We start from the raw sequence: 57,671 nt of genomic DNA, 5'->3' as shown, positions 1-57,671 counted from the left end.
TGATATAACCAAATGGAATAAAATACTAATAAAAAGGAGGAGGTGTAAGTAATCATTAGAATAATTTTTGATTAATAAGGATATGTATGCCAAATCTAAACCTGTTTTTTATAGTAAAAAACATATTAATTTAAAGGGGGAAGTAAATAGAAACACCCTTTATTTGAGCGTTTCTATTGTTATGACTGTTTATTATTAAAATTTCTATAGTACTTCAACAATTGATTCGCAAAGTCTGGACATGTTATCTAATGTCATACCAGCCACGTTGATACGTCCTGAGTTTACGATGTAAATGCCATAATCATTACGTAATTTTAGTACTTGTTCTTCGTTCAAACCACTGAACGAAAACATGCCATTTTGTTTGGCAATAAAACTAAAATCTTGATTTGCACCTTTGTCTTGTAAGGTTTTTACAAATAGTTGTCGCATGCGGTGAATGCGTTGACGCATACTTGTTAATTCATCGATCCACTCTTCTTTTAATTCTTCATTGTTTAATATATAAGAGACGATTTTAGCGCCATGGGCAGGAGGGTTTGAGTAATTAGCTCGAATAATTGTTTTGACTTGACTAAAGGCTCGATCGGCAATTTCAGCATTTGCCGCAATTAATGTAAATGCTCCCACTCGTTCGTTATATAAACCAAAATTTTTAGAATATGAACTTGCAATAAGTAGTTCTGGATGATTATTGGCAAATAACCGTAACCCATAAACGTCTTCTTCTATACCTTGTCCAAAGCCTTGATAAGCTAAATCAAACAGTGGTAACCAACCATTTTTTAAGGCAAGATTCGATATAGCTTGCCATTGTTCTGGGGTTGGATCGATACCCGTTGGGTTATGACAGCATCCATGGAATAATACCGCTTCGCCAGCAGTAACTTGGTTTAAGCTACTCATCATGGCATCAAAATCAAGAGTGTACGTTTGTGCACTGTAATAATGGTATTCGCGTACTTCAAGGCCTGCCATTTGGAATACACTACGATGATTTGGCCAAGTTGGATTACTAACCCAAACTCGTTTTATTTTGGTTCGACGAGCTAAAAAGTCTGCCATAATGCGTAAAGCCCCTGTTCCTCCAGGTGCTTGTGCAGTTCTTGCTCGTTCATTTTCACTACCAAAAAGCAAAGTTTGCGTTGCAATATTGAAGGATTTGAGACCGTCAATAGGAAAGTAACTTTTTGTGGTTTCGTCATTTAGTAACAAATGCCCTGCTTTTCTGACACTTTCTAAAATAGGGGTTTTGGTCGTTTCATCTTTATAAATACCGACACTTAAATTAATTTTATTGGTGCGTTCATCTTTATTATAAAGGTCTGCTAGCCCTAAAATGGGATCGGCTGGTGCCGCTGTCAAATTTTCAAACATAATCCACCTATTTAATTGATTATTATTACTGCATTATATACACATTATTTTGTAAGTTACAATTTCAAATAGGTATACGATAAAATAGATTTTTGTAAACATTTTTAACGTTCTTATAGTTACTGAAAAACTGTAAGTTGATTAAAAAATGAAATCAAATCATTAGTTAATGTCGTTAGTTCTCCTGTTATTAAGTCCTCTTTTACTATTTCGCCCGTTAAATTGTTTAATGAAATTATTTTTGTGCTGTCATCCGTCGTAGCTATAAAAATGGTTGGTGTTCGTTTTAATCTTTTTTGTTGGGATAAATGAGCTATTAAATTTTGTTCTAAAGTTGAAAAGTCATCATCGTTCCATGCTTGAATTAAGGTTAAATCTGTGTCGGTAAATTTAGCCGTCATATTACCAGCATATTGTGTACCATAAAAAATGTGAGCAGAGGGATGTAAAATGATACCAATAACTTGTTCAACAATCGATAGATCTCTTGGCGGCTCTAATAAGAATGGATGCCAAAATACCGTGAGATGGTCAGTTTTTAAAATACAAGGCGAGGGGATGGCATGTAGTTCTTCGCTTTGTGGTGCGTATTTGAATTGCTCAATCCAACGAGTAGTAAAATTAAGTAAGGCAATTTTATTGGCAGAGTTCATAAACAGATATATCTCATATTTAAATTATAATGTTATTTTATCTTAATTATACTGATTAAGTTTTGTTATGCATAATTGCATCAGTGTTTTATTTTTAGTTAATGGGATAATTAGTAAGAAAAAATTTTGTAAAAAAGTTTCAGGTAACTATGTGTTTCAGTAAAAAATTTAAGCAAATTAAATAAGTTATTTATTGTGTGGTTAAAGCAAGTTGAATATAACTAAAAATGAATTCTTAACTGTTTGTAAAATAGCCAGTTTAATTTGCTTGCTATCCTTGACTGAAACGTTAATAATAGTGGCGGATAATTTTATCCTTGTAATGCAGCAATGGCGTTAGACATTACAGTTTTTCAAAATAAAATAGCGTAAGTAGAATCATTATAATTAGATAATATGTTTATTTTAAACAATTGCATAAAGATTTAGTTTATTTGCTAAAGCCATTAAGAAACATAGGCTTGCAAATTAGCCGTATTAATAGTGTCAATAAATTATACAATTAGGTTTTTTTAATATTTAGTGCTTTTTAATTTAGCATGTTACTTAATGTATGATATTGATGTTGTGTAAGCGGTATCAGGTTCACATAAAATAATAACAAAAATAACATAAATAAAATAATGAATGCTGTATACCAATATTTAGTTAAGTACCATTATTCATCATTGTTAAAATAATCACTTATCAATAATAAGATTCTACCTACTGTTAATTAAGATTAATCAAGAGTGTAGAATAATGAAAAGAATGCTAATCAATGCAACCCAGCAAGAAGAGCTGCGAGTTGCGCTTGTTGATGGTCAACGATTGTATGATTTAGATATCGAAAGCCTTGGACATGAACAAAAAAAAGCGAATATTTATAAAGGTAAAATCACTAAAATCAATCCAAGTTTAGAAGCCGCTTTTGTTTCGTATGGTGGTGAGCGTGATGGTTTTTTACCTTTAAAAGAGATTGCTGAAAGCTATTTCCCATCTAATATTTCTGGTCGTCGTAGTATTAAACATCTGCAGGAAGGTCAAGAAGTCCTTATCCAAATTGAAAAAGAGATTCGTGGCAAAAAAGGTGCGGCTTTAACCACCTATATTAGTTTAGCTGGTAGCTATTTGGTGTTGATGCCTAATGATCCTCGTGCTGGCGGTGTTTCGCGCCGTATAGAAGGTGAAGAAAGAGCAGATCTTAAGCGTATTATTGATGCAATTGAAAAGCCAAGAGGCATGGGTGTTATAGCTCGAACGGCGGGTGTTGGTAAAAGCCAGGAGGAGTTGCAACAAGATTTAGATGCATTAGTTAACTATTGGACAGCAATTCAAAACGAAGCCAAAAAACATCCTGCACCAAGCTTGATTCATAAAGAAAGTGATATCATTACTCGTGCGTTTCGTGATTATTTGCGTGATGATGTTGGTGATATTTTAATTGATAATCCTAAAGTACTTGAGATTGCTAAAAAACGTTTAGCTGATTTGGGACGTGTTGAGTATATTAGTCGCTTAAAGCTTTATGAGGGTGATGTGCCATTATTTAATCATTTCCAAATTGAGGGGCAGATTGAATCGGCATTCCAGCGAGAAGTTCGCTTACCTTCTGGTGGTTCAATCGTTATTGATGCTACAGAAGCGCTTACAGCAATTGATATTAACTCGGCTAAATCCATTCGTGGTAGTGATATTGAAGAAACAGCATTTAATACTAACCTTGAAGCAGCCGAAGAAATAGCTCGTCAACTACGCTTACGTGATTTAGGTGGTTTGATTGTTATCGATTTTATTGATATGACACCAGTCCGTAATCAGCGTGAGGTAGAAAATCGCTTAAAAGAAGCGATGAAAACCGATCGTGCACGAATTCAAACTACGCGAATTTCACGCTTTGGTTTACTTGAAATGTCGCGCCAACGTTTAAGTCCTTCATTACGTGAAGCAACGCATCATATTTGTCCTCGTTGTCAAGGTACAGGTACAGTTCGGGACAATAACTCATTGTCTTTATCTATTCTTCGATTGATTCAAGAAGAAGCAATGAAAGATAATACAGTACAAATCGATGTTATTGTTCCTGTGCCAATAGCAAGCTACTTACTCAACGAAAAACGTCGTGCTATCACCAATATTGAAAGTATGCATCCTGATGTCAAAATTGTGATTGCTGGCGATGAAGAGATGGAAACCCCATTGTATAAGGTGATTCGTAAGCGTAGAGGCGAAGAAACAGATGTACTGAGTTATAATCTTCCAAAATTGATTCGTGAACTTGAGGAAGAGGAAGAAGAGCAACAAGCTGTTGAAGTTATTGTTGAACAAGCTGTATTATCAGGCCCTAAAGTTGAAGCATGTGTAGCACCAAAAGAAAAGGTAGAGTCAAAAACTAAAAAATCAGGCGGTCTGTTTAGTGGGTTATTTGGTAAATTACGTAAACTGTTTGTTACTGAAAAAGTAGAACCTCAGCCAGAAGTTAAAACAAGACCAACTAAAAGACGGGATAATCAACGTTCAAACAATCGACGTCAACGTAATCACCGAAACAACAATGCTGCTAATAATGGTAATTTTGTTGCAGCAGGTAATATTGACGAGGTTAAAGAATCAAGTCGAAATAATAATCGCAGAGCTAAACAAAATAGTAATTCAAATACTAATTTAGCAAACTCTGAGAATAATTTTAAGGCAGATAAAGTTGTCGAGGAAGTAGTACAACCCAAACTGCGTGAGGCTAAGCCAAGACGTCAACAACGAGCATTAACTAAAAGTGTTCGTGTGAAAAATAGTAATGCTACTGCCACGGTGCAGACTGAACAAGAACGGGTAATTATTCCTTCTTTACTATTGCCTGTTATTGTCTCAGAATCGGCTGAGGGCAATATTGTATCGGAAATTCAACCGAAACGTCAGCGCCGTACTTCAAGACATTTACGAATGAATGGCCAACGTAATAAACGCCGTGTTCGTAATGTAGAATTAAAACAGTCTCCAGTACCATTACCGTTTGCAGCAGCATCATTGGAATTAGCTTTAGGTCGTGTTGTTGTTGATTACAGTCAAATAGCTAATTATGAACCACATAATGTGGTACCTGTCATTCCATCGCTTTTACTCCCTGTTATTGTTAAAAATGAGGAAGATGTAAATAGTACTGCTAGTGTTAATGAGGTATCAAAAGCTCCCTTATTTGTAAGTGCTCATGAGAATTTTACCGTTAATGAGAAAAATGATAGTGATCTTGTAATTAATGATTCACACTCAATAGGTTATTCTTCATCAGCAATGACTAAAGCACCTGCACCAGAATATGTGACTTATGATGTTGAAATAAAATCGCGTGAAGAATCAGATTATCATTTTGAAGGTAAAGGTAATGCTGGCGGTTTAAGTGCTCAGGATCATGCTTATGCTGCAGCAAGTAAACCAGTAATACTGGATAATCAATAAATAGATTAATACACGGTGGCGTGGTTATGTCGCCGTGTTTTAATTAATTATAATAGCGATAAAGATAAATAATGATTATCTATATTTTTAAGAAAATAGTAACGTTTTTGTTTATTATCTGCGTATTAGCTCAGATTAGTTTTTGTTTAGTTTATTTTAGCCCTCACTCAACATTTAACATTAATAATTTAAGTTTTTTGGATGCATACAGTGATTTTTTTAAACAGTTGCTGCAAGGTCAATTCAGATTGTTAACTGGAGAAACGGTGCCGTTTCTTCATACATTATTGGCTACATTTGAACTGTGTATTCTCGCTTTATTCGTTGCTTTACTGATTGGATTACCATTGGGAATTTTTCTTGGGCTTAGTAATATTAATTGGTTAAATGATATTATCCGTTTAGGATCTTTATTATTGTATTCTTGTCCTATAGTTATGGTTGTTATTATTGTTATGTATTGGTTATCGCCAACTTGGTCGATAACGATGAATTTTAATGTATCGCCATCAGTAGCTGGAACTTCTTTATTGGATCTTTTAATTTCATCAAAAACAGATAAATGGCATATGATATTTGATCAACTTCACTATTTGTTTTTGCCGATCATTATTTTAGCTATTCAACCAAGCATTATGACTATTCAACTTGTTAGCCAGAATGTAAGAAATACATCACGACAGAATTTTATTAAAATGGCGATTATTCGTGAGCGGTCACCATTTAAAATTTTACGCCGTCATTTATTACCTAATTCCATTCCTGCGACTATTCCACAGCTAACTTATAATACGACAACACTATTGTTTTCAACTATGGTAATTGAAATTTTATTTAATCGAGTAGGATTAGGACAATGGGTGATGCTTGCTTATCATCATCATAATTATTTTGTTATTTCTATTGCCATTTTAGCCTGTGGCACTGTCATCAGTTTGTTAACGTTATTGGGCGAAATTTCGGCGGTAGTTATTTATCCTTTACGTCATAAGGAACATTATGTCTAGGCAAGCAAGATTGCTTAAAAATGTTAATTTAAGCTTTAATCGGTTGCATAGCAATCTTTACTTAATTGTTGGCTTTTATGGCATATTAGCGATCTCATTTGTGGCATTATCAACCAAATGGTTTTTTCATGCTCATTTAACCCCTATTTACCCAACTTCATTACCACCTGCTTGGTGGTCTAATGGTGATATTAATCATATATTAGGTACAAATGCTAAAGGACAAGATATTTTTGATTATTTGTTAATTGGTTATCGTTCAACTATGTCAATGACATTAAAGGCGGTTTTTTATGTGGCTGTCATTGGTGGGTTAATTAATTACTTAATGTTTTTTATATCATTTATACGCCCTTTTATATTATTTGTTTTTAAATTTTGTATGGTAGTACCACCGTTACTTGGTGTGATTGTGATTAGCTTATTATTAGAAGATGACATTACTAATGTTTTATTGGTAATAGGGTTATCTTATACGCCACGCTTTATTTATAATATTCATCAGCGTGCCATCAATGAATGGAATAAAACGTATATTACGGCCTATAGACTTGATGGATTATCTTCCTTTACAATTTTTAATCATTATATTTTACCTAATATTTTACCTATTTATTTGACTGAAATTGTTTCGCTATTTGGTTCAATTATTTTAACTATTACTACCATAACTTTTTTAGGTTTTGCCAATGATGTTTCTCGACCAGATTTAGGTATGATGATGTTTCAGATGAAAGATATCATTGCAACTAATTATTTAGCCTTTTTATCTCCGGGAATTGCGGTTTCTGCTACAATTATTTTGGTTTATTTATTCAATTTTGGATTATATGGCCGTCGAGCAGGAACTTAATTATGGCATTATTAGATATTCGGAATTTAACCATTGAGTTTATTACGCCAGATGGTTTTTTGCGCGCAATTGATCGTGTAAATTTAAAGTTGTCAGAAGGTGAAATTCGAGGTTTAGTTGGTGAGTCAGGATCTGGAAAAAGCCTTATCGCTAAAGCTATTTTAGGCGTAACTAATCATAATTGGAAGATTTCAGCTGATCGATTTTATTTTAATGGCATTGATTTACTTAAACTTACTCCTAGACAGCGCCGAAAAGTCATTAGTGCCAATATATCGATGATATTCCAAGAACCACAATCTTGCTTAGATCCTTCCATGAAAGTAGGACAACAATTAATTAGTGCAATTCCAAGAAGGACATTTAAGGGGCATTGGTGGCAAAGGTTATTTTGGCGTAAACATCGAGCGATTGAGTTATTGCATCGGGTAGGAATTAAGAATCATAAGGAGATATTAAAATCTTATCCGTTTGAATTGACTGAAGGTGAATGTCAAAAAGTCATGATTGCAATTGCGTTAGCTAATCAGCCTAAGCTACTTATTGCTGATGAGCCGACAAATGCGATGGAAGCAACTACTGAAGCACAAATTTTTAGGTTGCTAGCTAGTATGAATCAAAATGTGGGTACCACTATCTTATTTATTAGTCATGATCTGCAAATGGTTACCAGATGGACTGATCGTATCAATGTTTTATATTGTGGACAGACAGTTGAAGTTGCTGATAGTAAAGATTTAATTAAATTGCCTTATCATCCTTATACTCAGGCGCTAATTTATGCAATTCCTGATTTTGGTAAAGCGATGCCGCATAAAAGTCCTTTAAATACTTTGCCTGGAGTGATCCCATCATTAGAACACCTACCAATAGGTTGTCGATTAGGGCCTCGTTGTCCATATGCTCAGAAAAAATGTATTTTGGTGCCAGAATTGATACCGATAAAAGATCATTTCGTAGCCTGTCATTTTCCGTTAAATACTGATGAGTAGCCATAAATAATAGGAATATACGATGAATCCAATATTAAGAGTGCGTAACTTATCTAAGCAATTTAAAATTCCTAAAGGATTTCTGGGACATTTATACATTAATGCGGTGAAGCCATTATCGTTTTCTCTTAATGAAGGTAAAACACTTGCAATTATCGGGCAAAATGGTTCTGGCAAATCGACACTTGCAAAAATGTTAGTTGGTATGATAAAGCCCGATAGTGGAGATATCTGGATTGATGGTAATAAAGTTCAATACGGCGATTATAGCTATCGTTGTCAACTAATTCGTATGATATTTCAGCATGTAGAAAGTTCATTTGATCCAAGATTACGTATTGGGCAATTGCTTGAAATACCATTAAAGTGTAATGCTAATTATGATGCTCATGAACGTGAAAAGTTAATTAGAGATGTATTGAAGCAAGTTGGATTGTTACCTGAACATGCCTCTTATTATCCTTCAGTGATGGCTGCGGGGCAAAAACAGCGTGTGGCATTAGCTCGAGCATTGATTTTAAAACCCAAAGTAATAATTTTAGATGAAGCATTAGCTGCACTTGATATTTCGATGCGTTCGCAAATTGTTAATTTAATGCTGACGTTACAAGCTGAACAAAATATCTCTTATGTATATGTTACCCAAGATATTGGAATGATGAAACATATCAGCGATGAAATTTTAGTTATGCATAATGGCGAATTGGTTGAATATGGTAATACCGCTGAAGTATTAGCTTCACCGCTGAGTGATATTACCCAAAAATTAATCAATAGCTATTTTGGTGAAGCGCTTACCGCAGATACTTGGCGTACCGATACTCGTACTTTTTAATCAACAATTCTATTCGAGTTATTTTGATTTTTGCATGAAGCAATACACATTTCTTTAGAATGTTCGTCAATTTGTAATTTGATTATTTTGATTATTTTGTTAGATAAAAAATCTCGACAAATAAATTAAAAGATACTATATTTAGCTATACGGATTTCTAGACGTCTATTTGATGTTTAAAAATGACTTACCGATTTAGGAGTTTTTGTTATGCCTATTTGTATTCCTGACTCATTACCTGCGGGTGATGTATTACGTAATGAGAATGTATTTGTTATGACTTCATCTCGTGCTAATACCCAAGAAATTCGACCTCTTAAGCTTCTTTTTTTAAATTTAATGCCTAAAAAAATCGAAACAGAAAACCAATTTTTACGCTTACTTTCTAATTCGTCTTTACAAGTTGATATTCAGTTATTACGTATTGATCAGCGAGAGTCTAAAAATACGCCTATTGAACATTTAAATAGTTTTTATTGTGATTTTGATGATATTTGTGAGCAAAATTTTGATGGGTTAATTATAACAGGTGCCCCACTAGGGAAAGTGGCTTTTTCCGATGTTGTGTATTGGTCTAAGTTAGCTGAAATTATTACTTGGGCAAAGGATCATGTTACTTCAACTATGTTTGTTTGTTGGGGTGTTCAAGCTGCTTTGAATGTCTTATATGATTTACCAAAATTTACTCGCACGCAAAAGTTATCGGGTGTTTTTCAGCATCATATTGTGCAATCTAATGCGATTTTAACACGCGGTTTTGATGATACCTTTTGGGCTCCCCATTCTCGTTATGCTGATTTTCCAATTGATAAAATAAAAACATATACCGATTTAACTATTTTAGCTGAGTCTGATATTACTGGTCCTTATTTAATGGCTACAGCTGATAAGCGGATGGTATTTGTAACAGGTCATCCTGAATATGATTCTTCAACGTTGGCAAATGAATATTATCGAGACTTAAATGCAGGCATTCATCCTGATATGCCATATAACTATTTTCCTGATAATAATCCTCATTTAACACCAAAAGCCACATGGCGTAGCCACGCTTACCTATTATTCAGTAACTGGCTCAACTATTATGTTTACCAGTTAACTCCATTTGATTTAACTACTCGAAATTTAACGATTGATGACTAATAAAGGTTAGCCGCATCTTATAATCAAATTTTGTTAGGTTGTTGCTAGATTTATTTAACAATAACCTATTTAAATTGGATCTTACAATGCCAAATATTAAATAATAATTGGTTAAACTTGTGAAATATGATCTGAATGTAATTTTAGTTATATAACTAGACTTGTAACCAAAATGTTACAGGACCATCATTAATCAATGATACTTGCATATCGGCTGCAAATTGGCCAGTTTGAGTTGTTATTTTTTGTTGGCATTGTTCTACAAAAAACTGGTAAAGCCTATTTGCTTCATCGGGTTTAGCGCCTTTTGTAAAGCTTGGTCGCATTCCTTTTTTAGTGTCTGCAGCTAGGGTAAATTGAGAAACAACTAATACTTCGCCATTAGCTTGGTTAACATTTAAATTCATTTTTCCTCCATTATCGCTGAAAATACGATAACCTAAAACTTTGTCACATAAACGAATTGCTTTTTGTTCGTCATCGTCTTGCTCAATTCCGAGTAAAATCAGTAATCCCTGATTAATTTGTCCAATGATATTATTGTCTACTGTCACACTAGCTTTTTTTACTCGTTGGATTAAGGCGATCATAATTTAATTACTCTGGTAAAGAAGGGTTGTTAACAATATGTTTTTTTTGTCGGTTATAGTCAGTTAAGGTTGCTGCAAATTCGGCCCCAAACAAGACAATGCACCAAGAAAAATAGATCCAAACTAACATAATGGGGATTGATGATACTACTCCGTAAATGAGTTGATATGTTGGAAACGAAGTAACATATAGTGCAAATGCGCGTTTACCTATTTCAAATAATGCTGCAGCGACAAACGCTCCAATCATCGATTCTTTTAAAGGTACAGACTCTGTCGGGATAATGCTATAAAGTAGCCAAAATCCAACTACAGAAATAATAAACGGTAAGCAATTAAGTAGTATATTACCCGTTGTTGCTGTAGATAGCCATTTCAATGAAAAAATATAAGAGCTAACCGCTATACTAGAGCCGATTAAAATTGGGCCTAAGGTTAGTATTGTCCAATACATGGTTAGATTGTATATAAAGGAACGTTTGCGTTTAGTTTGCCAAATATGATTAAGTGCTGTATTAATTGAGTTGATAAGCAACAGTGATGTGACAATCAGACCAATTATACCAACAAAGGTCATTTTTTTTGTATTGGAGATGAATTGTTCTAAATAATTTTGAATGGTGTCACTCGCCGTTGGAACAAGATTGTTATAGATTAATTGTTTCAATAAATGGCTAATTTCATCAAACATAGGAAAAGCTGAGAGTAAAGAAAAAATAACGGTAATAAGTGGAACTAGTGCTAGGATGGTGGTATAAGCGAGTCCCGCAGAAGAAGTTGTTAGTCGGTCATGGTTGATACGATTCCATAACATTTTCATAAAAATCTGTATTTGCGTCATTGATCTCATCGGCTTTTTATATTCTAGTTAGAAATAACACAGTTATTAATCCCATTACTATTTAATAAGTTTAATGTGATATCGGCTTCTTTTTTACTGGTATAAGGTCCTACTGTGACTCGGTATAATTGGCCTGAAGAAATATTGCCACTAACCCCCGTCATTGCGAGCTTAGCTTTTAGTTTATCAGCATTAGATTTATCTTTAAATGCACCACATTGTAATAGCCATTTGTTTGTAATAACTTGTGTTGGCTGTGATTGTGACGTTACATTTGATGTTTGGTTTTTCGTTGTTGCTTCTTTTTGAGAAGGCGTTACAGTGCGTGCATTATTGACAAAGCTATTTAAGATTTGCTCTCTTTCACTAGCAATTGAACTTGATGTTGAGCCATAATTAGCATTAGGGGCTTCTAATTCTTTAAGGTATGTCCAACGCTCTTGAGGTTGTTCAGGTAAAGTTATTGAAGGAGGTTGAGTTTTTGCTTTTGGTGGTTCAACGGATTTTTTAGGTGTATTATTTGCAACAAAATAGAGAATAGCAGAAAATAAAATAATAATTATAATAGCCAAAAATATCATAAAATTAGGCTTACTTCGTGACTTATTTTTTTTTGATTGGCTCTTTTTTCTGACATAATCACGCTGAACCACAATAAACTCTCTTTTTAATAATATTGTATAAAATAAAACTAGTATATAAATAAAAAAAGTGGCTTACACCACTTTTTTCGTATTTCTTTAACTATGTTAGTCAAAAAATTAATGTATTAAGCCAACGCTTTAATTTGTTTGATTAGATTTGCTTTATGACGTGCAGCTTTATTTTTGTGAATTAAGCCACGAGCCGCTTGACGGTCAACAACTGCTTGCATGTCTTTGAATGCCACTTCAGCTGTTTGTTTATCACCAGCTGCGACAGCTGCGTAAACTTTCTTAATATAAGTACGCATCATTGAACGGTTACTAGCATTATGTTTACGGCGTTTTTCGGATTGAACCGCACGCTTCTTAGCTGATTTGATATTAGCCAAAGTCAACTCCCAAGTTTAGATAAAAATTACATATTAATAAGGTGGCAAAATATGCCTTAATTTCTTCCTATTGTCAATGGCGTTACATAAAAAAATATGTTGGTAGTTTTTGTATTTATTATTAATGTTTATTATTTGCACAGTAATCCCTATAACCTAAAAAGAATTTTTATGTTAGAATAGCGTAAGTTTTATTTTATTTATATTTTACAAGGGGAAGTATCATGTCTATTATTAGAATGCAAGATCTTGATCTAAAAGGAAAACGCTTATTTATTCGCTCAGATCTTAATGTGCCGGTCAAAAATGGTAAGGTAACTTCCGATGCGCGTATTAAAGCATCACTACCTACTATTGTAGAAGCCATCAAAAAAGGTGCTAAAGTAATGGTTACCTCTCATATTGGCCGTCCAACAGAAGGTGAATATAATCCAGAGTTCTCTTTACAACCTGTTGTTGATTATTTAAAAGAACACGTGTCATTCCCTGTTCGTTTAGTAAAAGATTACCTCAATGGTGTAGATGTAAAAGAAGGCGAGTTAGTTGTACTTGAAAACGTTCGTTTCAATGTAGGCGAAGGTAAAGATGATGAAACTTTGTCTAAAAAATACGCTGCTCTTTGTGATATTTATGTAATGGATGCATTTGGTACAGCTCACCGAGCTCAAGCTTCGACTCATGGTGCTGGTAAATTTGCTCCAGTGGCTTGTGCTGGTCCATTGTTAGCAGCTGAACTTGATGCGTTAGGTAAAGCATTAGATAATCCAGAAAGGCCAATGGTTGCTATCGTTGCTGGTTCTAAAGTATCAACAAAATTAACCGTACTTGATTCTTTATCAAAAATTGCTGACCAAATTATTGTCGGTGGCGGTATTGCTAATACTTTTATTGCCGCTGAAGGTTATAATGTAGGTAAGTCTCTTTATGAAGCAGACTTAATTTCAGAAGCTAAAAAATTAATGGCTAACTGTGAAATCCCAGTTCCAACTGATGTTCGTGTTGCAACAGAATTTAGTGAAACAGCAACAGCGACTGAAAAATCAGTTAAAGATGTTAAAGAAAATGAACAAATTCTTGATTTAGGTGATAAATCAGCAGAAGTATTAGCAAGTATTATTAAAAATGCTAAAACCATTTTATGGAATGGTCCAGTGGGTGTTTTTGAATTTCCTAATTTCCGCCGTGGTACTGAAATTGTAGCAAAAGCAATTGCCGATAGCGAGGGTTTTTCAATTGCTGGTGGTGGAGATACATTAGCTGCAATCGATCTATTTGGTATTGAAGATAAAATCTCTTATATTTCAACTGGTGGTGGAGCTTTTCTTGAGTTTGTTGAAGGTAAAAAACTCCCCGCTGTTGCGATGCTAGAAGCTAGAGCAAAGGCCTAGTATTTGAGTTCAGTAAAAGGATGAGATAATTACTAATCCTTTGATTTTTATAAATAAATTTATAGGTAATAAAATGGTTACTAAGATTTCTGATGTTGTTAAACCTGGTGTTGTCACTGGTGATGATGTTCAAAAAGTATTTCAAATCGCTCGCGAAAATAACTTTGCATTACCTGCGGTTAACTGTGTTGACACAAATACTATCAATGCCGTTATTGAAACAGCCGCAAAAGTAGGTTCTCCTGTTATTGTTCAGTTTTCTAACGGTGGAGCTCAATTTATTGCTGGTAAAGGCCTAAAATTAGAAGGTCAAGAATGTGCTGTGTTGGGTGCTATTTCTGGCGCAAAACATGTTCATCTTATGGCTGAAAAATATGGAGTCCCTGTTATTGTTCATACTGATCACTGCGCTAAAAAATTACTTCCATGGGTTGATGGCTTACTGGATGCAGGTGAAACTCATTTTGCTAAAACAGGTAAACCATTATTTTCATCTCATATGATTGATCTTTCAGAAGAGTCATTAAAAGATAATATTGATATTTGTTGTCAATATCTTGCTCGTATGTCAGCAATGAAAATGACTTTAGAGTTAGAGCTAGGATGTACTGGTGGTGAAGAAGATGGTGTTGATAATAGTCATATGGATAGCTCAGCACTTTATACTCAACCAGAAGATGTAGCTTATGCTTATGAGCGTTTAAGTGCTATCAGTCCTCGTTTTACTATTGCAGCTTCATTTGGTAATGTGCATGGAGTTTATAAACCAGGTAATGTTAAATTAACGCCAAAAATTTTAGATAACTCACAAAAATATGTATCTGAAAAATATAATCTACCAGCTAAATCATTAAACTTTGTATTCCATGGTGGATCAGGCTCTACACCAGAAGAAATAGCTGAAGCAGTTAGTTATGGTGTAATTAAAATGAATATTGACACAGATACGCAATGGGCTAACTGGTCTGGTATCTTAGATTACTACAAAGCAAATGAAGCTTACTTACAGGGGCAATTAGGTAACCCTGAAGGCGTTGATGCTCCAAATAAAAAATACTACGATCCTCGCGTATGGTTACGTAAGGGACAAGATTCTTTAGTTGCCCGTTTAGAACTTGCATTTAAAGAGCTTAACGCTGTAGATGTTCTTTAATTTTTATGTTATTTAGGATTAAAGCAAGGTATTTGCCTTGCTTTTGATTTATCTATTCTTAAATTAAATCTTGCATTTTCATTTAAGTTATAGGATAATTCTGCCCTCATTTAACTTAGGGGAGCTGTCTATTTATTAATAATTATTATTAATAGAGGCGTTTGCACCCGAGCAAAGGAAACTAAAAATGGCAAAAAAAGTACAAGCTTACATCAAGTTGCAAGTTGCAGCTGGTGCAGCAAATCCTAGCCCACCAGTTGGTCCAGCACTTGGTCAACATGGTGTGAATATCATGGAATTCTGTAAAGCATTTAATGCAAAAACAGAAAGCATGGAAAAAGGATTACCAATTCCTGTAGTAATTACAGTCTATTCTGACCGTTCATTTACATTCGTAACTAAAACACCTCCAGCTGCTGTTTTGTTAAAGAAAGCGGCTAAAATCAAATCTGGTTCAGGTGAACCTAATAAGAAAAAAGTAGGTAAAGTAACGAGCGCACAAATTCGCGAAATCGCTGAATTGAAAGCTGCAGATATGAATGGTGCTACCATTGAAACGATGATGCGTTCTATTGAGGGAACAGCTCGTTCAATGGGCTTGGAAGTGGAGGGTTAATTCATGGCTAAATTATCTAAGAAGGCTAAACTTATCCGCGAAAAAGTAAACGCAACTAAACAATATGAAATCAATGAAGCAATTACTTTATTAAAAGAATTAGCTACAGCTAAATTTACAGAAAGTGTTGATGTCGCTGTTAATTTAGGTATTGATTCACGTAAATCAGATCAAAATGTTCGTGGTGCAATCGTTCTTCCTCATGGTACTGGACGTAGCGTGCGTGTTGCTGTCTTTACTCAGGGGGCAAATGCAGAGGCTGCAAAAGAAGCTGGTGCTGAATTAGTGGGTATGGACGATCTTGCAGATCAAATCAAAAAGGGCGAAATGGATTTTGATGTCGTAATTGCATCACCTGACGCTATGCGCGTTGTTGGTCAATTAGGTCAAATTTTAGGACCACGTGGTTTAATGCCAAATCCTAAAGTTGGAACTGTAACTCCTAACGTTGCAGAAGCCGTAAAAAACGCTAAAGCTGGTCAGATCCGTTACCGTAATGATAAGAATGGTATTATCCATACTACTATTGGTAAAGCTGATTTTGATGCAGATAAGCTTAAAGAAAATTTAGAAGCATTACTTGTTGCGTTGAAACGTGCAAAACCAGCCTCTTCTAAAGGTGTATTTATTAAGAAAGTTAGCCTTTCTACTACAATGGGTGCTGGTGTTGCTATTGATCAAGCAACATTAAATGCAACTGTTTAATTATTATTTATAATTAAATAGAGAAATCGGTTGGTGTCTGGCCTTAACCAGACCCCGTCCAAGACCGTAGGTGTGGTTGTTGTGTGACTACTTAATTTTCCTACGTAGACGGTGACAGAACCTGATAAGATATAATAGAAGGATTCTGCTCATCGTGGTTGTGCTAGCTATATTTGTAGCTAGCTTGAATAAGTCTAGGCTTTTGCCTAGTATAATCCAGGAGCAATACCAATGGCACTAAATCTTCAAAATAAACAAGAAATTGTTGCTGAAGTCAATGAAATCGCCAAAGGTGCGCTATCTGCAGTTGTTGCTGATTCTCGAGGCATAACTGTAGAAAAAATGACTGCATTACGTAAATCTGCTCGTGAAGCTGGTGTTTATATGCGTGTTGTTCGTAATACGCTATTACGCCGTGTTGTTGAGGGCACTCAATATGAGTGTTTAAAAGATACGTTTGTTGGTCCAACTCTAATTGCATTTTCAAATGAGCACCCAGGTGCTGCAGCGCGCCTTTTTAAGGCGTTTGCGAAAGAAAATGAAAAATTTGAGATTAAAGCCGCAGCCTTTGAAGGTGAGTTGATTACTGCAGCGAATATTGATCGCTTAGCAACATTACCTACATATGAAGAAGCATTAGCTCGCTTGATGTCAACCATGAAAGAAGCCGCAGCTGGCAAATTGGTTCGTACTCTTGCAGCGGTTCGTGATCAAAAAGAAGCTGCTTAATTGGCGGTTTGATTGTGAATTTTATTAATTAAAAAATGTAAATTTGGGAAACTATATTATGTCTATCACTAAAGAACAAATTTTAGATGCAGTTGCTGAAATGTCTGTTATGGATGTTGTTGAACTTGTATCAATGATGGAAGAAAAATTTGGCGTTTCTGCAGCAGCAGCTGTAGCTGTAGCCGCAGCAGGTCCAGCTGAAGCAGCAGAAGAGAAATCTGAATTTGATGTAATCTTAAAAGATGTTGGTGCTAATAAAGTAGCTGTTATTAAAGCAGTTCGTGGTGCAACTGGTTTAGGTTTAAAAGAAGCTAAAGACCTTGTTGAATCAGCTCCAGCAACAGTTAAAGAAGGCGTTAGCAAAGCCGATGCTGATGAACTTAAGAAAGCACTTGAAGAATCTGGTGCTGTTGTCGAACTTAAATAAGTTTATCGATATTACGATAAATGGCTGGGGGTTTTATACCTCCAGCCTTTTTGCGCTATAATAAGTTAAAGAATTTTATTTGAAGATTATCAATAAAAAATAATAAAGAAATAGTATATTTATTAAGCCTAATCAATTGATATTTATAGATATTTTCGATGAGGTGTCAGGTGTATCAGTTGGCGACAACACCCTGATGAATATTTAATCATGCTAAAATAGCAGATAAGCAAGTTGAGGAACTAATGGTTTACTCTTATACCGAGAAAAAACGAATTCGTAAGAATTTTGGTAAGCGTCCACAAGTCTTGGATATACCGTATCTTCTTTCTATTCAACTTGATTCGTTCCAGAAATTTATTGAGCAAGATCCAGAAGGACAATATGGCTTAGAAGCTGCATTCCGTTCAATATTTCCGATAAAAAGTTATAGTGGTAACGCTGAGTTACAATACGTGAGCTTTATGATGGGCGAACCTGTGTTTGATGTTAAAGAATGTCAAATTAGAGGGATCACCTACTCAGCACCGTTGCGCGTAAAATTACGTTTAGTTATTTATGATAAAGATGCGCCAGAGGGAACAGTTAAAGATATTAAAGAGCAAGACGTCTATATGGGCGAAATTCCTTTAATGACAGACAATGGGACTTTTGTGATCAACGGCACAGAACGTGTAATCGTTTCGCAGTTACATCGTAGTCCAGGTGTGTTCTTTGATAGTGATAAAGGTAAAACGCACTCTTCTGGTAAAGTTTTATATAATGCTCGGATTATTCCTTATCGTGGTTCTTGGCTTGATTTTGAATTTGATCCAAAAGATAATCTTTTTGCTCGTATTGACCGTCGTCGTAAACTTCCAGCAACAATTATTTTACGTGCATTAGGTTATGAAACAGAAGAAATTTTAGATATCTTCTTCGAAAAAACTATTTTTGAAGTAAGTAAATCTAAGTTAAAAATGGATCTTGTTCCTGAGCGTTTACGTGGCGATACTGCGCTATTTGATATTGAATCAAAAGGTAAAGTTTATGCTGAAAAAGGCCGACGTATTACAGCTCGTCACATTCGTGAGTTAGAAAAAGATAAAGTTAGCAAAATTGATGTACCAGTTGAATATATTGTTAATAAAGTTCTTGCTAAAAATTATGTTGATGAAGAAACAGGTGAAGTAATTGCTTTTGCCAATACTCCGATTTCATTAGAACTCTTGCTTCAATTAACTAATGCTGGATATAAAAAGATAGAAACATTATTCACTAATGATTTAGATCATGGTGCATTTATTTCTGAAACTTTAAATGTTGATTCAACTCGTGACCGCCTTGGTGCATTAGTTGAAATTTATCGCATGATGCGTCCGGGTGAGCCACCTACAAAAGAAGCAGCTGAAGCTTTATTTGATAATTTATTCTTCTCTGACGAACGCTATGATTTATCTGCTGTTGGTCGAATGAAGTTTAACCGTTCATTAGGGCGTGATGACATTGAAGGCGAAAGCGTTTTAACGAAAGATGATATCGTTGACGTAATGAAGAAATTAATCGCTATTCGTAATGGTCACGGTGAAGTTGATGATATCGACCATTTAGGTAATAGACGTATTCGTAGTGTTGGTGAAATGGCAGAAAACCAATTTCGTATTGGTTTAGTTCGTGTTGAACGAGCAGTGAAAGAACGCTTATCTCTAGGTGATCTTGATTCACTAATGCCACAAGATATGATTAATGCTAAACCAATTTCAGCAGCGATTCGTGAATTCTTTGGTTCAAGTCAATTATCTCAGTTTATGGATCAAAACAATCCACTATCCGAAATTACGCATAAACGTCGTATTTCAGCTTTAGGACCAGGTGGTTTAACGCGTGAACGAGCAGGATTCGAAGTGCGTGACGTACATCCAACGCACTATGGACGTGTATGTCCAATCGAAACGCCTGAAGGTCCAAACATTGGTTTGATTAATTCATTAGCAGTTTATGCTCGTACCAATGAGTATGGCTTTTTAGAAACACCATACCGTCGTGTTATTGATGGTATTGTAACTGATGAAATTAACTATCTATCAGCGATTGATGAAAGTGAATTTGTAATTGCTCAGGCAAATTCAAATCTTGATGAAAATGGTCGTTTTAAAGAAGATTTAGTAACTTGTCGTTTAAGTGGTGAATCGGGTTTATATAGTCCTGAACAAATTCATTATATGGATGTATCAACTCAACAAATCGTATCAGTTGGTGCTTCATTAATTCCGTTCCTTGAACATGATGATGCGAACCGTGCCTTAATGGGTGCGAACATGCAACGTCAAGCAGTACCAACGTTAAAAGCTGAAAAGCCGTTTGTTGGGACTGGTATGGAACGTGCTGTAGCTGTTGACTCGGGTGTAACAGCGGTTGCTCGTCGTGGTGGTACAGTTCAATATGTTGATGCATCACGTATTGTGGTTAATGTTAATTCAGATGAAATATATGCCGGTGAAACAGGTATTGATATTTATAACTTAACTAAATATACCCGGTCTAACCAAAATACTTGTATTAACCAAATTCCATGTGTGGAATTGGGAGAAAAAGTTGAACGTGGTGATGTACTTGCAGATGGTCCATCTACTGACTTAGGTGAATTGGCATTAGGTCAAAATATGCGAGTGGCATTTATGCCATGGAATGGTTATAACTTTGAGGATTCTATTTTAGTTTCTGAAAAAGTGGTACAAGACGACCGTTTTACTTCGATTCATATTCAAGAGTTATCTTGTATTTCTCGTGATACGAAATTAGGTGCAGAAGAAATTACTGCGGATATTCCAAACGTAGGTGAAGCCGCACTGTCTAAACTTGATGAGTCTGGTATTGTATACATCGGTGCTGAAGTAAAAGGCGGTGATATTCTAGTTGGTAAAGTGACACCTAAAGGTGAAACACAATTAACGCCAGAAGAAAAATTACTACGCGCTATTTTTGGTGAAAAGGCATCTGACGTTAAAGATACCTCATTACGTGTGCCAAATGGTGTTTCAGGTACTGTTATTGATGTTCAAGTGTTTACTCGTGATGGTGTAGAAAAAGATAAGCGTGCAATTGAAATCGAAGAGATGCAACTCAAACAGGCAAGAAAAGATTTAACAGAAGAACTTAAAATCTTAGAAGCTGCATTGTTTGCTCGAATTCGTGATGTATTAATTTCAGGTGGAATCAAAGCGGATAAATTAGATGCTTTACCACATGAAAAATGGCTAACAATTGGTATCGCAGACGAAGATAAACAAGCTCAATTAGAACAGTTGGCTGAACAGTACGACGAAATTAAAACAGAGTTTAACAAAAAACTTGAAGCTAAACGTATGAAGATCACTCAAGGCGATGATCTACAGCCTGGCGTTCTTAAAATTGTTAAAGTTTACTTGGCAGTTAAACGTCAAATTCAGCCTGGTGATAAGATGGCTGGTCGTCATGGTAACAAAGGGGTTATTTCAAAAATTAACCCAATTGAAGATATGCCTTATGATGAAAAAGGTCGTCCAGTTGATATCGTATTGAATCCGCTAGGTGTTCCGTCCCGTATGAATATTGGACAGATCTTAGAAACTCATTTGGGTATGGCTGCTAAAGGTATTGGTCAGAAGATCGATGCTATGCTAAAAGAACAGCAGGAATTAGCTAAATTACGTGAATTTATTCAAAAAGCGTATGATCTTGGTTTAGGTGCTGCGCAAAAAGTTAATGTTGCAGAATTTACTGATCAAGAAGTGATGACTTTAGCACAAAATTTACGTAATGGTATGCCATTAGCAACACCTGTATTTGATGGTGCTAAAGAGCGAGAAATTAAGGCATTACTTGAGCTAGGTGACTTACCAACTTCTGGCCAAATTACTTTGTACGATGGTCGTACAGGTGAAAAATTTGAACGTCCAGTTACTGTAGGTTATATGTATATGCTCAAATTGAATCACTTAGTTGATGACAAAATGCATGCTCGTTCTACTGGTTCATACAGTCTGGTTACTCAACAACCATTGGGTGGTAAAGCTCAATTTGGTGGTCAACGTTTTGGTGAGATGGAAGTATGGGCACTTGAAGCATATGGTGCAGCTTATACCTTACAAGAAATGTTAACCGTTAAATCTGATGACGTAAACGGTCGAACTAAGATGTATAAAAATATTGTAGATGGTGATCATCGTATGGAGCCTGCGATTCCAGAATCATTTAATGTACTATTAAAAGAGATTCGTTCGCTAGGTATAAATATAGAGTTAGATGAAGAGTAATTTTCTCTAACTTAAATGATTTCTATTTATAGGGATAACTTATTAGTAATAATAAGTTATCTAATTGGTTTAACTCCATAGGAGTCAATTGTGAAAGACTTATTAAAGTTTCTAAAAGCACAAACAAAAACTGAAGACTTTGATGCTATCAAGATAGGCCTTGCTTCTCCTGATATGATTCGCTCATGGTCTTTTGGTGAAGTCAAAAAACCTGAAACAATCAATTATCGTACGTTCAAACCTGAACGTGATGGATTGTTTTGTGCACGTATTTTCGGACCAGTAAAAGATTATGAATGTTTATGTGGAAAATATAAACGTCTAAAACACCGTGGTGTTATTTGTGAAAAATGTGGAGTTGAAGTAACTCAAGCTAAAGTACGTCGTGAACGTATGGGGCACATTGAACTTGCATCTCCAACTGCTCATATCTGGTTTTTAAAATCATTACCTTCTCGCATCGGTTTATTACTTGATATGCCACTTCGCGATATTGAACGAGTGCTTTATTTTGAGTCATTTATGGTTCTTGATGGTGGCATGACTAATTTAGAGCGAGGTCAGATTTTAACTGAAGAGCAATATCTTGACGCGTTAGAAGAGTTTGGTGATGAGTTTGATGCTCGTATGGGTGCTGAAGCTATCCAAGAATTATTGCGTAATATTGATGTGCAAGCAGAATGTGAAGCTCTACGCGATGAGCTAGCAACTACTAATTCTGAAACTAAGCGTAAAAAACTAACTAAACGTATTAAGATTATTGAAGCATTTATTCAATCAGAAAACAAACCTGAATGGATGATCTTAAACGTATTACCTGTGTTGCCACCAGATTTACGTCCATTGGTTCCACTAGATGGTGGGCGCTTTGCAACATCAGATCTAAATGATCTTTACCGTAGAGTTATTAACCGTAATAACCGTTTAAAACGTTTATTGGATTTAGCTGCACCAGATATTATTGTACGTAATGAAAAACGTATGTTACAAGAATCTGTTGACGCATTATTAGATAATGGTCGCCGAGGTCGTGCAATTACAGGTTCTAACAAACGCCCATTAAAGTCCCTTGCCGATATGATCAAAGGTAAACAAGGTCGTTTCCGTCAAAACTTGTTAGGTAAACGTGTTGACTATTCGGGTCGTTCTGTAATTACTGTAGGTCCATACTTGCATTTGCATCAGTGTGGTTTACCGAAGAAAATGGCACTTGAATTATTCAAACCATTTATTTATGGGAAATTAGAACGTCGCGGTTATGCAACAACCATTAAAGCTGCGAAGAAAATGGTTGAGCGTGAAGATGCAATTGTTTGGGATATCTTAGATGAAGTTATTCGTGAACATCCAGTATTATTAAACCGTGCTCCAACGTTACATAGACTAGGTATTCAAGCGTTTGAACCTATCCTAATTGAAGGTAAAGCAATTCAATTACACCCACTAGTTTGTGCGGCATTTAATGCTGACTTTGATGGTGACCAAATGGCGGTTCACGTTCCATTAACGTTAGAAGCTCAGTTAGAAGCACGTGCGTTAATGATGTCAACCAACAATATTCTTTCACCGGCAAGTGGAGAACCTATTATCGTTCCTTCTCAGGATGTGGTTTTAGGCCTTTACTATATGACTCGTGATAAAGTTAATGCCAAAGGTGAAGGCATGGTATTAACTGGTCCTAAAGAAGCTGAAAAGCTATACCGTTTAGGCCTAGTTGAATTGCATGCTAAGGTTAAAGTTCGTATTACTGAAAGTCAACGAAATAGTGTAGGTGAGTGGGAAGATACTACTTCGATTGTTGATACAACTGTCGGTCGTGCAATTCTATGGTTAATTATGCCAAAAGGAATGAATTTCTCTGTTATTAATCAGCCTCTTGGTAAAAAAGCGATCTCTAAGATTTTAAATATTTGTTATCGCCAATTAGGTATGAAAGATACGGTAATTTTAGCCGACCAAATTATGTACACTGGATTTGCTTATGCAGCACGTTCAGGGGTATCTGTTGGTATTGATGATATGGAGATTCCAGCTAAGAAATCACAAATCATCAATGAAGCTGAAATTGAAGTTGCTGAAATCCAAGAGCAATTCCAATCAGGTTTAGTAACTGCTGGTGAACGTTATAATAAAGTTATCGATATTTGGGCTGCAGCTAATGAACGTGTTGCTAAAGCCATGATGGATAACTTATCAACTGAAAAAGTCATTAACCGTGAAGGTGAGGAAGAAGTTCAATCTTCTTTCAATAGTATTTACATGATGGCCGACTCAGGTGCACGTGGTTCTGCTGCACAGATTCGTCAGCTTGCTGGTATGCGTGGTTTGATGGCAAAACCAGATGGTTCGATTATCGAAACACCTATCACAGCGAACTTCCGTGAAGGATTAAACGTACTTCAGTACTTTATTTCTACTCATGGTGCGCGTAAAGGTCTTGCCGATACTGCATTAAAAACAGCAAACTCAGGTTACTTAACTCGACGTTTAGTTGACGTTGCACAAGATCTAGTGGTAATCGAAGACGACTGTGGCACCTTAGAAGGTGTGGTCATGACACCAGTTATCGAAGGTGGTGATGTTAAAGAACCACTTCGTGAGCGTGTATTAGGTCGAGTCACAGCTGAAGATGTATTAAAACCTGGTAGTGCAGATATCTTAATTCCACGTAATACTTTACTTGATGAAAGTAAATGTGACTTACTTGAAGCTGAATCGGTAGATAGTGTTAAAGTACGTTCAGTCGTTTCGTGTGATACTGATTTTGGTGTTTGTGCAAAATGTTATGGACGAGATTTGGCTCGAGGTCACTTGGTTAATAAAGGTGAAGCCATCGGTGTTATTGCTGCGCAATCAATTGGTGAACCAGGTACTCAGTTAACCATGCGTACGTTCCATATTGGTGGTGCGGCATCGCGAGCTGCTGCTGAATCAAGTGTGCAAGTTAAAAACAAAGGTAGTATTAAATTAACTAATGCTAAATTTGTAACTAACCCAGATAAGAAATTGGTTATTACTTCGCGTAATGCTGAATTAACTATTATTGATGAATTAGGTCGAATGAAAGAAACCTATAAAGTTCCTTACGGTTCGATTTTAAGTAAAGGTAATGGTGTAACAGTTGATGCGGGTGAAACTGTTGCTAACTGGGATCCGCATACAATGCCAGTTATTTCTGAAGCAAAAGGTTTTGTTCGTTTTGTTGATATGGTTGATGGGCAAACTATTACTCGCCAAACTGACGAATTAACTGGTTTATCATCTATTGTGATATTAGATGTGGCAGAACGTACTGGTGTGGGTAAAGATTTACGTCCAGCAATTAAAATTGTTGATGCTAAAGGCAAAGATATCTATCTTGCTGGTACAGAAATGCTTGCACAATACTTTTTACCAGGTAAAGCGCTAGTACAGTTAGAGGACGGTGCAGAAATCAATATTGGTGACACACTTGCTCGTATTCCACAAGCATCTGTTGGTACCAAAGATATCACCGGTGGTTTACCTCGCGTTGCTGACCTATTTGAAGCACGTAAACCAAAAGAGCCTGCTATTTTAGCTGAAATTGATGGTATCATTTCATTTGGTAAAGAAACAAAAGGTAAACGTCGTTTAATTATCACTCCGTTAGATGGTAGTGAACCATATGAAGAAATGATTCCAAAATGGCGTCAACTTAACGTGTTTGAAGGTGAACAAGTTGGTCGTGGAGATGTAATTTCTGATGGACCTGAATCGGCTCATGACATTTTACGTCTACGTGGTGTTAATGCTGTAACACGCTATATTGTAAACGAGGTTCAAGAAGTTTATCGTCTACAAGGTGTAAAAATTAACGATAAACACATTGAAGTTATCGTGCGTCAGATGTTACGTAAAGCAACAGTTATCCATCCTGGCGGCTCTCGCTTGCTTGAAGGCGAACAACTTGAAGTTTCACGCTTGAAGATTATCAATCGTGAACTTGAGGCTCAAGGTAAAGAACCAATTGTTTATTTACACGATCTACTTGGTATTACGAAAGCATCATTAACGACTGAATCGTTTATTTCTGCAGCTTCGTTCCAAGAAACGACTCGCGTCTTAACTGAGGCAGCGGTAGCTGGTAAAAATGACGAATTACGTGGCTTAAAAGAAAACGTAATTGTTGGTCGATTAATTCCAGCTGGTACAGGTTATGCTTACCATAAGGAACGTTTACGTAAACGAGCAATGCCATCGACGGATGAGATTCAAACAACAATTTCAGCTGAAGAAGCTACAGCTAATTTAGCTGAGTTACTAAATTCTGCTGAAGAAAATCAATAGTCTCATTAGATTTGATTCATAAATAGCACGCACAGCGTGCTATTTTTTTATATGATAAATAAAAGTTATAAATTAAAAAAGTATAGGCACGTATGTTGTAATGAATCGTCTTTACCTTTCACAAGGGAAAATAGAAGAGAGCTATGCGCTGTTTTCTACAGAGTGGACGTCTAAAGTGAATTTTAAAGCTTAAGTTAATTTTGCACAATTTGCTCATAGTCTTCATAATATAAATAGCTAAGTATAAAAAGATTAATTTTTTAAATCTTAAAAAAGTTAAATAAAATCAATAGCACACCTGAGGTTTTTTGGAAAAATAAACTAATTTTTTAATTTTTACCTATTTTTTACAAGGGTTGAATATTATCCTCAATGTATAAATGACAGTATTATCTAATTAATCAAATTATAGAAATTGTATTTTTAAATGTATTTGTGAAGGTTGGGTTTTATGATCTCAATCACAAAATTGAACATAGATTTAATCAATAAATAGTTGTATCAAGAGTAACAATTCTTGCTTATTGCTGTATTTAGCAAACTTTATAATAAATTTCCTCTTGCAGACGGAAAAATTCTCTATCCACATTAAGCCTTGATTGATTTACGCTTATTCTATCCAATTCAAAAAACAATAAGAGATATGTATTAGCTATGAACCCAATAAAATTTCGAATGATCGAGGATAATTTAGAACCAGAGTTAGTTACTGAACAAACCATTACGATCATCAATAGTTGGTTAGTACAGCATCAAATCATACAAAATGATGTTCAAAAAGCGATGTTATTTTCACATGTAAAAGCTATGGTTGAAAGGGCCAAAACATTAGAAACATTACCTGAAGTCGACCCTGGGTTATTTGATGAACTTTCAGAAGAATCTTTAGAACTGGCAAGAAAAACAATAAACTTATTTGATAATTTACCGATAGAAGAAGCATATTTATTGGCAGTTCATTATGAAGTAGCTAAAGCAAATTAAACGATTACTAGACAAGTAAAAAACAATAATTAATAGGAGAAATATTATGGCAGAAGTAGTCATTGTTATCGGCGATAGAATGGGAAAAGGGCAAAAAATTGCGGAGGGAATTAACTCAGTAGAAGGTTGTCGTGCAATCGTCATTCCAGGTATGGCAGCAGATATGAAATTAGGTGATGTAATGAATAAAGAAAATGCCGATTTGGGTCTTTCATTTTGTGGTAGTGGTGGAGCTGGTGCTATTACTGCACAAAATAAATATGGCTATTCACAACGCCATGGTATGCGATCAATTGAAGAAGGTGAAACAGCTATTAATGACGGCTGTAAAGTTCTTGGTTTTGGTTTTATGGACACGGAAGAATTAGGGCAACGTGTAGCAAAAGCATTTCTAAAAAAATATCCACGTTCATAAACGGTAAATAAGAATGAAAAAAACAGAACAGATACTTGTTAGAGTAAAAGGTCATGGTGATTTTAAGCAGCGAGCTTTTGCTATAGCTTTAAGTCAGGTTCAGAAAGAAGTACTCAAAAACACTAATAATATTATGTTGCGAATAGAACCAATTGACATTCAAGTTGTATCAGCAATAGAAAAGATAACAACAGAACGTTTTTTGTTTATCTTTTTACCAAGGAAAAAGACATTTTATGAAATCACGCTTGATGTATCTGTTAACTTAATTTTTATTGATTTAAATGATATTAAATGTACATCAAAATAACATAACGTAAAAGGGAAGTTATGGAAATTTTAATTATTGCATTCAAGTCTATTATTATCGGTGGACTTTGTGGTTTTGGGGTTGGTGCGGGAGCTGCTCGAATGTTTCATGCACCAACTTATCAAGGGATGGGAGCGTTTCGGACATTAGGTGAACTTAATTCTTGTGAAGGTGATCCTGCAGCGCACTTTTCATTTGGTTTAGGGTTCTTTTTTAATGCGTGGGCTTCATCGGTTGCTGCTGGTTCTTTTACTCAAGACGTCGATCATCGCATCATCCCTAACTGGGGTGGAGCTTTATTGATGATAAAAAATCGTAATCTTGCAGAAACCTTACATGATCCTAAAAAAATGGCATTTGCTTGTGCATTTATTGGGATGATTGTGGTGCTATTTTTAAATACAACTACTTCGGTTATTCCTGATTCGCTAAAAATTACTGCAACGAAGGTTCTTGTTCCTGCCGCTAACTTGCTAGTTGCAACTGTTATGCCCGTTATTTTCTGGTTAGCCGCTCTAGATGCAGGGCGTCGTAGTGGATTTTGGGGAACGTTATTTGGTGGGCTTGCACAGTTAATTATGGGCAATGCAGTACCTGGGTTGGTGTTAGGTATATTGATTGGTAAAGGTGTAGATGATAGTGGCTGGAACCGTGTGATGAAAATCATGTTAGTTGCTGTCATTATTTTATTTGTTATGAGTGGATATTTCCGTGGTTTTGATTTGAAGATGATTAACTCGTTTAGAGATGGTTTATCTTATTGGTTTAAATAATATAGGGACACATTATGAATACACAAACAATGATCAATAAAAGTTTTTGGTATGCCGATTGGTCTTTCCCTATCATTTGTGGGCTATTATCTGCCGGTATTTTTGCTGGAACGCATACATTCTATGTGTACGGTATTGGTGCATTTAATGAAATTGCATTTGTTGCTATGCTTAAATCAGGAATGACCACTGGCGATTATGGCGCTGTTGCGGCTTTTGGTGCTAGTTTTTTATTTGCTCGTGTTATTGAAGGTTCCTTGGTCGGCATTTTAGATATCGGTGGTGCATTGCAAACAGGTATTGGGCTTGGTGTACCTGCGTTACTGCTAGCTGGCGGCTATACTTTACCTGTTGAAAATTTTTTTGCAGCGTTAGCAACTGGATTGATATTAGGTGTGCTTATAGGCTTAATTATTATTATTATCCGTAAATTCACTGTCAATAGTGGTGGTGGTTCGACTTTTGGTGCTGATGTCATGATGGGGGCAGGTAATGCATCAGGACGATTTCTTGGTCCTATGATTATTTTATCTGCGATGGTTGCTTCAATTCCTATTGGTACTGGTTCATTATTGGGGGCGCTACTTTTTTATGTATGGAAAAAACCAATCACAGGTGGAGCTATTTTAGGTGCTATGATTTTTGGTGGTATATTTCCAATTTTATAATATTAGTTATTCCCCTCTGTAATTTATTAAATTGCAAAGAGGGGATTCGGAATAAATTATGTATGATTTAATTATAAAAAATGCCAAACAAATTGATGAATCAGTAACAGATATTGCTATTCATCATGGAAAGATTGTTGCGATTGCTAGTTCTATTACAGACCAATCTGAGCGTGTCTTAGATCTACAAAATAAGCACTATGTCAGTGCCGGATGGATTGATTCACACACCCATTGTTTTGCTCGTTCACCTATTTATCATGATGAGCCTGATTTGATCGGCGTTAAAGCTGGTGTTACCGCGGTTGTTGATGCTGGTAGCATTGGAGCTATCGATGTAGATGAGTTTTATCAATTAGCTCAGCAAGCAAGTACACATGTTTACTCTTTCTTAAATATTTCTAAAATCGGGTTATTAAGGCAAAGTGAACTGGCCGATTTACAAGATATTGATTTATCATTATTTGATGCGGCATTAGCTAAGTATCCCGATTTTATTATTGGGATCAAAGTGCGAATGAGCCGTAGTGTAGTAGGTGGAAATGGCATTTTACCCTTAATTAAAGCTAAAGAAATGCAAAAAAAGAGTGGTTTACCTTTAATGATCCATGTTGGCAATAATCCTCCAGAGCTTGATGAAATTGCTGATTTGTTAACAGAAGGTGACATTATTACACATTGTTTTAATGGTAAACCCAATCAAATCTTTGATAAACAAAATAAACTGCGTGGTTCAATTAAACGAGCAATTGAACGTGGTGTGATATTGGATGTCGGTCATGGTGGTGAAAGTTTTAGTTTTTCAGTAGCAGAACGAGCTAAATGCTTAGATATTTATCCTAATACTATTAGCTCTGATATTTATTCTAAAAACCGTTTACAGGGACCAGTTTTTAGTCTGGCTAATGTGATGACAAAGTTTATCTGTCTTGGTTATAGTCGAAAAAGAATCATTGATAGTGTGACGAAAAATGTGGCACAAGTTTTGCGGCTTAAAAATAAAAGTGTTTTATCGGTTGGTTATGATGCAGATTTGACTATTTTTGATATTAGACAGCAAACAGTTTCATTATTAGATTCAGAAGGTGAAGTTAGACAAAGTGATGAGCAATTTGTTCCTCTAGCCTCTATTGTTGCTGATGAGAAAAACCATTTGATACGAATTGAAATAACAGAAGAAGGTAGTAAAAATGAGCTCAGAATCTCAAACTGAAAAAGATGTTTACAGTAAATATAACCTAAAAAAGGTAATTAATGCATCAGGACGAATGACAATTTTAGGTGTTTCAACGCCAAGGCCTGAAGTGGTCGATACTGTATCCCATGGGCTAAATGAATATTTTGAAATTAAAGATTTGGTTGATAAAACAGGCCAATATATTGCTAAATTGCTTAATGTTGAAAATGCGGTGGTAGTATCATGTGCTTCTGCTGGTATTGCCCAAGCTGTTGCTGGATTAATTATTAAGGATGATCACGATTTATTATTTAATTTACATTCATCTGACAAATATGTCCCCCGTGAAATCATTGTTCCTAAAGGTCATAATGTTAATTTTGGTGCACCAATTGGCACAATGGTTTCTTTAGGTGGAGGGATTATTGTTGAAGCTGGTTATGCCAACGAGTGTAAGGCTGAGCATATTGAATCACTAATTAATCCAGATACTGCCGCAATTTTATATATTAAGTCACATCATTGTGTACAAAAAAGTATGTTGTCGGTTGCACAAACAGCAGCAATTGCAAAAAAACATAATGTCCCATTAATTGTTGATGCAGCGGCAGAAGAAGATTTACAAACTTATTATCAGCAAGGCGCAGATTTGGTTGTTTATAGTGGTGCTAAAGCAATCGAAGGGCCAACTAGTGGTTTGGTTATTGGTCGTCATCAGGCGGTGGAATGGTTAAAACTACAATCACAAGGTATTGGCCGACCAATGAAAGTAGGAAAAGAAGGTATTTTAGGATTAACAAAAGCTATTGAACTTTATATTACTGATAAAAAGACTGAAACAGGACAGCAAATGGTGACTAAAATGACGCCATTTATTGAAAGCCTAAATACACTTAATGGAGTATCAGCCAGAGTCGTTTGGGATGGCGCAGGACGTGATATTGCGCGTGCAGAAATAACGTTTGATGCAAGTGTAATAGGTAAATCTGCAATTGAGATAGTTGACCTGATGAAAAAAGGCGAAATAGCAGTGTATTTCAGAGAATATAAAGCCAATGAAGGTAAAGTTGATGCCGATGTGCGTAGTGTAACATCAGCCCAACTCGATATTATTTACAACAAAATCAAAAATATTATTCAAGGAGCAAAATAATGCAACTGACTCCAAATTATTATAATGATCGTGTTTGTTTAAATGTTTTAGCAAATTCAATCGATAATGCAAAAGAGATTTATGAAGCGGCACAAAATCATGTAGTTGTTGGTATCTTATCTAAAAACTATTCAGATAATGATTCGGCGATTGCGGATATGCAAAAATACGCAGCAGCTATCGATAATGCCATTTCTGTGGGGCTTGGTGCAGGTGATCCAAATCAGTCAATTATGGTGTCTGAAATTTCAGCGGTACTTCAACCACAGCATATTAACCAAGTTTTCACTGGTGTTGCAACTAGCAGAGCATTATTAGGGCAAAAACAAACTGTTATTAATGGTTTAGTTTCGCCGACAGGTAAAGTTGGTTTAGTTAATATTGCAACTGGACCTTTAAGTTCAAATTCGCCAGCAGGAGTTATTCCAGTGGAAACAGCTATCGCTTTACTGAAAGATATGGGCGGCAGTTCAATAAAATATTTTCCTATGGGAGGTCTAAAACATAAAGATGAATTTGAGTATGTGGCTAAGTGTTGTGCTGAGTACGATTTCTATCTTGAGCCGACAGGTGGAATTGATTTAGATAATTATGAAGCAATTTTAAAAATTGCCTTAGATGCAGGTGTAAAAAAAATTATTCCACACATCTATAGTTCTATTATTGACAAAGCGACTGGTGCAACGCGAACCAATGATGTCAAACAACTTTTAGCTATCACACAAAAACTAGTAGGATAAATGATGTCATCTAAAGTGCTTTTCTCTTATCAGCGATTAGCGTATTTATTTGATACTATAAAAAAAGAGACACTACCTCAGCAAGAGTTAGCTAATCGCTTTTCAGTATCTACTCGCACAATTCGTACTGATGTTTCAGCACTTAACGATGTTTTACGTAGTTATGGTGCTCAAGTTGATTATACTAAAAATGTAGGATATCAACTTGTAGTAACCGATCCAGTCAGTTATTCTCAATTGCCTATTACTCAAGCAATTGAGCAAGTACCAAGAACTAGTAAAGAAAGGATTTCGGCTTTATTGATTGCTTTTTTAACACAGTCCAATTCTGTGAAATTGGATGATATCGCTGATGAGTGGTTTTTAAGTCGCAGTACTTTACAAAATGATGTTATTGAGGTTAAACAATATTTAGATAAGTACAATTTATCTCTTGAAAATCGTCCTTATTATGGGATGTACTTAGTTGGAGAGGAGTCATCAATTCGAGCATGTTTAACTGATATATTGTGGCAACGTCATATGGCAGAAGATACTATAAACGTAAACAGGCTTCGTCAGACGATATTAAATGATATTGATTTAGATTATCTTGAAAAGATTTTACAAAACCAACTTGAACGTTTTGAACTAAAGTTAAATGCTGAAGGACAGGGATATTTGCTTTACAGTTGCGCTGTATCTATCACTCGTATTACTCAAGGTTATGAGCTGTTTGAATATCAAGTTGATCAAATTAATACAACAGTTATTAGTGCTGCACGTGAAATTTCAGAAGAGTTTTCATATTTTTTAGGCAGTGTACTTTGTGATGCGGAATTTAATTATCTGTGTGTACAAATTATTTCTCGAATAATAACAGAATCCCCAAATCAAGCAAAAAGTTTGGCGTTAGTTGAGCATATATTATCTTATATTAATGATACATATCACTATAATTTATGGGATGATACTAAATTACGCCAAGATATGCTGATTCATACGTCATCAATGTTATCTAGGATAAAATATCAAATAAGAACAACCAATCCTTTATTGCATGAAATTAAACAATATTATCCATTTGCTTATGATATTACGCTTTCTGCATTAACTAATACAGAAAAGTACACTGAATCAAAAATGACAGAGGATGAAATCAGTTATTTAGCCTTACATATTGGTGTTGCATTGGAGCGAAATTATAGTGCAGGGCATGAAAGATTTGCACAAATTCTATTAGTTAGTGAGCTCAGTAACTCAACTTTGCGTATGGTTGAATCAAAAATTAAGAGAGATTTTCCACATATCCAAATTAACCGTACACTTTCCTATCGAGAGTATGAGCAATTAACACAGATAGAAGAGGATTTTGTTGTATCAACTGTTCGCTTAACCGAAAAAGACAAACAAATTGTCAAAATAGCACCATTTCCGACAGCTTATCAGCTTGAACAATTAGGGCGATTGGCAATGGTTGATCGAAAAATGCCTTATATTATTGAACGTTTTTTTGATGAAAAGTTTTTTATTATTATTGATAAACCAGTGACACAAAAAGAGATTTTTAAAAGTATTTGTGTAAGGCTTGAACAATCAGGATATGTTGGTAGCGATTTTTATCCATCAGTTGTTGAGCGTGAAAAAATAGTCTCTACATTATTAGGTGAAAATATTGCTATTCCTCATTCAGTTGGATTGTTGGCAAGAAAAACTGTAGTTACGACTATTTTAGCACCACAAGGTATTGTTTGGGATAAAAATGAAGTTGCACATGTTATTTTTTTATTAGCAATTAGCAAAGATGAATATGAAGATGCTATGCGAATATATAATTTGTTTGTAAATTTTGTCAAAGAAAAGTCTACCAAACGTTTATTAGATAGCAGAACTTTTGATGATTTTCGAGCGATTATGAAAGATAGTTTGTGTCGATTATCATAATAAATGAAAATACCAAAATAACTACTTTTATACTGAAATATGGGTGTTTTCTGAAAAAACTTTACAAGAAAAAAATAATCATTAACAAAATGAATATTAAAGTAATAATCAACAACTCAAACAAATTATATTGTGTGATCCCATTGACGAAACCTTGATTTAAAGGTAATATGCGCGCCTTATGGCATTGTGTAGTTTTTAACTACACTAAAAAAATTTTTTAAGGTAGTATGCATATCTTATGCAAAATAAATTACCATTTACTATTGACCCGATTAAATCGGCACAAAAACGACTTGATTATATTGGATATTATCCACTTCAATCGGTAAATAGGGTTGATAGCCCAAAAAGTGATATTGAGTGTAGTTTGTCTTTTTATTATGATGAACAAAAACTCTGCATTATCAATATTGATGCAAAATTAACGTTAGAACAAACTTGTCAACGTTGTTTTAAACCTTTTGTCACTGAAGTTCATGTGACGAATAAATTTAGTCCTGTTAAGAGCGATGCTCAAGCAGAGACGCTACCGGAACATTATGAACCCGTTTTGATGAACGAGTTTGGTGAAGTAGATATATTAGCGTTACTTGAGGACGAAATTATTCTCTCGTTACCAATTGCGCCGGTACATGATAGTAAACACTGCGAAGTGTCAGAGGCAGATATGGTATTTGGTGAAATTCCTACTGAGAATGAAAAAACAAATCCATTTGCAATTTTAGTTAGTTTAAAGAATAAGGGGTAAATCCATGGCTGTTCAACAGAATCGTAAAACTCGTGCAAAACGTGGTATGCGTCGTTCTCATGATGCATTAACTGTTGCTAATATCTCAGTTGATGAATCAGGTAAAACACATTTGCGTCATCACGTAACCGCTGATGGTTATTATCGTGGTCGTAAAGTGATTTCTAAATAATTATTTAGTAATTAGAAATCCTCAGGTGACATTTTGGATAATCTAACCATTGCGTTAGATGCTATGAGCGGGGACTTCGGTCCTCGTATTGTTGTTCCTGCTGCAATACAAGCACTAAATAATTATCCAACTCTTTCAATTTTTCTGGTAGGGTGTCTAACAGAAATCAATCCTTTTTTGCCTAAAGAAAAAGCAAAGTTAATTACTCAATACCAACAAGAAGGTCGATTAATGTTGATAGAATCGACATCAGTAATAGCTAATGATATGAAACCTTCTTATGCAATTCGTAATAGTCAAGGATCTTCTATGAGAATTGCGCTTGAACTAGTTAAAGATAATAAAGCTCAAGCATGTGTAAGTGCTGGTAATACTGGTGCGTTAATGGGGCTGTCAAAACTACTTTTGCATTCATTGATGGGTATAGATCGTCCTGCACTCGTTGCTATAGTTCCAGCATTAAACAATCAAAATACAGTAGTATTGGATTTAGGAGCTAATGCTGAGTGTGATAGTGATATGTTAGTTCAGTTTGCGATAATGGGTGAAATTTTAGCTAAAACAGTGCTTAATATTGAATATCCTCGTGTTGCATTACTTAATATTGGTGAAGAAGACATTAAAGGTTTGGATAAAATTCGTGCGGCTTCTGCTATTTTGAAATCAAATAACAAAATTAATTATATCGGTTATTTAGAAGGTAACGAACTTTTAACGGGTAAAACTGATGTACTCGTTTGTGATGGTTTTGTGGGTAATGTAACGTTAAAAACAGTGGAAGGCTTAATAAAAATTTTTACGTCTTCTTTTAAATTATCGTTAGGCCATAATTCATTATTATTGAAATTATTGAGTAAATGGCTACAAAGAAAAATTGCAAAAAATTTTGGTTATTTAGATCCCGGACGATATAATGGCGCTTGCTTGCTTGGACTTCGAAGTATTGTGATTAAAAGTCACGGTAGTGCCAATCAAAAATCATTTTATGCAGCAATAGAACAAGCTATTTTGGCTATACAAACAAATATACCTGAGAAGATAGCAACGAGCCTTTCTTCCGCACTACCCGAGAGCGAATAATTAGATGTATACAAAGATATTAGGAACTGGGAGTTATCTTCCAAAACAGATAAGAACTAATGCAGATCTTGAAAAGATGGTTGATACCAGTGATGAATGGATCACAACGCGTACTGGTATTAAAGAAAGACGTATCGCAGAGCCAGATGAAACTGTAACGAGCATGGCTTATGAAGCTGCTATAAATGCAATTGAAATGGCCAATATCGATAAAAAAGAAATCGGTATGATTATTGTTGCAACAGCAACTTCGGTCAATGCATTTCCAAGTTCTGCAACAGAATTACAAGCTAAATTAGGTATTGGTGATGTCGTTGCTTTTGACGTGTCAGCTGCTTGTTCTGGATTTATTTATGCGCTTGATATTGCTGACAAATATGTTAAAAGTGGTGCAATTAAATATGCTTTAGTTGTTGGTTCTGACATGTTAACCCGTGGTGTTGATCCAAATGATCGAGGCACCATTATCATTTTTGGGGATGGTGCAGGAGCGGTTGTTGTCGGCGCATCAGAAGAACCAGGTATTATTGCTTCGCATCTTCATGCTGATGGTCGTTATGGTGATTTATTAAAATATCCATATGTTGATCGCCGTAATATGAATGATCCTGTTTATATGACAATGCATGGCAATGAAGTGTTTAAAGTGGCAGTTAAAGAACTGTCAAATTTGGTTGACGAGCTTTTAACTGAGAACACGCTCAATAAAGCAGATTTAGATTGGTTAGTTCCGCATCAAGCTAATTTAAGAATTATTTCTGCAACCGCAAAACGCTTAGATATGGATATGAATAAAGTTATTGTCACATTAGATAAGCAGGGCAATACTTCTGCTGCTTCTGTGCCTTGTGCTTTAGATACTGGTGTAAGAGATGGACGAATTCAACGAGGTCACCTAATTTTATTAGAAGCCTTTGGTGGCGGATTTGTTTGGGGATCTGCACTAATTAGATTTTAGTTTATGAAGTATTTTTAATGATCAAGGATTTAATAATGACCAAATTTGCAATGGTATTTCCAGGACAAGGCTCTCAAGCTGTCGGTATGTTAAAAGATCTTGCTGATAATTTTCCGATTGTCAAATCAACATTTGATGAAGCTTCTGATGTGTTAGGTTATGATTTGTGGGATTTAGTACAAAAAGGCCCAGTTGAAGAACTAAATAAAACATGGCAAACACAGCCAGCACTACTTGCTTCATCTGTTGCAATATTTAGAGTCTGGCAAAGTGTTAATGGTACTCAACCTGGTTTTATGGCTGGTCATAGTTTAGGCGAATATTCTGCTTTAGTTTGTGCAGGCGTGATTGAGTTTAAAGATGCGATTAAATTAGTCGAATTACGCGGAAAATTAATGCAAGAAGCCGTGCCAAGCGGCACAGGTGCAATGTATGCTATTATTGGATTAGATAACGAATCAATTAGCAAAGCATGTGAGCAAGCGGCTCAAGGGCAGATTGTTGCGCCAGTGAATTTTAATTCGCCTGGTCAAGTAGTTATTGCTGGTAATAAAGAAGCTGTTGAACGTGCAGGCTCACTATGTAAAGATGCGGGTGCTAAGCGTGCATTACCGCTTGCTGTTAGCGTGCCATCACATTGTGCATTAATGAAGCCAGCAGCTGACAAATTAGCGACTACATTAAACGATATTGAATTTAACACACCAAAGTTTGCTGTTATCAATAATGTCGATGTTAAAGTTGAAACATCTGCAGAAAAAATCAAAACTGCATTAATTGCTCAGCTTTATAGCCCTGTACGTTGGACTGAAACTGTTGAATATATGGCAAAACAAGATGTAAAAATTTTAGTTGAAATGGGTCCTGGGAAAGTATTAACGGGATTAACTAAACGTATTGTTGATACACTTTCTGGTCTTGTGGTTAATGATAAAGTATCATTAGAAACGGCATTAGAAAACACAAAGTAAAATGGTAAAAGAGGTGGTTATGAACCTATCAGGAAAAATTGCTTTAGTTACGGGAGCAAGTCGTGGAATTGGTAAAGCAATTGCAGAAAAGTTAGTTGCTTGTGGCGCAACTGTTATTGGTACGGCAACAACAGAAAAAGGTGCTGAAGCTATTAGCCATTACTTAGGATCAAATGGTAAAGGTCTTGCTTTAAATGTGACAGATGAAACATCAATTGAGTCGGTTATTAGTGCAATTAAGACTGAATTTGGTGATATTGATATTTTGGTTAATAACGCAGGTATTACTCGTGATAATTTATTAATGCGAATGAAAGAAGACGAATGGCAAGATATTTTGAATACAAATTTAACATCTGTTTTTCGCTTATCTAAAGCATTATTGCGCACAATGATGAAAAAACGCTATGGAAGAATTGTAACCATTGGCTCAGTAGTAGGCACAATGGGAAATGCTGGCCAAGCTAACTATGCTGCAGCTAAAGCTGGGTTAATTGGTTTTAGTAAATCATTAGCACGTGAAGTTGCATCACGAGGTATTACTGTTAACGTGGTTGCACCTGGTTTTATTGCAACTGATATGACTGATGCATTAACAGATGAACAAAAATCTTTAACATTAGCACAAGTTCCTACTGGACGATTAGGTGAACCAGCAGAAATAGCTAATGCAGTAGCATTTTTAGTATCAGATGAAGCATCTTATATTACTGGTGAAACTTTACATGTCAATGGCGGCATGTATATGGTGTAATTGGTTAGAATAGTGTAAAATGAGCCATTATTTTAACGGTTTGAACAAAAACTAAGCAATTGGGTTGAAAAATGATTGGCATCTTTTTCAACATTTTATAAACTTACATTCACCGCCACTTTCGGCGATTTTTATAGGAAAAAAAAGAGTATGAGCACTATTGAAGAGCGAGTTAAGAAAATTATTGTTGAGCAACTTGGTGTAAAAGAGGAAGAAGTTAAAAACGAATCTTCTTTCATTGAAGATCTTGGCGCTGACTCTCTTGATACAGTTGAATTAGTTATGGCTTTAGAGGAAGAATTTGATACTGAAATTCCTGACGAAGAAGCTGAAAAAATTACAACTGTTCAATCTGCAATTGATTATATTACTGCAAATCAATAAGGTTAGTAGAGTTTTTATGATAGGCGGTCAAATGATCGCCTAGTTTATATTTATATCTTTAATTATTAACTTAAAAACAAGTCGGTATAAATCTTTAGAAAACTCAAAATAAAAATTTTCAATGATTCAAATTTCATTTCAATCCTTTCCTGGAGGGCAATGTGTCTAAACGCAGAGTTGTTGTTACTGGAATGGGCATGATATCTCCTGTAGGTAATACAGTTGAATCCACTTGGCAAGCTTTGTTAGCTGGGCAAAGTGGTGTTGAACTCATAGAGCACTTTGATACAGCCCCTTTCGCAACGCGCTTCGCAGCGATGGTTAAAAACTTTAATGGCGAAGATTATAATATTTCACGCAAAGATGCACGTAAAATGGATTATTTTATCCAATATGGTATTGCTGCAGGTATGCAGGCAATGCAAGATGCAGGCATTGAAATCACGAATGAAAATGCAGAACGAATCGGTTGTGCTATAGGTTCAGGTATTGGTGGGCTTGGGTTGATTGAAGAAAACCACAGTGCATTAGTAAATGGTGGACCACGCAAAATTAGCCCGTTTTTTGTACCATCAACAATTGTTAATATGATTGCGGGACACTTATCTATTATTTATGGATTAAAAGGACCGAGTATTACTATTGCAACAGCTTGTTCTTCAGGTGTTCATAATATTGGTCATGCTGCACGCATGATTGCTTATGGTGATGCAGATGCTATGTTAGCGGGTGGTGGCGAAAAAGCGAGTACTCCATTGGGTATCGGTGGTTTTGGTGCAGCTCGTGCTTTATCAACTAATAACGACAATCCTAAAGCAGCAAGCCGTCCTTGGGATAAAGACCGTGATGGTTTTGTGTTGGGTGATGGTGCAGGAATCATGTTCTTAGAAGAATATGAACACGCCAAAAAACGCGGAGCTAAGATTTATGCTGAACTAGTTGGATTTGGTATGAGTGGTGATGCTTATCATATGACTTCGCCTCCAGCCGATGGTAGTGGTGCGGCCTTAGCAATGAAATGTGCACTTCGTGATGCAGGTATTGCTCCAGATCAGGTTGGTTATATTAATGCTCATGGTACATCGACCCCCGCTGGTGATAAGGCTGAAACCCAAGCGGTAAAAAGTATTTTTAAAGAAAATGCTAGCAAAGTGATGGTGAGTTCAACTAAATCTATGATAGGGCATTTATTGGGTGCAGCTGGTGCGGTTGAGTCAATTTTCACTGTCCTAGCATTACGTGATCAAGCTGTTCCGCCGACAATTAATCTTGATAATCCTGATGAGGGGTGTGATCTTGATTATGTTCCTCATACAGCGCGTCAGGTTAAAAATTTAGAATATGCACTTTGTAACTCTTTTGGTTTTGGCGGAACCAATGGTTCGGTACTATTTAAAAAAATATAATTTTTAATTATTTTCCCATCACAAAAAGTGGTGGGAATTTATTCATTTCTTGTTAATGTGTTGTCAATAATAGTCCATTTTTATTAAGTAAAAATGTAGCGTATTCCCCATCTTTCCAACATTTTATTTGGTCAATTGAATGTTAAAGCTTATTTTATATTCATACTAACAAATATTCTTTTTCCTTGATTGAAGACGATATGTTTAGTGTATGTTCAAATTTTATTCTTATATTTTAGGAGCTTTAAATTCGGCAGATGCCTGCTATTCATGATGGCTTTACTGTATCAGAAGCAATACATGATTATTGGTATGGAAAAAAGTAGCGATAGGTACTTTTGCAATGTTAATGTTAATTGATAGTGATCCAGATCCAGATATGATTGAAACTGTATATAATTTCAGTGAATCTGTCGGTTTACCAACCAAGCTGGCTGAATTTGGCTTAGCTAATACCAGTGATGAAGAGTTGATGAAAATCGTTATAAAAGTAGCAAATACAGAGGGATTACGTCGTAAATAGTTTTGCACTTTTTTAGATTAATTGTGCTAACTTTAAATGTACTCTGGTTGGTTTTTACATCAAGAATTTTTATTTCTTTTACATTTTGTTGTAAGTTCATGTAGGTAAAGAGAATAAGAATATTCTTCTTGCTTATGTTATAATTCAAAGCCAATTTTATAGCTTCATTTCTGGTAATTATGGCAGAACCAAAATTTATTCATCTTCATTTGCATAGTGATTTCTCTATGATTGATGGAATTGCTAAGGTAGGTGCATTAGTAAATGAAATGAGCAAGTTGCAGATGCCTGCATTTGCAATCACTGATTTTACTAATCTTTGTGGACTGGTTAAGTTTTACGGCTCAGCAATGTCAAAAGGTATTAAACCCATCATTGGTGCAGATCTCGCTATTAGAAGTTCTCAATTGCCTGATGATATTTATCGTTTAACTCTGTTAGCTGCTAATAATCGGGGATATCAAAATCTTACTTTATTAATTTCTAAAGCTTATCAGCGAGGATACATTGGAGATTTGCCTGTTGTTGATAATGAGTGGTTAATTGAGCATCGAGAAGGGTTAATTGTATTAGCTGGACGTGAAAGTGATATTGGTATCGGTATCGTTCGCAATAATCAAAGTATTATTGAGCATGCTATTAATTTTTACCTTGAAAATTTTAATGAGCATTTTTATTTTGAGTTAGTACGGACTAAACGAATCAATGAAGAGCTATTTATTCATAGTGCAGTAAGATTAGCTGAACAGTATCAATTACCCGTGGTTGCTTCTAATGATGTTCACTTTTTAAAATCTTCAGATTTTGAGGCTCACGAAATTCGTGTTGCTATTCATGATGGGAATACACTTGAAGATCCCTCTCGACCTAAAAATTACTCAGCAGAGCAGTATTTACGATCTGAACAGGAAATGTGTGAACTATTCTCTGACATACCAGAAGCGCTTGAAAATAGTGTTGAAATAGCAAAGCGCTGTAATGTAACCATTCGGTTAGGTGAATATTTTTTACCTAAATTTCCTACTGGTGATATGTCGACAGAAGATTTCTTAGTGCATAAATCGCGTGAAGGTTTAGAAGAAAGACTTGAGTTTTTATTTCCCGATCCAGAAGTTAGAAAACAAAGAAGACCTGAATATGATGAGCGTTTAGAAACAGAATTAACAGTTATTAATCAAATGGGTTTTCCTGGATACTTTCTAATCGTTATGGAATTTATTCAATGGTCGAAAGATAATGATATTCCCGTCGGACCTGGGCGTGGTTCAGGTGCGGGTTCACTAGTTGCGTATGCTTTAAAAATTACCGATTTAGACCCACTGGCGTTTGACTTACTTTTTGAACGATTTTTGAATCCAGAACGTGTTTCAATGCCTGATTTTGATGTTGACTTTTGTATGGAAAAGCGAGATCTAGTAATTGATCATGTTGCTGATATGTATGGTCGTGATGCAGTCTCTCAGATTATTACTTTTGGAACTATGGCGGCTAAAGCAGTAATCAGGGATGTTGGCCGAGTACTTGGACATCCTTATGGCTTTGTTGATCGGATTTCCAAATTAATTCCCTTAGATCCGGGAATGACATTGGTTAAAGCTTTTGAAGTTGAGCCTCAACTTCAGGAGTTATACGATAATAATGAAGAAATTAAATCATTAATTGATATCGCACGTCAATTAGAAGGTGTAACTAGAAATGCAGGTAAGCATGCTGGGGGCGTTGTAATTTCACCAACTAAGATTACAGATTTTTCGCCAATTTATTGTGATCCAGAAGGAAATCACCCAGTAACCCAGTTTGATAAAAATGATGTTGAATATGCAGGCCTTGTTAAATTTGACTTTTTAGGACTAAGGACATTAACCATTATTGATTGGGCAATCAAAATGATTAATGAACGTCAGTTAAGAGAAGGAAATAAACCTATCGATATTACTCGAATTCCTCTCGATGATCAGGCGTCATTTGATTTGTTATTGAAAGCCGAAACAACAGCTGTGTTCCAACTTGAATCTCGAGGTATGAAAGACTTAATAAGGCGATTAAAACCTGACTGTTTTGAGGATATGATCGCTTTAGTTGCCTTATTTAGACCAGGTCCGTTACAATCAGGTATGGTAGACAACTTTATTGACCGTAAACATGGCAGAGAAGAAGTGTCCTATCCTGATATTAAATATCAACATGAATCATTAAAACCTATCTTAGAACCAACATACGGTATTATTTTGTACCAAGAACAAGTTATGCAAATTGCTCAGACTTTGTCGGGTTATACATTAGGTGGTGCGGATTTATTACGTCGAGCTATGGGGAAGAAAAAACCTGAGGAAATGGCAAAGCAACGCTCTGTTTTTAAAGAAGGTGCCGAAAAGCAAGGTATCGATGGTGAGCTTTCCATGCGCATTTTTGATTTAGTGGAAAAATTTGCCGGTTATGGTTTTAATAAATCTCATTCAGCAGCTTATGCGCTTGTTTCTTATCAAACATTATGGTTAAAAACTCACTATCCAGCAGAATTTATGGCTGCAGTTATGACTGCCGATATGGATAATACTGATAAAATTGTCGGTTTGGTTGATGAATGCTTACGGATGGGATTAAAGGTTAATCCACCAGATATTAATAGTGGTCTTTATCATTTTCATGTGAATGATAAAGGTGAGATTGTTTATGGGATTGGGGCTATAAAGGGTGTCGGTGAAGGTCCTATTGAGGCAATTGTTGAAGCACGTAATAGTGGTGGATATTTTAAAAATATATTCGAACTTTGTGCTCGAACAGATATGAAAAAGATCAACCGCCGTGTACTTGAAAAACTTACTATGGCAGGGGCATTTGATAAATTAGGCCCTCACAGAGCAGCTATTTTGCATAGTATTAATGATGCAATGCAGGCAGCGGATCAATATGCAAAAGCTCAAGATATTGGTCAAGAAGATATGTTTGGAGTCTTAGCGGAAGAACCTGAACAAGTTGAGCATGCTTATGCTGCGGTACCTGAATTACCCGATCAAGTTTTGCTTGATGGAGAACGTGAAGCTTTAGGGCTTTATTTAACAGGGCATCCTGTAACGCAATATTTAAAAGAATTAAATCGTTATACTGGTGGATTGCGAATTAGTGAAGCATCTCCGACAGGCTGGGGAAAAACAGTTACTTTTGCTGGTATTGTTACTGATGCTAGGACTCGAATTACTAAAAAAGGTAAAAAAATTGGCTTGTTTACTTTAGATGATCGTTCAGGTCGTATTGATGGTATGCTTTTTGCGGAATCTTTGGAAAATTTTGGACATTTACTCGTAAAAGATAAGATCTTAATTGTTACAGGCCAAGTTAGTAATGATGATTTTAATGGTGGTTTTAAAATGTCAGTGCGAGATATTGTTGATCTAAAAGATGCCCGTACTAAATATGTAAAAGGATTGTCTATTACATTAACTGAAAGCGAAGCAAATCAAGCAATATTGCAACGTTTACAACAACTTTTAGAACCTTATCGTCATGGTAGTGTGCCTGTTAGCTTATATTATCACCGGGATGATTCGGTTGTTAGGATTCAATTCGGTACGACATGGAGGGTTATTCCAGAGGACGCTCTGATTATTGAATTAAAGACACTTATTGGCATAGATCGTATTGAATTTGAGTTTGAATAAGAAAACAAACTTATTAATAGTAGTCTGGTTGATTAATTAAATTTATTAAATAATGTTACTTTAATTAAATGTAAGTGGTATAACATTTTGAATAGTTGAAGTCTAATAATATAAATTTAGGTGACTTCAATGAGTATTACATAGTAGAATTGGATTAATTTTATTTTAAAAATTAGCCAGTATACTGTATTAGATGTGTATTTTTTTAAAATACCAAATAAATTAAGAGGCAATTACAAGCGTTATGAACAATTTTTTGGAATTTGAAAAGCCGATAGCGGAATTAGAAGCAAAAATTAATTCCTTAAAGAATATTGATTCGCAACAAGTTGAATTAGATATTAATTTAGATAAAGAGATTAAGCAATTACATAAAAAAAGTCGTGAATTAACAAAAAAAATATTTGCTAATTTAACTCCCTGGGAAATTGCGCAACTAGCTAGACATCCAAATCGTCCTTATACATTGGATTATCTGAAAGAAATTTTTACTGATTTTGATGAATTAGCTGGTGATAGGGCTTATGCCGATGACAAAGCAATTGTTGGTGGAATAGCTCGTATTGATGGAAGATCTGTGGTGGTTATTGGGCATCAAAAAGGTCGAGAAACAAAACAGAAAATTTACCGGAACTTTGGTATGCCCGCTCCAGAAGGGTATCGTAAAGCTTTACGATTAATGCAATTAGCGGAGCGTTTTAAATTACCGATTATCACTTTTATTGATACTCCAGGTGCTTATCCCGGTATTGGTGCCGAAGAGCGAGGGCAAGCAGAAGCTATTGCTCGTAATTTAAGAGAAATGTCACGTCTTAAAGTACCAACTATTTGTACAGTAATTGGAGAGGGAGGCTCTGGGGGCGCTCTTGCTATTGGGGTTGCCGATAAAGTTAATATGCTTCAATATAGTACTTACTCTGTTATATCGCCAGAAGGTTGTGCTTCGATTTTATGGAAAAGTGCTGATAAAGCACCAGTTGCAGCTGAAGCTATGAATATGACTGCAGATAAATTACTAAAATTGAATCTTATTGATTCGATTATACCTGAGCCACTGGGCGGTGCCCACCGTGATTATGCTGTTGTATCTAATTCACTCAAAACACAGTTACTTAGTGATCTTGATGAACTTGAAAGTATGGATTTATCTGTATTACTAGAAAGAAGATATCAACGCTTGATGAACTATGGCTACGTAAGGTAATTTTAAATTTGGAATATTGTAATGAAAAAATCGACAGGCTTACTACGTATCCTTAAAGCAACAAAATATTCTTTAAAAGGCTTAAAATCGGCGATCAAACATGAAGCTGCATTTCGCCAAGAGTTAATTCTATTAGTTGTGGCTTATATTGTTGTAATGCTAATTGATTTCTCTATTTATGAGCGTATTTTGCTACTTGGTTCAATTGGAGTGGTGATGATTACTGAGTTAATAAATAGTGCAATTGAGTGTGTAGTTGATCGTATTGGCTCTGAAAGGCATGATTTATCTGGCCGAGCAAAGGATTACGGCTCGGCGGCGGTATTTTTGTCGTTATTATTGACTATTATTTTGTGGATTTATCTATTTTCTTGTCATTTTTCATCATGATTTTTGATTTAAACGTAGGTTTTCCTGAAAGTTTTTGACAATAGTTTAATCGCAAAAAACTATTCTTAAACTAGAATAGGATTGGTTTTCCAATAAAAATTTATAAAAATATTATTATAATTACGCTGGAAAATAAAAATAACAACGCTTTTGTAGGAAAATACAGGGTTATTTACACTTTATGGTTAAAATAATCCTCTAAAAACTTATAAGGCGTTTTTTTCGAAATCGCTTTATGGGGTTTAATTGTATTATAATAGCTAATAAATCGTTTAATATTGTGTTTTCTATCTTTTTAATGGCTAAATATTTTCTGATTATTCTACATTTCCATTAAAGTTCGTATCACTCTTTTGAGCTTTCCCATTCGTTTGTGGACAGGCTAGTTTCGTGAATTCTTGATGGATACGATGGTTGTTACACGTTTTAACAAATAGCTCTTCACCAGTGCCTTGATATTCATGTCCATTCTTGGAATAAATACATTCAATGATAAAGGATATTGGGTTAACACATTGTTTATATAAATAGTGCTGAATTAAATCGGGATTTATTGGGGTAAATGCCTGCATAAAAGTTCATGTGAAAAATCATCAATACTGACCGACAAATAAATACTCTCGCATTTTTTGTTTGGTTTCGTTTTTAAGCAAAGATAAAGGTAAACGTTTGGCATCAACTATAGCATTTACCCAGATAGGTTTTGTTATAGCGTTTAGCTTGTCGCCTTAATTTAACTTCAATGGACTTTCCGACTTTAACCAGACGTTTAATTTTTATATGTAAATGATGCAACTATTGGTTATCAATTATAGATTAAGTTAATTGTATAGACTGAATTACCATATCTTTATCAATACCATCTATCACTTCAGCATGACCAATTTTAGTTGGTATAACAAGCCTTAATTGCCCAGATAATACTTTTTTGTCTCGTAACATATGTGGCAGATAAGATTCAATTGACATTTTTTTGGGTCTGTTAACAGGTAGTTTAGCGCGAATTAATAAGTTCTTAATTCGTTCAATATCAGTTTGATCCAATTTACCAAGTAGTTTGGCTGTTTGTGCAGCCATTAGCATACCAACACTGACAGCTTCGCCATGTAGCCAATTTCCATAGCCTAGTTCTGCTTCTATGGCATGCCCATAAGTGTGACCAAGATTTAAGATTGCTCGCATGTTTTGTTCTGTTTCGTCAGCAGCAACCACTTGTGCTTTGAGTTCACAGCAATGGTAAATACAGTAGCTTAATGCATTAACATCTAGGTTTAGTAAATCGTTGATGTGTTCTTCAAGCCAATCAAAAAATTTAGCATCTAAAATAATGCCGTATTTTATAACTTCGGCAAGTCCAGCCGAAAGCTCTCTTTGTGGTAATGTTTTTAAACAACTAAGATCAATCACTACAGACTGTGGTTGATAAAATGCACCAATCATATTTTTACCCAGTGGGTGATTAATCGCTGTTTTACCTCCTACCGAGGAATCAACCTGTGATAATAGCGTTGTCGGCACTTGAATAAACTTAATTCCACGTTGATAAGCTGAAGCGGCAAATCCTGCAATGTCACCAATCACACCTCCACCTAGTGCTATAAGTATACTACTGCGAGTATGATTGTTTGCCAGTAACGTTGTCAAAATGCTATTCCATGTTTCCATGGTCTTATATTTTTCACCATCGGGAACAACAACTGAATCGGTTTTTACACCATGCTTTTCAAGCATATCAATTAGTGTTTGTAAATAAAGTGGGGCTATGGTTTCATTGGTCGCAATGAGTACGCGTTGTCCTGCTTGGAGTTTAAAATGTTGAAATTCACTTAGTAGATTTTCACCAATTGTGATTGGATAACTGCGTTTAGCTAGCGCTACATTTAATGTTTTTTGCATATTAATTTCCAGACAAGTCAAAGTGGATTTATTGTTGCATGTTAGCGATAAAAAAGTGGCAGTGCAACTTAGAATCATTTAAACTTATTGATAATTTTGATTTGTGATATTAAATTTTATATGTCTTTATCTATTGTTTTAGCACAAAAAAATTGGTGTGTGGGCGACATTGAAGGGAACGTTCAGCAGATTATTGAATTGATAAATAGCCACTCCTCCGATGATCTCATTATTTTTTCAGAACTTGCTTTATGCGGTTATCCACCTGAAGATTTAATTTTTCGTTCTGATTTTAAAGCTCGTTGCCAAAAAGCATTATCGTTGATTCAACAAGCGAGTCGGCACTGTGCAGTTATTGTTGGACATCCACATTGGCAAGATCAAAATATTTATAATGCTCTTTCATTTTTTCATGATGGCGAATTGCTAGCTCGCTATCATAAACAGCGATTACCTAATTATGATGTATTTGATGAAAAGCGTTACTTTACGGCTGACAATCAAACTTGCGTAGTTGATTTTAAAGGTAAAAGGATTGGTTTACTAATTTGTGAAGATCTTTGGCAATTTGAACCAGTTGATAATATCCATAAGGCTCAGGCTGATTTTGTTGTGGCTATTAACGCTTCGCCTTATGACTGCGACAAGCAGAAAAATCGTCGAGAGTTAGTTAAACAGCATGTTAAACGAACAGGTTTACCTTTCATTTATGTTAATCAAGTGGGTGGTCAAGACGAGCTGGTGTTTGATGGCGGATCATTTGTTTGTAATGAGCTTGGTGAAATTGTTTGTCAGCTAAAATCATTTGAGGAGCAAATTTCTTCTTTTGAATATGGTGTAAATCATCAGGCGATAATTGATAATAATGAAAATGATCAATTAGCTTCAGTTTATGATGCATTGGTACTTGCGACTCGCGATTATGTTACTAAAAATGGCTTTCAAGGTGCAGTATTAGGACTGTCTGGAGGGATTGATTCAGCTTTAACCCTTGCTATTGCAGTTGATGCGCTAGGGAAAGATAAAGTTCAGGCAGTGATGATGCCATTTCGTTATACTGCTGATATTAGTATTGCTGATGCCAAAGAAGAAGCTGAAATATTAGGGGTTGAATTTGATATTATTTCGATTGAGCCAATGTTTGATGCGTTTATGGCATCGTTAAGTCCAATGTTTGTTGGTACGCCAAAAGATACTACTGAAGAAAATCTTCAAGCACGTTGTCGTGGTGTTGTTTTAATGGCACTATCAAATAAACGGCGCAGGCTGGTGCTGACAACGGGTAATAAAAGTGAAATGTCGGTAGGTTATGCAACTCTTTATGGCGATATGGCTGGTGGGTTTGATGTTCTGAAAGATGTGCCTAAAACCATGGTTTTTGCATTGTCAAAATATCGGAATACTCGTTCTTATGTTATTCCTGAAAGAGTGATCACTCGCCCTCCATCAGCAGAGTTGGCTCCAGATCAAAAAGATGAAGACAGTTTACCGCCTTATGATATTTTAGATGGAATTTTGAAAGGTTATGTCGAACTTGATCTTTCCGTTGAACAACTTATTGAGCAAGGTTATGATGAAGCAACTGTAAGGCGTGTTATTAAATTGGTTGATATAAATGAGTATAAACGTCGCCAATCAGCGGTCGGTCCGAAAATAACAGCTCGTAACTTTGGCAAAGGTCGCCGTTATCCTATTACTTCTGCTTTCGGATTTAAAAATTGGTGATCTTGAATTAAAGGTAAATTAAATATGAAAAAGATTGAAGCTATTATTAAACCATTTAAATTAGATGATATTCGAGAGGCACTTGCTGATCAAGGTATTACAGGTATGACAGTTACTGAAGTTAAAGGTTTTGGTCGTCAAAAGGGGCATACTGAACTTTATCGCGGTGCGGAATATATGGTTGATTTTCTGCCGAAGGTGAAAATTGAACTTATTGTGTCTGATGATATTTTAGAAATGTGTATTGAGACTATTATGAAGACAGCACAAACTGGTAAAATTGGTGATGGCAAAATTTTTGTTTATAACGTTGAACAAGTCATTCGTATTCGAACTGGCGAAATGGATGAATCTGCGATTTAGTTTAAATTACTGAATGTCAGGTCGTTCTTGTTTGAGAAGCTCAGAAGTCACAATACCTTGAATAGAACAAATAAGAAGGTTCATATTTGGGCTTTTTTCGAGTAATAGCAGTTTTTCGGTGGTATCTGGAGCTGGAATGGTTTTAACACCGACAACAGTTCCGGTATTTTTATGCCAAGTTTGGAGATCGTCATTAATATTACGAATCTTTGGATTTGCGATATACAGTAGGTTATCTTCCATATTTTTCCAATCTACAAAATTCAAAGCATCTTTGATTTGATTAATATCATTATCGATTATAAATCCCCAGAAATAATATTTTCCCATTTTGCCAAGATCCATGGCACTATCATAATAGCCAATGATTGTTAGGTTTTTATAAGTCATAGGAGTTTTGAAATAAACGTAGTTTTTAGTTATATCAGAGCGATTTTCAATAACAATATTGGCTTGATTTTTATTAAAAACTTTTATATTAGTATATTTTTCTAGTTCATTTTTATTACTATAAACTTCTTTAAAAAAATCAGAGTTGCAAAGCATTAACGAATCAATCAATGGCACTTTATCGGCTGATGCGATAAAAGAATAAAATATAAAAAATAGAGTAATGATGTTTTTTATCATATTGATTCGATTAGGCAAAATTTAGGTACCAAAATTAATGACCCCGTGATTGTATAATTATTACGACAGAATAACAATGTTAAAGCTATTTTCTTTTTTTCTAACTATTTAGCTTTGTCTTTCTTTGCTAAAACTCTTTACAAAAATTAATTTAATTTCACAAAAATATAATTTATCAAGTAATAATGTATTTTATATTTATATATGGAATGCAGATCGCATATTTATGTATTAATTTAGAAATAGTTTGAATATAAAATAACTATAATTTAGATTAACTAGTAAGTTACTTCAGTTACTCAATAAAGTTTAGATGGAAATTAATTATGTGCTCAACATTTGCAAATCGAATTTTAACAGAGCTTTCTGACGTTGAAGATATTTCAATTAAAACGTTTTTTGGAGGATTTAGTGTTAATAGTAAAGATATAATGTTTGGTTGGGTTACCCAAAAAAGCTTTTATTTAAGAGGGCATCCAGATTATCGTTCACTTTTTATTGATTTGGGTATGCAGCCATTAAGTATAACGACAGGCATGTCTACTAAATTGCTTGATTATTATAAGGTAGGTAATGAACTTTTTAAGGATCATGAAAAACTGTTTTCTATGGTACAGATGGTGATAAAGTATACTAAAAAAGAGCAATATGAAAAAAACGAAATCAAAGCAAAGCGGATAAAAGAGTTGCCAAATATGACTTTGTCGTTAGAAAGGTTATTGTGTAGTGTTGGAATTAAAGATGTTGATACCTTTCAAAAGGTAGGTTATTTGAACGCATATTATAAAATAAAACAAAAAAAAGAGGCCATTTCCATTAATATATTGTTTGTTTTATATAGTTCTTTACATCGTTTTCATGTTGCAACCTTGTCCAAGGAGACTAAAAAAGAAATTGAACTCGAATATCAATGTTTTTTAAACCAGATGGATAATGACTCATATAAAGAATAATTTTGACTGGCTATGTTGATCAAAGTACTTATAATAATATCACCATAATAATAACAGTTATCTAAAAATGCTTTACGATGAAGTATAATTACATTTTTAGATAATTTTTTATGGTTGATATTATTTATGTTTTCTATCTACTATTTAGTTTAGTCAATTTGATGGTTTTCTACGTGGTGGACGTCTAAATGGTTTGGGATGAGGCAAATCAACCAGTAGCGCAGAAGGATCATATTGACTAACAGGAATAGCATGATCAATTGCTTTTTCAATAGCAGGTAAATTTTGTGAATAACGTTCACAGGCTAATGAAATTGAGTAACCTCCAGCTCCTGCACGCCCTGTTCTTCCAATTCGATGACGATAATCATCACAATCATCAGGCAGATCATAATTAAAAACGTGAGTAACATTAGGTATATGTAATCCTCTGGCTGCGACATCGGTAGCAACTAAAATATCAAGATGACCTTGGGTAAATTGTTCTAAAATTGATAAACGTTTTTTCTGAGCAATATCACCAGTTAATAATCCAACACGATGACCATCAGCGATAAGGTGCCGCCAAATCTTTTCGCAAGTTACTTTGGTATTAGCAAACACAATGCAACGATCAGGCCATTCTTCCTCAATTAGTGTTTGTAAAAGTGCTAATTTATCTTCGTTAGATGGGAAAAATAGTTCTTCTTTAATGCGATGCCCAATTTTTTGTTCTGGTTCAACTTCAATATACTGAGGATTATTCATATGCTCAAAGGCTAATTCACGCACGTTGTGTGTTAATGTTGCAGAAAACAACATGGTTAATCTTTTTTGTGGTGGTGTCATATGTTTGAAAACCCAACGTATGTCACGGATAAATCCTAAATCAAACATGCGATCGGCTTCGTCTAATACGACAACTTGAATTGCGTCTAAATTAATATAATTTTGCTTTGCATAATCAATCAATCGTCCTGTTGTGGCAATTAAAATATCGACCCCTGTGGAAAGCATTTTTAATTGTTTATCATAGCCATCACCACCAAAAGCTAATCCTAATTTTAATCCTGTTTCTTCAGATAGCCGTTCAGCGTCATGGTATATTTGTACAACTAATTCGCGTGTAGGGGCAATAATTATTGCTCTTGGTTGATTTATTCTGTGATCAGATAAAGGCTCATGATTCAACAAGTGATTAAATGTTGATGCTAAAAACGCCATGGTTTTGCCTGTTCCTGTTTGTCCTTGCCCAGCAATATCCATTCCGTTAGTGGTTAGCGGTAATGTCTTTTCTTGAATTGGTGTGCAATAAACAAATCCTTTTTTTTCAAGTGCTTTTAACACTGAAGGATGAAGAGGAAATTGGCTAAAAGTTGTTTTGGTAAGATATGATTGAATCATTATTGTTGTGAATATAATTATCAGAATTGTAAGATTATAACACACTAAATATAGTGACATCACTAATAATTATATCCTATTATACTAATTGCTAGTAGAGAAATTCAAAGTAATCTATTATGGTAAAAAGTAAAATTGTAGGAGACAAAAATGAGTGATAATATCGTTCAGTTATCAGAAGCAACTTTTGATAAAGTAGTTAATGAATCATCGAAACCAGTACTCGTTGATTTTTGGGCTTCATGGTGTGGGCCTTGTAAAATGGTTGCTCCGATTTTGGAAGAAATAGCTCAAGAATATAGCGATAAGATAGTTATTGCCAAATTGAATATTGAAGAAAATCCCAATATAGCACCTAAATTTGGTATACGAGGTATTCCTACTTTATTGATTTTCAAAAACGGACAAGTAGCTGCCACTCAAGTAGGAGCTTTATCTAAAGCTCAACTTAGAGATTTTATTGATCCTCAATTGTAATAATTACTTTATGTTTTTATAATATGGTTAATAGAGTAATGAATTTTACATTACTCTTTTGTTGTGTCTTTAATTTTACTAGATTTATTAATTTATAATAGTTATATTCAATTAAATATAGACAAATTAATAATTTTAGTGTAATCTGTGCTTCTCTTACATGTATCCCTTTCTGCAATTCATTGTTTTTATTGGTAAAGTGGTGAAATTCTATATTCAAATGTTTAATTATCATCAAAAGCTTAGCAATCGATTGAAATTAAGTGTTGTAAGAGAGCTTTTTATAAGCAAATTAAACAATTAAACAAAAATAATATTAAATTGCAAACATATCAATTTTATCCTCAAGAATTTTTAACATTATGAATTTAACTGAATTAAAAAACACTTCTGTTTCCGAGCTTGTAGCGCTTGGAGAAAAAAAGATGGGGCTTGAAAATCTTGCTCGACTTAGAAAACAAGACATTATTTTTGCAATCTTAAAACAACATGCCAAAAGTGGTGAAGATATTTTTGGTGATGGCGTACTGGAAATTTTGCAAGATGGATTTGGCTTTTTACGTTCAGCCGATAGCTCTTATTTAGCTGGTCCTGATGATATTTATGTATCACCAAGTCAGATTCGACGATTTAATTTAAGGACTGGTGATACCATTGCAGGTAAAATCCGTCCGCCAAAAGAAGGTGAACGATATTTTGCTTTATTAAAAGTAAATGAAGTAAATCACGATAAACCAGAAGATGCCCGCAATAAAATTCTTTTCGAAAACTTAACTCCACTTCATCCAAATTCTCGCTTACGAATGGAACGAGGTAACGGTTCTACCGAAGATATCACCGCAAGAGTTCTTGATTTAGCATCACCAATTGGTAAAGGTCAACGTGGCTTGATTGTTGCACCACCAAAAGCAGGTAAAACAATGCTTTTACAAAATATTGCACAAAGCTTAGCGGTTAATCATCCTGAATGCGAGTTAGTTGTATTAATGATTGATGAGCGTCCCGAAGAAGTGACCGAAATGCAGCGTCTAGTTAAAGGTGAAGTTGTTGCATCGACATTCGATGAACCAGCAGCAAGACATGTTCAAGTTGCTGAAATGGTTATTGAACGCGCAAAACGTTTGGTTGAACATAAAAAAGATGTGATTATTTTATTAGATTCGATCACACGTTTAGCTCGTGCATACAATACAGTTGTACCTTCATCAGGTAAAGTATTGACTGGTGGTGTGGATGCGAATGCATTACATCGTCCAAAACGCTTTTTTGGTGCTGCACGTAATGTGGAAGAAGGTGGTAGCTTAACAATTATTGCAACAGCATTGATCGATACTGGCTCTAAAATGGATGAAGTTATCTATGAAGAGTTTAAAGGTACAGGTAATATGGAAGTCCATTTATCTCGTAAAATTGCTGAACGTCGTGTGTTCCCTGCTATTGACTTTAATCGTTCTGGTACACGTAAAGAAGATCTAATGACTTCGCCTGACGAACTACAAAAAATGTGGATTTTACGCAAAATTCTTAACCCAATGGGTGAGACTGATGCAATGGAGTTCTTGATCGATAAACTTGCCATGACTAAAACCAATGATGAGTTTTTCGAAATGATGAAACGTTCATGATTTATTCAGTTGATAGTAAATATCATTAAAGTCATGAAAAAGAGCCGTATTGTATTCTGATACGGCTTTTTTTATGGCAAAATATAGCGTAATTTATAAAACTTAATTAAGTTTTAGGTGTTGTTAAAACCTTATGGTTAAGGTTATAGAGGTTTAATAAAGGAGCCAAATCATGTCAAAACAACAAATCGGTGTTATTGGAATGGCAGTTATGGGGCGAAATCTTGCGCTCAATATTGAAAGTCGAGGATTTTCTGTTGCTATTTATAATCGCTCTAAAGATAAAACAGAACAAGTCATGGCCGAACATTCTGATAAGAAATTGGTTCCTTATTATACAATTGAAGATTTTGTCAATTCTTTAGAAAAACCACGCCGTATCCTGATTATGGTGCAAGCAGGTAAAGGTACCGATGCGGTAATTGATGAGTTGCGTCCACTTTTAGATAAAGGTGATATTATTATCGATGGCGGGAATGCCTATTTTGAAGATACAATTCGTCGAAACAAAACATTGTTAGCAGAAGGATTTAACTTTATTGGTACTGGTGTTTCAGGTGGCGAAGAGGGAGCGCTAAAAGGTCCATCAATTATGCCTGGTGGGCAAAAAGAGGCTTATGAATTAGTTGCACCAATATTAGAGAAGATTGCAGCTAAGGCTAATGGTGAGCCTTGTGTTGCTTATATAGGTCCAAATGGTGCTGGTCATTATGTAAAAATGGCTCATAACGGCATTGAGTATGGCGATATGCAACTGATAGCTGAAAGCTATTCGGTATTAAAACATGCTGTTGGTTTAACTAATGATGAACTTGCTGAGGTGTTTACAGATTGGAATAAAGGCGAGTTAGACAGTTATTTAATCGAAATTACCGCTGATATCTTTAAGCATAAAGACGAAAACGGTAATTATTTAATTGATGTGATTTTAGATGCGGCAGGCAATAAAGGTACAGGTAAATGGACTAGCCAAAGTGCTTTAGATTTGGGTGAGCCTTTATCTTTAATCACTGAGTCTGTATTTGCTCGTTATCTATCAGCAATTAAAGATCAGCGAGTTGCGGCAGCAAAAGTGTTAAAAGGTCCTCAAAAAGCGCCTTATAGTGGTGATAAGCAGGAGCTCATAGAAAAAGTCCGTAAAGCACTGTATATGGGTAAAATTATCTCTTATGCACAAGGTTTTGCACAGCTAAAAGCCGCTTCTCATAAATATCAATGGAATTTAAATTATGGTGAAATAGCTAAGATTTTTAGAGCAGGGTGTATTATTCGTGCACAGTTTCTTCAAAAAATTACTGATGCTTATGCCGATAATAATGAGATTGATAATTTATTGTTAGCGCCTTATTTTAATCAAACGGTCGAGGCTTACCAACAATCATTGCGTGATGTGGTATCTTTAGCGGTGCAACAAGGTATTGCAGTTCCTACACTTTCAGCTGCGATTGCTTATTATGATAGTTATCGATCAGCGGTATTACCAGCTAATTTGATTCAAGCACAGCGGGATTATTTTGGTGCTCATACCTATGAGCGTATTGATAAAGAAGGTGTGTTTCATACTGATTGGTTAAATATTGAATCTTAATATTTTCAATTTGTAACCTTATTTTACTAGGGCGTGTTGATCTTTCATGATTATTTTTTAGACGGCATGATGTGAGTTATAATAATTCAGCCAAAAACAACCCTAACTCGATTCATCATGCCAAGAACAATGCTAACAGATAAACGGTGGGAAAAGCTACTACAAATAATGAAAAATACCGGCCGAGTTTATAATAAATCCGAGCATCGGATGACGTTTGAAGGGATCCTTTTCCGAATGAGAACCGGTATTCCTTGGCGAGATTTGCCAGAAGAGT

Annotated in this window: 52 protein-coding genes; 42 read left to right on the top strand and 10 right to left on the bottom strand. The window is 35.2% G+C overall.

The window, feature by feature from the left end:
* Nucleotides 1–204 precede the first annotated feature (204 nt).
* Both A9G38_RS10815 and syd read right to left on the bottom strand, forming a co-directional pair.
* Entirely contained in the window at nucleotides 205–1,380 is a 1,176-nt protein-coding gene (locus A9G38_RS10815; protein WP_034910379.1) for an amino acid aminotransferase, read from the bottom strand.
* Between the two features lie 119 nt (nucleotides 1,381–1,499).
* Nucleotides 1,500–2,033, bottom strand: a complete 534-nt coding sequence (syd, locus tag A9G38_RS10810) for a SecY-interacting protein (protein ID WP_034910383.1) — start codon at nucleotides 2,031–2,033, stop codon at nucleotides 1,500–1,502.
* Nucleotides 2,034–2,774: 741 nt separating this feature from the next.
* Here syd and rne point away from each other — a divergent pair.
* From rne to metA, 6 genes are all read left to right on the top strand, one after another.
* On the top strand, nucleotides 2,775–5,465 hold the full coding sequence (rne, locus tag A9G38_RS10805) for a ribonuclease E (protein WP_034910385.1): 2,691 nt from the start codon (nucleotides 2,775–2,777) through the stop codon (nucleotides 5,463–5,465).
* Between the two features lie 266 nt (nucleotides 5,466–5,731).
* A complete protein-coding gene (locus A9G38_RS10800) occupies nucleotides 5,732–6,472 on the top strand; it encodes an ABC transporter permease subunit (protein WP_162162639.1) in 741 nt (246 codons plus the stop codon).
* A complete protein-coding gene (locus A9G38_RS10795) occupies nucleotides 6,465–7,325 on the top strand; it encodes an ABC transporter permease subunit (RefSeq protein WP_034910389.1) in 861 nt (286 codons plus the stop codon). Before A9G38_RS10800 ends, A9G38_RS10795 begins: the two co-directional genes overlap by 8 nt.
* 2 nt (nucleotides 7,326–7,327) lie before the next feature.
* A complete protein-coding gene (locus tag A9G38_RS10790) occupies nucleotides 7,328–8,317 on the top strand; it encodes a peptide ABC transporter ATP-binding protein (protein WP_034910391.1) in 990 nt (329 codons plus the stop codon).
* Nucleotides 8,318–8,339: 22 nt separating this feature from the next.
* Complete coding sequence (locus A9G38_RS10785; RefSeq protein WP_034910395.1) at nucleotides 8,340–9,152, top strand: peptide ABC transporter ATP-binding protein; 813 nt, start codon at nucleotides 8,340–8,342, stop codon at nucleotides 9,150–9,152.
* Nucleotides 9,153–9,362: 210 nt separating this feature from the next.
* Nucleotides 9,363–10,295 (top strand): homoserine O-acetyltransferase MetA, encoded by a 933-nt coding sequence (gene metA / locus A9G38_RS10780; protein WP_034910400.1) that lies wholly within the window; start codon nucleotides 9,363–9,365, stop codon nucleotides 10,293–10,295.
* A 155-nt stretch (nucleotides 10,296–10,450) separates the two neighbouring features.
* Here metA and dtd read toward each other — a convergent pair whose 3' ends face one another.
* The 4 genes from dtd to rpsT form a co-directional block, all read right to left on the bottom strand.
* On the bottom strand, nucleotides 10,451–10,885 hold the full coding sequence (gene dtd / locus A9G38_RS10775; RefSeq protein ID WP_034910402.1) for a D-aminoacyl-tRNA deacylase: 435 nt from the start codon (nucleotides 10,883–10,885) through the stop codon (nucleotides 10,451–10,453).
* Between the two features lie 7 nt (nucleotides 10,886–10,892).
* Nucleotides 10,893–11,726, bottom strand: a complete 834-nt coding sequence (locus tag A9G38_RS10770) for a virulence factor BrkB family protein (RefSeq protein ID WP_218056521.1) — start codon at nucleotides 11,724–11,726, stop codon at nucleotides 10,893–10,895.
* A gap of 23 nt (nucleotides 11,727–11,749) precedes the next feature.
* Nucleotides 11,750–12,298, bottom strand: coding sequence for an SPOR domain-containing protein (locus tag A9G38_RS10765; protein WP_162162640.1), 549 nt, complete (start codon nucleotides 12,296–12,298; stop codon nucleotides 11,750–11,752).
* 197 nt (nucleotides 12,299–12,495) lie between these two features.
* Nucleotides 12,496–12,759: a 30S ribosomal protein S20 gene (rpsT, locus tag A9G38_RS10760; protein ID WP_025316521.1), complete on the bottom strand. Its 264-nt coding sequence runs from the start codon at nucleotides 12,757–12,759 to the stop codon at nucleotides 12,496–12,498.
* A 224-nt stretch (nucleotides 12,760–12,983) separates the two neighbouring features.
* On the opposite strand from rpsT, the gene pgk reads away from it, so the two are divergent.
* The 29 genes from pgk (at nucleotide 12,984) to A9G38_RS10615 (ending at nucleotide 46,754) form a co-directional block, all read left to right on the top strand.
* Nucleotides 12,984–14,147: a phosphoglycerate kinase gene (pgk, locus tag A9G38_RS10755; protein WP_034910413.1), complete on the top strand. Its 1,164-nt coding sequence runs from the start codon at nucleotides 12,984–12,986 to the stop codon at nucleotides 14,145–14,147.
* 73 nt (nucleotides 14,148–14,220) lie between these two features.
* The gene (gene fbaA / locus A9G38_RS10750) at nucleotides 14,221–15,300 is read left to right on the top strand and encodes a class II fructose-bisphosphate aldolase (protein ID WP_034910416.1); all 1,080 of its coding nucleotides are present in this window, start codon (nucleotides 14,221–14,223) and stop codon (nucleotides 15,298–15,300) included.
* A gap of 187 nt (nucleotides 15,301–15,487) precedes the next feature.
* On the top strand, nucleotides 15,488–15,916 hold the full coding sequence (gene rplK, locus A9G38_RS10745) for a 50S ribosomal protein L11 (RefSeq protein WP_034884321.1): 429 nt from the start codon (nucleotides 15,488–15,490) through the stop codon (nucleotides 15,914–15,916).
* 3 nt (nucleotides 15,917–15,919) lie between these two features.
* The gene (gene rplA, locus A9G38_RS10740; protein ID WP_034910418.1) at nucleotides 15,920–16,621 is read left to right on the top strand and encodes a 50S ribosomal protein L1; all 702 of its coding nucleotides are present in this window, start codon (nucleotides 15,920–15,922) and stop codon (nucleotides 16,619–16,621) included.
* A 231-nt stretch (nucleotides 16,622–16,852) separates the two neighbouring features.
* The gene (gene rplJ / locus A9G38_RS10735) at nucleotides 16,853–17,350 is read left to right on the top strand and encodes a 50S ribosomal protein L10 (protein ID WP_034910420.1); all 498 of its coding nucleotides are present in this window, start codon (nucleotides 16,853–16,855) and stop codon (nucleotides 17,348–17,350) included.
* 58 nt (nucleotides 17,351–17,408) lie between these two features.
* Nucleotides 17,409–17,777, top strand: coding sequence for a 50S ribosomal protein L7/L12 (rplL, locus tag A9G38_RS10730; protein ID WP_034901671.1), 369 nt, complete (start codon nucleotides 17,409–17,411; stop codon nucleotides 17,775–17,777).
* 245 nt (nucleotides 17,778–18,022) lie between these two features.
* Nucleotides 18,023–22,051: a DNA-directed RNA polymerase subunit beta gene (gene rpoB, locus A9G38_RS10725; RefSeq protein ID WP_034910423.1), complete on the top strand. Its 4,029-nt coding sequence runs from the start codon at nucleotides 18,023–18,025 to the stop codon at nucleotides 22,049–22,051.
* Nucleotides 22,052–22,141: 90 nt separating this feature from the next.
* Nucleotides 22,142–26,359: a DNA-directed RNA polymerase subunit beta' gene (rpoC, locus tag A9G38_RS10720; RefSeq protein WP_034910425.1), complete on the top strand. Its 4,218-nt coding sequence runs from the start codon at nucleotides 22,142–22,144 to the stop codon at nucleotides 26,357–26,359.
* Between the two features lie 675 nt (nucleotides 26,360–27,034).
* Nucleotides 27,035–27,343: a PRD domain-containing protein gene (locus A9G38_RS10715; protein ID WP_034910487.1), complete on the top strand. Its 309-nt coding sequence runs from the start codon at nucleotides 27,035–27,037 to the stop codon at nucleotides 27,341–27,343.
* A 46-nt stretch (nucleotides 27,344–27,389) separates the two neighbouring features.
* Entirely contained in the window at nucleotides 27,390–27,758 is a 369-nt protein-coding gene (locus A9G38_RS10710) for an SFCGS family glycine-rich protein (RefSeq protein WP_034910428.1), read from the top strand.
* Between the two features lie 13 nt (nucleotides 27,759–27,771).
* Nucleotides 27,772–28,068, top strand: a complete 297-nt coding sequence (locus tag A9G38_RS10705) for a DUF4312 family protein (protein WP_034910432.1) — start codon at nucleotides 27,772–27,774, stop codon at nucleotides 28,066–28,068.
* Between the two features lie 20 nt (nucleotides 28,069–28,088).
* Complete coding sequence (locus A9G38_RS10700; protein WP_034910435.1) at nucleotides 28,089–28,841, top strand: DUF4311 domain-containing protein; 753 nt, start codon at nucleotides 28,089–28,091, stop codon at nucleotides 28,839–28,841.
* A 29-nt stretch (nucleotides 28,842–28,870) separates the two neighbouring features.
* A complete protein-coding gene (locus A9G38_RS10695; protein ID WP_034910490.1) occupies nucleotides 28,871–29,509 on the top strand; it encodes a DUF4310 family protein in 639 nt (212 codons plus the stop codon).
* A 58-nt stretch (nucleotides 29,510–29,567) separates the two neighbouring features.
* Nucleotides 29,568–30,722, top strand: a complete 1,155-nt coding sequence (locus A9G38_RS10690) for an amidohydrolase/deacetylase family metallohydrolase (protein ID WP_034910438.1) — start codon at nucleotides 29,568–29,570, stop codon at nucleotides 30,720–30,722.
* On the top strand, nucleotides 30,700–31,839 hold the full coding sequence (locus tag A9G38_RS10685) for a DgaE family pyridoxal phosphate-dependent ammonia lyase (RefSeq protein ID WP_034910441.1): 1,140 nt from the start codon (nucleotides 30,700–30,702) through the stop codon (nucleotides 31,837–31,839). Before A9G38_RS10690 ends, A9G38_RS10685 begins: the two co-directional genes overlap by 23 nt.
* The gene (gene dagF / locus A9G38_RS10680; protein WP_034910444.1) at nucleotides 31,839–32,579 is read left to right on the top strand and encodes a 2-dehydro-3-deoxy-phosphogluconate aldolase; all 741 of its coding nucleotides are present in this window, start codon (nucleotides 31,839–31,841) and stop codon (nucleotides 32,577–32,579) included. The genes A9G38_RS10685 and dagF overlap by 1 nt, the downstream gene beginning before the upstream one ends.
* Nucleotides 32,580–32,582: 3 nt before the next feature.
* Nucleotides 32,583–34,502, top strand: coding sequence for a BglG family transcription antiterminator (locus A9G38_RS10675; RefSeq protein ID WP_034910445.1), 1,920 nt, complete (start codon nucleotides 32,583–32,585; stop codon nucleotides 34,500–34,502).
* 241 nt (nucleotides 34,503–34,743) lie between these two features.
* The gene (gene yceD / locus A9G38_RS10670; protein WP_034910446.1) at nucleotides 34,744–35,253 is read left to right on the top strand and encodes a 23S rRNA accumulation protein YceD; all 510 of its coding nucleotides are present in this window, start codon (nucleotides 34,744–34,746) and stop codon (nucleotides 35,251–35,253) included.
* A gap of 4 nt (nucleotides 35,254–35,257) precedes the next feature.
* On the top strand, nucleotides 35,258–35,425 hold the full coding sequence (gene rpmF, locus A9G38_RS10665) for a 50S ribosomal protein L32 (RefSeq protein ID WP_025316508.1): 168 nt from the start codon (nucleotides 35,258–35,260) through the stop codon (nucleotides 35,423–35,425).
* Nucleotides 35,426–35,458: 33 nt separating this feature from the next.
* Nucleotides 35,459–36,505, top strand: a complete 1,047-nt coding sequence (gene plsX / locus A9G38_RS10660; RefSeq protein ID WP_034910447.1) for a phosphate acyltransferase PlsX — start codon at nucleotides 35,459–35,461, stop codon at nucleotides 36,503–36,505.
* A gap of 4 nt (nucleotides 36,506–36,509) precedes the next feature.
* Complete coding sequence (locus tag A9G38_RS10655) at nucleotides 36,510–37,463, top strand: beta-ketoacyl-ACP synthase III (protein ID WP_034910448.1); 954 nt, start codon at nucleotides 36,510–36,512, stop codon at nucleotides 37,461–37,463.
* A 35-nt stretch (nucleotides 37,464–37,498) separates the two neighbouring features.
* Nucleotides 37,499–38,434: an ACP S-malonyltransferase gene (gene fabD / locus A9G38_RS10650; protein ID WP_034910450.1), complete on the top strand. Its 936-nt coding sequence runs from the start codon at nucleotides 37,499–37,501 to the stop codon at nucleotides 38,432–38,434.
* A 19-nt stretch (nucleotides 38,435–38,453) separates the two neighbouring features.
* Nucleotides 38,454–39,188 carry a 3-oxoacyl-ACP reductase FabG gene (gene fabG / locus A9G38_RS10645; protein ID WP_034910493.1) on the top strand — a complete coding sequence of 245 codons (735 nt, stop codon included), beginning with the start codon at nucleotides 38,454–38,456 and terminating at the stop codon, nucleotides 39,186–39,188.
* Nucleotides 39,189–39,338: 150 nt separating this feature from the next.
* Nucleotides 39,339–39,572: an acyl carrier protein gene (gene acpP, locus A9G38_RS10640; protein WP_034910452.1), complete on the top strand. Its 234-nt coding sequence runs from the start codon at nucleotides 39,339–39,341 to the stop codon at nucleotides 39,570–39,572.
* 161 nt (nucleotides 39,573–39,733) lie between these two features.
* Nucleotides 39,734–40,978 carry a beta-ketoacyl-ACP synthase II gene (gene fabF / locus A9G38_RS10635; RefSeq protein ID WP_034910454.1) on the top strand — a complete coding sequence of 415 codons (1,245 nt, stop codon included), beginning with the start codon at nucleotides 39,734–39,736 and terminating at the stop codon, nucleotides 40,976–40,978.
* A 307-nt stretch (nucleotides 40,979–41,285) separates the two neighbouring features.
* Nucleotides 41,286–41,501, top strand: coding sequence for a hypothetical protein (locus A9G38_RS10630; RefSeq protein ID WP_141671126.1), 216 nt, complete (start codon nucleotides 41,286–41,288; stop codon nucleotides 41,499–41,501).
* A 179-nt stretch (nucleotides 41,502–41,680) separates the two neighbouring features.
* Nucleotides 41,681–45,160: a DNA polymerase III subunit alpha gene (gene dnaE, locus A9G38_RS10625; RefSeq protein WP_034910459.1), complete on the top strand. Its 3,480-nt coding sequence runs from the start codon at nucleotides 41,681–41,683 to the stop codon at nucleotides 45,158–45,160.
* A 244-nt stretch (nucleotides 45,161–45,404) separates the two neighbouring features.
* Entirely contained in the window at nucleotides 45,405–46,364 is a 960-nt protein-coding gene (gene accA, locus A9G38_RS10620; RefSeq protein ID WP_034910462.1) for an acetyl-CoA carboxylase carboxyl transferase subunit alpha, read from the top strand.
* 21 nt (nucleotides 46,365–46,385) lie between these two features.
* Entirely contained in the window at nucleotides 46,386–46,754 is a 369-nt protein-coding gene (locus tag A9G38_RS10615; RefSeq protein WP_034910464.1) for a diacylglycerol kinase, read from the top strand.
* Between the two features lie 317 nt (nucleotides 46,755–47,071).
* On the opposite strand, the gene A9G38_RS10610 is transcribed toward A9G38_RS10615, so the two are convergent.
* Both A9G38_RS10610 and aroB read right to left on the bottom strand, forming a co-directional pair.
* Nucleotides 47,072–47,326: a hypothetical protein gene (locus tag A9G38_RS10610; protein ID WP_051634155.1), complete on the bottom strand. Its 255-nt coding sequence runs from the start codon at nucleotides 47,324–47,326 to the stop codon at nucleotides 47,072–47,074.
* 244 nt (nucleotides 47,327–47,570) lie between these two features.
* Complete coding sequence (gene aroB, locus A9G38_RS10605) at nucleotides 47,571–48,650, bottom strand: 3-dehydroquinate synthase (protein WP_034910466.1); 1,080 nt, start codon at nucleotides 48,648–48,650, stop codon at nucleotides 47,571–47,573.
* A gap of 120 nt (nucleotides 48,651–48,770) precedes the next feature.
* Here aroB and A9G38_RS10600 point away from each other — a divergent pair, with 120 nt between their 5' ends.
* Together A9G38_RS10600 and glnB are read left to right on the top strand one after the other, a co-directional pair.
* A complete protein-coding gene (locus tag A9G38_RS10600; protein WP_034910495.1) occupies nucleotides 48,771–50,375 on the top strand; it encodes an NAD+ synthase in 1,605 nt (534 codons plus the stop codon).
* 24 nt (nucleotides 50,376–50,399) lie between these two features.
* Entirely contained in the window at nucleotides 50,400–50,738 is a 339-nt protein-coding gene (glnB, locus tag A9G38_RS10595) for a nitrogen regulatory protein P-II (RefSeq protein ID WP_034910467.1), read from the top strand.
* 6 nt (nucleotides 50,739–50,744) lie between these two features.
* On the opposite strand, the gene A9G38_RS10590 is transcribed toward glnB, so the two are convergent.
* Complete coding sequence (locus A9G38_RS10590; RefSeq protein WP_176713261.1) at nucleotides 50,745–51,305, bottom strand: hypothetical protein; 561 nt, start codon at nucleotides 51,303–51,305, stop codon at nucleotides 50,745–50,747.
* A 389-nt stretch (nucleotides 51,306–51,694) separates the two neighbouring features.
* Here A9G38_RS10590 and A9G38_RS10585 point away from each other — a divergent pair, with 389 nt between their 5' ends.
* Nucleotides 51,695–52,321, top strand: a complete 627-nt coding sequence (locus A9G38_RS10585) for a TfoX/Sxy family DNA transformation protein (RefSeq protein ID WP_034910468.1) — start codon at nucleotides 51,695–51,697, stop codon at nucleotides 52,319–52,321.
* Nucleotides 52,322–52,474: 153 nt separating this feature from the next.
* Here the strand turns inward: A9G38_RS10585 and rhlB are convergent, their stop codons facing one another.
* Nucleotides 52,475–53,704: an ATP-dependent RNA helicase RhlB gene (gene rhlB, locus A9G38_RS10580; protein ID WP_051634157.1), complete on the bottom strand. Its 1,230-nt coding sequence runs from the start codon at nucleotides 53,702–53,704 to the stop codon at nucleotides 52,475–52,477.
* A gap of 150 nt (nucleotides 53,705–53,854) precedes the next feature.
* Here rhlB and trxA point away from each other — a divergent pair, with 150 nt between their 5' ends.
* The 4 genes from trxA to A9G38_RS10560 all read left to right on the top strand — a co-directional run.
* The gene (gene trxA / locus A9G38_RS10575) at nucleotides 53,855–54,181 is read left to right on the top strand and encodes a thioredoxin TrxA (RefSeq protein WP_034910470.1); all 327 of its coding nucleotides are present in this window, start codon (nucleotides 53,855–53,857) and stop codon (nucleotides 54,179–54,181) included.
* A 362-nt stretch (nucleotides 54,182–54,543) separates the two neighbouring features.
* On the top strand, nucleotides 54,544–55,806 hold the full coding sequence (gene rho, locus A9G38_RS10570) for a transcription termination factor Rho (protein WP_034910472.1): 1,263 nt from the start codon (nucleotides 54,544–54,546) through the stop codon (nucleotides 55,804–55,806).
* Nucleotides 55,807–55,978: 172 nt separating this feature from the next.
* Entirely contained in the window at nucleotides 55,979–57,394 is a 1,416-nt protein-coding gene (gene gndA, locus A9G38_RS10565; RefSeq protein ID WP_034910475.1) for an NADP-dependent phosphogluconate dehydrogenase, read from the top strand.
* Between the two features lie 117 nt (nucleotides 57,395–57,511).
* Nucleotides 57,512–57,671: transposase (locus A9G38_RS10560; protein WP_141671777.1), on the top strand; the 160-nt coding region annotated here is incomplete at its 3' end.

The sequence above is a fragment of the Gilliamella sp. Imp1-1 genome, from assembly GCF_001690415.1.
Lineage (GTDB): Bacteria > Pseudomonadota > Gammaproteobacteria > Enterobacterales > Orbaceae > Gilliamella > Gilliamella bombi.
Note: the sequence above shows the minus strand (reverse complement) of the source record. Positions and strands in the feature narration are given on the sequence as shown.

What these genes read in the sequence shown, in the direction of transcription:
- A9G38_RS10795 (WP_034910389.1), top strand. Translation starts at nt 6,465, where the DNA reads ATGTCTAGGCAAGCAAGATTGCTTAAAAATGTTAATTTAAGCTTTAAT.
- yceD (WP_034910446.1), top strand. Translation starts at nt 34,744, where the DNA reads ATGCAAAATAAATTACCATTTACTATTGACCCGATTAAATCGGCACAA.
- A9G38_RS10770 (WP_218056521.1), bottom strand. Translation starts at nt 11,726, where the DNA reads ATGACGCAAATACAGATTTTTATGAAAATGTTATGGAATCGTATCAAC.
- dtd (WP_034910402.1), bottom strand. Translation starts at nt 10,885, where the DNA reads ATGATCGCCTTAATCCAACGAGTAAAAAAAGCTAGTGTGACAGTAGAC.
- fabD (WP_034910450.1), top strand. Translation starts at nt 37,499, where the DNA reads ATGACCAAATTTGCAATGGTATTTCCAGGACAAGGCTCTCAAGCTGTC.
- A9G38_RS10790 (WP_034910391.1), top strand. Translation starts at nt 7,328, where the DNA reads ATGGCATTATTAGATATTCGGAATTTAACCATTGAGTTTATTACGCCA.
- aroB (WP_034910466.1), bottom strand. Translation starts at nt 48,650, where the DNA reads ATGCAAAAAACATTAAATGTAGCGCTAGCTAAACGCAGTTATCCAATC.
- rpmF (WP_025316508.1), top strand. Translation starts at nt 35,258, where the DNA reads ATGGCTGTTCAACAGAATCGTAAAACTCGTGCAAAACGTGGTATGCGT.
- rho (WP_034910472.1), top strand. Translation starts at nt 54,544, where the DNA reads ATGAATTTAACTGAATTAAAAAACACTTCTGTTTCCGAGCTTGTAGCG.
- rplL (WP_034901671.1), top strand. Translation starts at nt 17,409, where the DNA reads ATGTCTATCACTAAAGAACAAATTTTAGATGCAGTTGCTGAAATGTCT.
- A9G38_RS10705 (WP_034910432.1), top strand. Translation starts at nt 27,772, where the DNA reads ATGAAAAAAACAGAACAGATACTTGTTAGAGTAAAAGGTCATGGTGAT.
- A9G38_RS10600 (WP_034910495.1), top strand. Translation starts at nt 48,771, where the DNA reads ATGTCTTTATCTATTGTTTTAGCACAAAAAAATTGGTGTGTGGGCGAC.
- rne (WP_034910385.1), top strand. Translation starts at nt 2,775, where the DNA reads ATGAAAAGAATGCTAATCAATGCAACCCAGCAAGAAGAGCTGCGAGTT.
- A9G38_RS10615 (WP_034910464.1), top strand. Translation starts at nt 46,386, where the DNA reads ATGAAAAAATCGACAGGCTTACTACGTATCCTTAAAGCAACAAAATAT.
- A9G38_RS10785 (WP_034910395.1), top strand. Translation starts at nt 8,340, where the DNA reads ATGAATCCAATATTAAGAGTGCGTAACTTATCTAAGCAATTTAAAATT.
- A9G38_RS10815 (WP_034910379.1), bottom strand. Translation starts at nt 1,380, where the DNA reads ATGTTTGAAAATTTGACAGCGGCACCAGCCGATCCCATTTTAGGGCTA.
- rhlB (WP_051634157.1), bottom strand. Translation starts at nt 53,704, where the DNA reads ATGATTCAATCATATCTTACCAAAACAACTTTTAGCCAATTTCCTCTT.
- A9G38_RS10610 (WP_051634155.1), bottom strand. Translation starts at nt 47,326, where the DNA reads ATGCAGGCATTTACCCCAATAAATCCCGATTTAATTCAGCACTATTTA.
- rpoB (WP_034910423.1), top strand. Translation starts at nt 18,023, where the DNA reads ATGGTTTACTCTTATACCGAGAAAAAACGAATTCGTAAGAATTTTGGT.
- dagF (WP_034910444.1), top strand. Translation starts at nt 31,839, where the DNA reads ATGCAACTGACTCCAAATTATTATAATGATCGTGTTTGTTTAAATGTT.
- A9G38_RS10585 (WP_034910468.1), top strand. Translation starts at nt 51,695, where the DNA reads ATGTGCTCAACATTTGCAAATCGAATTTTAACAGAGCTTTCTGACGTT.
- gndA (WP_034910475.1), top strand. Translation starts at nt 55,979, where the DNA reads ATGTCAAAACAACAAATCGGTGTTATTGGAATGGCAGTTATGGGGCGA.
- pgk (WP_034910413.1), top strand. Translation starts at nt 12,984, where the DNA reads ATGTCTATTATTAGAATGCAAGATCTTGATCTAAAAGGAAAACGCTTA.
- A9G38_RS10715 (WP_034910487.1), top strand. Translation starts at nt 27,035, where the DNA reads ATGATCGAGGATAATTTAGAACCAGAGTTAGTTACTGAACAAACCATT.
- A9G38_RS10690 (WP_034910438.1), top strand. Translation starts at nt 29,568, where the DNA reads ATGTATGATTTAATTATAAAAAATGCCAAACAAATTGATGAATCAGTA.
- A9G38_RS10710 (WP_034910428.1), top strand. Translation starts at nt 27,390, where the DNA reads ATGGCAGAAGTAGTCATTGTTATCGGCGATAGAATGGGAAAAGGGCAA.
- A9G38_RS10700 (WP_034910435.1), top strand. Translation starts at nt 28,089, where the DNA reads ATGGAAATTTTAATTATTGCATTCAAGTCTATTATTATCGGTGGACTT.
- A9G38_RS10655 (WP_034910448.1), top strand. Translation starts at nt 36,510, where the DNA reads ATGTATACAAAGATATTAGGAACTGGGAGTTATCTTCCAAAACAGATA.
- fbaA (WP_034910416.1), top strand. Translation starts at nt 14,221, where the DNA reads ATGGTTACTAAGATTTCTGATGTTGTTAAACCTGGTGTTGTCACTGGT.
- rplJ (WP_034910420.1), top strand. Translation starts at nt 16,853, where the DNA reads ATGGCACTAAATCTTCAAAATAAACAAGAAATTGTTGCTGAAGTCAAT.
- dnaE (WP_034910459.1), top strand. Translation starts at nt 41,681, where the DNA reads ATGGCAGAACCAAAATTTATTCATCTTCATTTGCATAGTGATTTCTCT.
- accA (WP_034910462.1), top strand. Translation starts at nt 45,405, where the DNA reads ATGAACAATTTTTTGGAATTTGAAAAGCCGATAGCGGAATTAGAAGCA.
- rplK (WP_034884321.1), top strand. Translation starts at nt 15,488, where the DNA reads ATGGCAAAAAAAGTACAAGCTTACATCAAGTTGCAAGTTGCAGCTGGT.
- glnB (WP_034910467.1), top strand. Translation starts at nt 50,400, where the DNA reads ATGAAAAAGATTGAAGCTATTATTAAACCATTTAAATTAGATGATATT.
- A9G38_RS10685 (WP_034910441.1), top strand. Translation starts at nt 30,700, where the DNA reads ATGAGCTCAGAATCTCAAACTGAAAAAGATGTTTACAGTAAATATAAC.
- A9G38_RS10695 (WP_034910490.1), top strand. Translation starts at nt 28,871, where the DNA reads ATGATCAATAAAAGTTTTTGGTATGCCGATTGGTCTTTCCCTATCATT.
- A9G38_RS10675 (WP_034910445.1), top strand. Translation starts at nt 32,583, where the DNA reads ATGTCATCTAAAGTGCTTTTCTCTTATCAGCGATTAGCGTATTTATTT.
- syd (WP_034910383.1), bottom strand. Translation starts at nt 2,033, where the DNA reads ATGAACTCTGCCAATAAAATTGCCTTACTTAATTTTACTACTCGTTGG.
- fabG (WP_034910493.1), top strand. Translation starts at nt 38,454, where the DNA reads ATGAACCTATCAGGAAAAATTGCTTTAGTTACGGGAGCAAGTCGTGGA.
- rplA (WP_034910418.1), top strand. Translation starts at nt 15,920, where the DNA reads ATGGCTAAATTATCTAAGAAGGCTAAACTTATCCGCGAAAAAGTAAAC.
- trxA (WP_034910470.1), top strand. Translation starts at nt 53,855, where the DNA reads ATGAGTGATAATATCGTTCAGTTATCAGAAGCAACTTTTGATAAAGTA.
- acpP (WP_034910452.1), top strand. Translation starts at nt 39,339, where the DNA reads ATGAGCACTATTGAAGAGCGAGTTAAGAAAATTATTGTTGAGCAACTT.
- metA (WP_034910400.1), top strand. Translation starts at nt 9,363, where the DNA reads ATGCCTATTTGTATTCCTGACTCATTACCTGCGGGTGATGTATTACGT.